Raw genomic sequence first — 57,671 nt, forward strand, 5'->3', positions numbered from 1 at the left:
CAGAAGCAGAAACCGAGGCGCAGCGCGGCGGCCTGCCCAAGGGGTCGATCGCCGCGGTCGGCGAACGGCTCGGCCAACGCGTCGCTCAGGTGAGCGAGGCCGCAGGCGACAAGGTCGCGCACGTCGGCGAGGTCGCTGCCGCGCGCATCGCTCAGGTCGGCGGAGCGGCGGCTGAGCGGGTCGCCCATGTCGGCGAGGCCGCAGGGCAGCGGGTCATCCTCGCGGGTGAAGCCGCGGAGGGGACGGCGGTTGACGCCCAGACCCGCGCCGCGCAGGCCAAGGAGCGCATCACCCGGCAAGCCGGCGAACTGGCCAGGCGAATCCGGCATTCCACTCCGCCTCCGGTGCGCGAGAAGGGGAGCCGCGCCGTCGACGTCGTCAAGAAGCACCCACGCGAAACGGCCGTCGGTTCGGCGATCATCGGCCTGGTAGCGGTGATCCGCCGCCGTGGAAAGCGTTCTGGCAGCGGCGAGTGATCGCGCGGTACGCACAGGCCGACGGCCCCTGCGAACGCTGAACCTCAGCTCCTTTCATCAACCGCGCTCGATCCCGGTCCAGGTGAACGATCCTGGTGGCCGCGGCGTTTCGAATATGACGCGCCGGGCATCCGGAAGACCTGGTCAGCCGACGGCGATCCGAGCGATCGCGGAGCAAGGGGCGAGCGGGTGAGTGAGATCGGGCGCAACAGCAGGGGCCGCACGGCGGCCGCCGTGGACGAGTATCTTCGCGCACTCGGCCGGGCGGCGCGGGACCAGGCTGTCGCAGAGGCCGAGCAGGAGGTCTGCCGAGTCTGGAGCGAGGAGCTCGCCCGGGTCCAGCACGTGACAGAGCTCGGAGTCGCCTCCGCCCATGCGGCCGTTCAGGCGGCGCAGATCCTGGTGCGCGAGGAACAGCGCATCGGCGATCTCGAGGGCCTGGCGCGGGCGCAACAGCAGTTGGAGCGCGCCAAGGATCAGGAGCGGCGCAGCGCAGAGGCGGCGCGCGTGCTGCTCGACGTGGTGGCGGAGGAGCAGGAACTGCTCGCCGTCGCCGCCGAGGAGCGCGAGACGGTGGCGTTGGCCAACCGCATCTGGCTCTCCTCGGCCGGACGCGCCGTGTGCGCCGCGGAGGCGGACGAGGGGGTCGATTCCGGCATGCGGCTCGACGCCTCCGACTTCGACGACCACTGATATTCCGGCAACCCGCCCCGCCGCGGCCGCAAGCCGCTCGACCAGCCCCTCGACGACAAGCCTTCGACGCGACCGACACGAAGCGGCCGAGCCTTTCACCCGATCGGCTCGGCCGCTTCGTGTCGGTCGCCCTTTGTCGTCTCGCGATAGCCCGCCGCTGCCGCCTCAGCGGCGGCGCGGCTCCCGGCCCGGCGGCTGCTTGGGCGCGGGATGGGCCACCGGCTCCGGAATCGGTGCGCTGACCGAGTCCCCGGCCCGGACGGTCAGCTTGGTGCCGTGGTGGCGCAGTTCCAGGCGGACGCCGTCGGTCCGCGCATCCGAAGAAGCCTGCGACTGCCCGTCCGCTCCGTCGCCCGCCGCCGGCTCGGGCCGCGGCGAGAGTTCGGGCACCGAGTCCGCCGCCGCCTGCGGCCCGAAGGTCGGTTGCGCGGCGAGCGTGTACGTGGCCTGATCCTTGCGGACCTCTACCGTCAGCACCCTGCCGTCCAGCAGCAGCCGGAAGGTCATCCGGTCCCAGCCCGCGGGCAGGCGCGGCGCGAAGAACAGGCCGTCCTCCCGGTGACGCATCCCGCCGAATCCGGCTACCAGCGCGATCCAGCTGCCCGCGAGCGCGGCCAGGTGCAGGCCGTCCGCGGTGTTCTTCTCCAGGTTGTCGATGTCCATCAGCGCGGCCTCGCCGAGGTAGTCGTAGGCCAGCCGCAGATGTCCGACCTCGGCCGCGATCACCGCCTGGCTGCACGCGGACAGGGACGAGTCGCGCACCGTCAGCGGTTCGCAGTACTCGAAGTCCCTGGCCTTGTCCCGGTGGTCGAAGGCGTCACCGCGCAGGTGCAGCGCAAGCACCAGATCCGCCTGCTTGATCACCTGCTTGCGGTAGAGCTGGAAGTAGGGGAAGTGCAGCAGCAGCGGGTACTGGTCCGGCTTCGTGCTCTCGAAGTCCCAGAACTCGTGCTCGGTGAAGCCCTCCGCCTGCGGATGCACCCCGCGCGTCTCGTCGTAGGGCACGAACATGCCCTTGGCCGCGGCGCGCCAGTGGTCCACCTCGTCCGGGGTCACGTCGAACTGGTGCGCCCAGTCGGGATCGCGTTGCACGGCGTCCGCGGCGGCGGCGAGATTCTGCTGCGCCATCAGGTTCGTGTAGACGTTGTTGTCGGCCAGCGCGCTGTACTCGTCGGGACCGGTGACGCCCTCGATGCGGAACTGCCCCGCGCCGTCGAAGTGCCCGAGCGAGCACCACAACCGCGCCGTCTCCACCAGCAGTTCCAGCCCGGTCTCGCGCTCGAAACCCTGGTCGTGTGTGGCCAGCTGGTATCGCAGCACGGCGTCGGCGATGTCCGCGTTGATGTGGAAGGCGGCGGTGCCGGCCGGCCAGTAACCGGAGCATTCCTGCCCTGAGATGGTGCGCCACGGGAAGGCCGCGCCGCTCAGGCCGAGCTGCGTCGCCCGCTCACGCGCCACCGGCAGCGTGCTCTGCCGCCAGCGCAGCGCGTTTGCGACCGCAGAAGGGGCCGTGTACGTGAGCACTTGGAGCACGAAGGTCTCGGTATCCCAGAAGGCGTGCCCGTCATAGCCGCTGCCGGTCAGCCCCTTGGCCGGGATCGCCCGCTGCTCCGCCCGCACGCCCGCCTGGTAAAGGTGGAACAGCGCGAATCGGACCGCCTGCTGGATCTCCGGATCGCCCTCGATCTCCACGTCAGCGCAGGACCAGAACGAGTCGAGGCAGGCGCGCTGCTCCTTGAGCAGCCCCTCCCAGCCGGTTTGCCGCACCGCGCTGAGCGCCGCGTCGACCTGGTCGCGCACGGCGGGCAGCGACCGGGTGGCCGACCAGCCGTAGGCGACGAACTTGATCAGCTTCAGCGTCTGGCCCGGCTGCAGCAGCGCCCCGACCGTGTACCGGCCGAGGTCCGCCTCGCTGACCGCCCGGCTGCGGGTGCTCTCCGGCCCATCGACGATGTGGCCCATCGCCGCCCCGACACGCAGCTTGCTGCGACGCACCGTGTGCACCATGGTGATCTGCTCGTCGCCGAACTCCTCGTGCAGATCCGCCTGCAGCGGCGAGGAGAGCGCCGCGGCGGCGCGCGGATCGGCGGCGGCCGGCGGCAGTTCCTCGTTGGCGATCAGCTCCGACTGCACCACCACCCGGGCCGGGCCGTCCACCGCCTCGACCTCGAAGCAGACCGCTGCGATCGAACGCTGCGTCAGCGACACCAGCCGCGTCGAGCGGACCCGCACCGTGCGCCCGGCCGGGGACTCCCACTCGGCTTCGCGGCGCAGCACGCCCGCGCGCAGGTCGAGCGCGCGCTCGTGCGAGTGCAGCTTCCCGTACCGCACATCGAACGGCTCGTCGTCCACGAGCAGCCGGATGAGCTTGCCGTTGGTGATGTTGATCAGGGTCTCGCCCGAGTCCGGGTAGCCGTAGCCCGCCTCGGCATAGGGGAGGGGGCGCAGCTCGTACACGCCGTTGAGATACGCGCCGGGAAGCCCGTGCGGCTCGCCCTCGTCCAGATTCCCGCGCCAGCCGATATGCCCGTTCGACAAGGCGAACAGCGACTCGGAATGCGGCAGCAGGTCAAGGTCGAGCTTCGACTCGCGCAAGCACCACGGCTCGGTCTGGAAGACAGGATGCTCGATCACCGGGTCGCCGCCAGCAGCTGGTCGAGGTCGGTGACCACGACGTCGGCGCCGTGCGCGAACAGCTCCTCGCGCTGCCCGAGCCGGTCCACGCCGATCACCTTGCCGAAGTTGCCGGCCCGGCCGGCCTGCACTCCCGCCTGCGCGTCGTCGAACACCGCGGCCTGCGCGGCCTCGACCCCGAGCGCCCGCGCGGCGGCGAGGTAGCTGTCCGGGGCGGGCTTGCCGAGCAGGTTGTGCTCGCGCAGGTCGTTGCCGTCGAAGGTGGCGTCGAAGAGGTCTGCCATATTCGCGGCCTCCAACACCGCGTCGCAGTTCGCGCTCGACGTGACCACGCCGGTACGCAGACCGGCAGCGCGCACGGCCTGTACGTAACGTACCGAGCCTTCGTACCGCTCGACACCCTGCGTACGCAGCAGCTCATTGAACGCTTCGTTCTTCGCGTTGCCGACGCCCTGCACGGTCTCAGCGGTCGGCGGGTCATCCGGCTTGCCCTCAGGCAGGTCGATGCCGCGCGACATGAGGAACGAGCGCACCCCGTCAGCCCTCGGCTTACCGTCTACGTACTGCTCGTAGTCCTTCACGTCGTCGAACGGCTCGAACGGACGCGAGTCGCGCGCACTGAGCGCGCGTAGCAGCGCGTCGAAGGTCTGCTTCCAGGCCGAGGCGTGCACGGTCGCCGTCTTGGTCAGCACGCCGTCCATATCGAACAGGCAGACCCGGATCGAGTGATCGAGGCCGATTCCGGAGGCGTCCGGCTGGGCGGTCTGCGCCGACGGGTCGGCGCTCCTCGACGAACCGGCGGCATCGGATGTGGTCACGGTGGAGGCTCCTTCGTGTCCTTCGGGCCGGGCGCGGTAAAACGTCGCCGGCGGCGCTGTGGCTCACCGGCACCGCCCTTTTGTTGCAGCCTATTTCCGGACGCTCGCGGCGGCCGCCTGGCGCGGGTTCGCGTTCGCCCGCATCCGCTCACGCTCAGTCGTGCCGCCCCAGATGCCGTACAGCTCCCCGGTCTGCAGCGCGTACGCCCGGCACACGGCACGCACCGGGCAGTGCGCGCAGATCGCCTTCGCCGCGGTCTCCCGGAACCGGCGCTGGTGGTTGCTCTCGTGGTCGGGAGCGAAGAACAGCGACGGATTCGCGGTCCGGCACGCGCCGCGCTCCTGCCAGTCGTCGTCCGGCATGGGGTACGGGACCGGTGCCTTGCGAGGGCGGGCGGCGCGCGTGGCGGGGCGGGCGGTCGCCTCAGGCGGCGCCGCGACGGCCGACGCTGAAAGGCGGATGCGCTCGGGGGCTTGGACCGGGGGCATGGCGTGCTCCTTCCCAGGAGTGCGAACGAGGCGGGACCCTCGCCGAACTCTCCGTTTCGCGCGGTCGCAAACCGCCGATGTCGTGCAGTGAATGCCACGATTCGGTACCAGTCACCGGTTCACGGCGCCGGGAACCGTCGTCCGGCGCGATTCGGGGGCCGCGAAGAGGTTTGCCCGTGCGAATAGCGGTTAGCAGGAGCGGACGCTCGACTGAGTAAGGGTGAGACGTGTGCCAATAAGCGGCCGCACCGAAGCGGTAACCGACCGACCGGACCAGTCAGTCGACCGGCCAACCTACGCGTCGGCCGGCCGGCAGTATGGTGGACACCGGGGGTCCATGTCGTACGACCACGAATACAAGGGGATTGCACCAATGGACCGCTTTGGCGTCAGTGTCGGGGACTCGGGCCAGGGCCGGTACGTGGTGACCGTGCGCGGCGAGCTCGACCTGGCCACCGCGGACCGGCTGTGGGCCGAACTCGAGCCGCTGCTGGCGCCGGAGACGGTCGTGGTGCTCGACGGGACCGAGATCAGCTTCCTCGACTCCAGCGGCCTGCGGGTGCTGCTGCAGGCCGGCAACCGGGCCACCTCCGGCGGCGCCGCGTTCCGGCTCGTCGCACCCCAGCAGGCGGTGCAGCGGGTGCTCGACCTGGCCGGCACCGGCGATCACCTGCAGACCCGCGACACGGTCGACGAGGCCCTGGCAGGCTGAGTCCAGGGCCGCCGCGCCGGACCGCCGGCGCGCGAGCCCCACGCGGACCGCCATCGAGATCCGCGAACGTCCACTTTCCGCAACACACCGATTCGACTGCGGGCAATTCGGAGGGAAGCAGAGCGATGCACGAGGACAACCCGGCCGGACCCGATTCGCTGCCCGGTCCGCGAACCGTGGTGCTGTCGATCCCGGCCGACCGGGAGCAGGTGGTGCTGGTCCGGTCGGTGGCCGGGCACATCGCGGCCAGGCTCGGGCTGTCCGTGGCCGAGCTGACCGACCTGCGGCTCGCGGTGGACGAGGCCTGCGGGCTGTTCCTGCTCGTCCCGGGCTTCGGCCTGGCCGGCGAGCTGCTCGAGTGCCGCTTCGAGGAGCAGCCGGGATCGCTCTCAGTGACCGTGAGCGCCCCGGCCGAGTCGTCGATCGAGCCGGACGTCGACGACATCGGCTGGATCATGCTCAGCGCGCTGGTGGACGAGCTGACCTGGAAGTCGGAGGGCAGCGTCGCCCGGCTCACCCTGGTCAAGCACCTGTCGGTGCGAGGCAGCTGATGGGCCGGGCGGAAACGGTGAATGTCGAGGATAAGCAGCCAGGGGCCGACCCGGCGGCGCGCGGCTCCGGGCGGCCGAAAGCGCGGCCGTCCGGCTCAGGCGCGGCCAGACCGGACGTCGGCGCTGTGAGCGACGGACTCGTTAACGACGGCCCGGTGAACGGCGACGCCGTGATTGACGCCGTGCCGGACGCGATAGAGGCGACGGCCGAAGCGAACGAATCATCGGGCGACGCGGGCGCGAACACTTCGCCTCCCGGCAACGCCCCCGTCTCCCCGCACGCCGAGCGGCGCGCCGAGACGATGCGCATATTCCACCGGATGCGCAAGCTGCCGCCGGGCGATCCGGAGCGGGAGCGGCTGCGCGCCGAAGTGATTGAAGACCACATGGCCTACGCCCGTCGGATAGCCGCGCGCTACGGCGGACACGGCGAGGTCGTCGAGGACTTCGTGCAGGTCGCCTATCTCGGTCTGGTCAAGGCGGTGGACAACTTCGACCCCGACCACGGGACCGGCTTCCTCGGCTATGCCACGCCGATGATCATGGGCGAGATCAAGCGGTACTTCCGGGACGCCACCTGGGACGTGCACGTGCCGCGCCGCATGCAGGAGCTCTCCAGCGCGCTGCGCAAGGCCACCGAGGCGCTCACCCAGGAACTCGGACGCTCGCCGAGCGTCGCCGAGCTGGCCGAGAAGGTCAAGGCGACCCCGGAAGAAGTGATCGAGGCGATGGACGCGGCCTCGGCGTACACCACGGCCTCGCTGGACCGGCCGGTGCGCGTCGACGCCGCCGAGGGCGCCAGCCTGGCCGAGTTCGTCGGCGGCGAGGACCCGCGCTTCGAGGCGGTGGTCAACCGCGAGGTGCTCAAGCCGCTGCTGGCCAAGCTAGGCGAGCGGGACAAGCGGATCTTGATGATGCGCTTCTTCCGCGGCATGACGCAGTCGCAGATCGGTGAGGAGCTGCACGTCTCCCAGATGCAGGTTTCCCGCCTGCTCACCCGGATCCTCGAAGACCTGCGAGCGGGCTTCGAGTAGGCCGGGGCCCGCGCTTAAGGCCGGTTCGCGCCGATACGGACGGCGCGACCGGCCTGGCGCGCTTTCGCGCGGGCTCAGCTCGCAGCAAGGGCCGGGGGCGGCCGCGCCGCCCCCACCGGCTCCGCCGCGCGGCCGTTATGCGGACGCTGATATAACCGTTCCGGACGCGCCACCAAGCCGCCCCCGGAAACTCCGGGCGGACTGGAGCGCGCGCGCTGCCCGAGCAGACGTTCGTCCTGCATAATGCAACGGATCGGCACCCACTATCAGCCCTGGAAGGGGAGGGGAGATGGCTCAATCGGGCGACGCGCAGCGTGACGCGTCCGCCGCGAGCACGCCCCCTGACCGCGACCGCGCGGCCGAGCCGCAGCCCGGCCCGCAGGCGCAGCGCGCCGGGCTGATTCCGCCCGTCGAGGTGCTCGCCCGGGTCATCGAGGAGCAGCGGCACGCCGAGGCCGCGCTCCAAGCCAGGTTCCTCGAACACGGGCTGATCGACCAGGCGATCGGGGTGCTGGTCGCGCGGCTGGAGTGCGATCCGAAAGAAGCCTTCGACCAGCTGCTCGAGATCGAACGGCGGTCCGGGCGGGACCTGCTCGAGGTGGCCGGGGAGCTGGTCGGCCAGCAGACCCAGGCGCGCACCCGGGCGCCGATCGAGGAGGCCGTCCCGGTCTACGGCCCCGGCATCGCCAGGCTTCAGCGCAGCCGGGACGGTGACGAGCTGGCCAGGCTGTTGCTTGGCGACACCCTGGCCTGGTCCGGCGCCGTGGCGGCGGCGATCGCGCTGCTGGAGCCGGACGGCGCGTTGGAACTGATCGGCTCCGCGGGTCTGCCGCTGCGCGTGGTCAGCCAGTGGCGGCGCATCCCGCCGCAGATGAACTGCCTGCTCAACGCCTGCATCCGGGAACAGACCGCCACCTGGGCCGACACCGTCGTCACGATCGGACAGCAGGAAGGGTTTCGCGCGCCATACGTGCTCGGACCGGCCGGCGGCGGCGGATCCGCGCCGAATCCGCTGCATGTGGCTGTCCCGTTGCGCATCGGCCGTGGGCTCATCGGCGCGGTCGAGGTGGGCTGGCCGCCGAACACCGCGTTCACCACCGACGTGCGCAGTGAGATCGTCGCGCTGATCGAGTCCGCCGCGCAGGCGGTGGTGCGGGCGCGCCGGCTCGCCACCGAGCCCACGGAGCGGCGCGCGGCCCTGGAGGACGCGGTCGCGCTCGACCAGCTGCGCGAGATCGTCGACGCGACGTGGGAGCCCGTGCTGCTCGTCGCGCCCACGCCGATGGAGTCCGGGCGTGACTCCGGCAGCGGCGGAACCCGGGGAGAGCGGGGCGAGCCCGAAGAGCCGGGCAAGAGTGAGGCCGGTTCGATAGGCGGACTGCGGGTCATCGCGCTCAACCGGGCCGCCCGCGAACTGATCACCGGCGGAGTGGCGGCCCCGGACCCGGTCGGCCGCAGGCTCACCGAGTCGCTGCCGTGGATCGCCACCTCCGGCGCCTTCGACGCCTTGCGCGAGGTGCTGATCACCGGGACGCCGTTCCACGACCCCGCGCACACTTACCTCGGGCCGGGGGAGAACGGAGACCGAAGCCGTACCATCTCGATCAGTGCCACCCGGCTGGCCGAATCGCTGCTCTACATTGCGCTGCGCCCGGCCGGTGAGCAGCGCGGCGACGAGGAGGCCGTGGCGGCGCGGCTGCGCCGGATGGCCGAGACCGGTTCCTGGGAGTGGGACGCGGCGACCCGGGAGGTGCACTGGTCGCCCGAGGCGCTGATGGCCTTCGGCTCGCGCACCCCGCCCGGACCGATTCCGGAGGACCGGCCGCCCTACACCGTGCATCCCGACGACCAGCTGGAGCATGACCGGCTCATGCGCACCCTGCTGCGCGGAGGCCGGCAGGCGCAGGGTGAGTTCCGGGTGGTGCGCCCGGACGGCGCGGTCCGGCACGTGCGCATCGCCGGGGAGCCGATCCTCGGCCAGGGCGGCTCGGTCAGCTCGGTCTTCGGCACTGTGCAGGACGTCACCGAGCAGCGCCGGGCGCAGACCGCGCTGGAGATCGCGCACATCCAGCTGGCCGCGCAGCGCAGCCGGGCCGAGTCAGAGCGGCAGCTGGCCACCCTGCTGCAGCAGGTGATCATGCCGGTCGAGCCCGTGCGTGTGCCGCGTTCGGCCGGTCTGGAGATCGCCGCGCGTTACCGGCCGGCCAGTCCGGGCGCCGGCCTCGGCGGAGACTGGTACGGCATTCTGCCGCTGCCGGACAACCGGCTGTTGCTCACCGTCGGCGACATCGCGGGGCACGGATTCGCCGCCGCGACGGCCATGGCGCAGCTCTTCCACGCGCTGCACGGACTCGCGCTCACCGGCGCGGACAGCGAGCAGTTGCTCGGCTGGCTCAACGCGGTGACCTGTTCGCTGCCCAACTTCACGCTCGCGAGCGCCTGCGCCGCCCTCTACGACCCGGCCGACCGGCAGCTGTGTATCGCAAACGCCGGACATCCCAGCCCGGTGCTGGTACGCGGGGGCCGGGCGGCTACCATCCCGCGGCCCGCGGGCACGATGCTCGGCGTGGACCCGAGCAGCCAGTACGAGGAGGTGACCGTCGCGCTGGAAGAAGGAGACATCCTGCTGCTCTACACCGACGGCCTCATCGAGCGGCGGCGGCACAGTCCCGACGAGAACCTGGGGCGTCTGCTTGCCGAGGCTTCGACGGTCGATCCGGACCTCGAGGTGTACGTCGACCGGATCCTGCAACGCATCAAGTCCGACACCGACGACGACACCTGCATCATGGCCGTCCGGTTCACCTGAGTGCTAGCGCGCGGCAGCCCGGCGGCCGCGCGGTCCGCAACCGCTCAGTCGGAGATCATCGAGCGGATCAGGGCGAGCAGCACGTCCACTTCGACCGGCTTGGGCACGTGCGCGTTCGCACCGGCGGCGAGGCTGCGCTCCCGGTCCCCACTCATCGCCTTGGCGGTCACCGCGATGATCGGGAGGTCGGCGAACTGCTCGAGGCTGCGGATGTACTCGGTGGCCGCGTAGCCGTCCATGCCCGGCATCATGACGTCCATCAGGACGAGCTTGATATCCGGGTTCTGCAACAGCGTCTCGATGCCCTGCCGGCCGTTGTCGGCGTGCACGACGGAGAGGCCGTGCAGTTCCAGCGCGCTGGCCAGCGCGAAGACGTTGCGCACGTCGTCGTCGACGACCAGCACCTTCTCGCCGTTGAACCGGATCCCGGACTGCGGGGGCTCGGTGGCCAGCGTCATCTCGGCCGTCGGGTTGGGCAGCGCGGTGAGCAGGTGCAGCGTCAGGCGTTCGACGGCCTGCGCGCGCGAACCGACGATTTCGAGCCCGCGGACGCTGCCGAGCGCGGCCAGGCGCGCCGTCGTCCCGCTGCCCGCGCCGGCCTCGTAAGCCAGTACCGGGACGGTCGGGTCGAGGCGGGCCACCGTCGCGAGCAGCGTCTGCACCTCGGCGGGCGGCATGCTGAGGTTCACCACCACGCTGACAACCTCTTGGCTGGTCAGCGCCCGCTCGATCTCACGCGGGGTGACTTCCGGCATGGTGAGCAGGTCGACGCGGCCGCGCATGCTGCCCAGGCCGTCGATCGCGGTGCGCGCCGCGTGTTGCATCGCCCGCGCCGCCTGGGGCTCCACGATGAGGACGACTGCGGTCGGCTGCGGCGTCTCGACGCCAAGCGAGAGAAGGTCGGTCTGATCGTCGGACGCGGCGGCCTCGGCGAGGTCGGCCTGGCCGGACGCGTCCGCGGCGCCGTCGGCCCCCCTCTCGGCCGGACCGCCGTTGCGCGCGGCGGCGGCCTTCTTGGCGCCCGAGCCCCCTGTCGCGGTACCGCTCTGCCCGGACGAGCGGGTTCGGCCGGGAGTCTGCGCCTTCTCGCGGGCCGAAGTAGCCGACTCGATCGGCACGGTGAGCGTGAAGGTGCTGCCTTGGCCCGGCGTGCTGCTCACACGCAGTTCGCCGCCGAGCAGCCGGGTCAGCTCGCGGCTGATCGACAGGCCGAGTCCTGAGCCGCCGAAGCGTCGCCCGGTCACGCTGTCGCCGTGCTGGAACGCCTCGAAGATGGCCTCGTGCCGGTCCGGCGCGATGCCGATCCCGGTGTCGTGCACCGCGAACCGCAGCAGCGCCGGGTCCACCGCGTCGCGGGTGACCTCCAGGGTGATCGTGCCGCGCTCGGTGAACTTCACCGCGTTGGACAGCAGGTTGCGCAGGATCTGCTGGAGCCGCTGCTCGTCGGAGTCGATGCTCTCCGGCGCGTCCCGGGCTACCTGCACGATCAGTTCGAGGCCCTTCTCCGCGGCCTGCGGCCTGGCTTCCGCCTCCGCGCGGGTGACCAGGGCGTCGACGGAGATGCGGTCGGTGTGCACGGCCATCCGGCCGCTCTCGACGTTGGCCAGGTCGAACAGGTCGTTGATCAGCTGGAGCAGGTCCTGGGCCGCGCCGTGGATGGTGCGGGCGAAGTCCACCTGGCGCGGGGTCAGATTGCCTTCGGTGTTGCTGGCGAGCAGCTGGGCCAGGATCAGCAGGCTGCTGAGCGGGGTGCGCAGCTCGTGCGAGATGTTGGCCATGAACTCGGCCTTGGCCCGCGAGGCGACCGCCAGCTGCCGGGCTTGCTCGTTGAGCTCGAGCCTGGCCTGCTCGATCTGTGCGAGCTGCCTCGCCGCGGTGGTGGCTGCGGCAGCAGTGGTGGCCGCGGCGGCGGTGCCGGTGCCGGTCGCGGTCGCGACGGCGGCGGGCGTGGTCGGTCCGGCCGACGCGGGGCCGGGGGAAGCAGAGCCGGGCGAGGCAGAGCCGGGCGAGGCGGACCCTGACGCGGAGGCGGCGCCGGTCGCGGCGACCGCGGTAGCGGAGGCCGACTCGGTCAGCCGGCGCAGGGCCGCGGCGCCGGAAAGCCCGGCGATCTGGTCGGCCAGCGCTTGATTGTGCTCGGCCAGCTGGTTGAACAGCTGGCCGAGTTCGGCCAGCTCGTCGTCGCCGGTGACCGTGGCGCGCGCGCCCAGGTCACCGTCCCGTACCGCCCGCATCGCGGCGAGAAGCCGCGCCAACCGCGGGTCGGGCACCACTGCCAAGGCGGACCTCCAGGGGAACCCCGGCGTGCCGGGACAGCGATCCCAGTGTTCTGAGATAGAGCCGCGCGGGTGGTTCCCGGCCGCGACGTCCTGATCGCACTATATCCGCCGGAACGGCCCGCTCGGCCATCGAGCGAGCGGTCAGTCCATACCTTTAACGCGCGGCAACCGTATCGTTGCCGCGCGCGGTGATCGAAGGCCGGGAGATTACGCGGGGTGAACACCAGTTTCACGCAACGGCCCGATGCGCAGCGTATTGCCGTCCGAGTCGATCACCGCGAACAGGCTCGTCCCGTACGCGGCGGTGTCCGGCAGATCGAGGCAGTTCACGCCGTCGTCGCTCCATGCCACCCGCAGCGCGGCCGGATCCGGGACGCGCAGATAGCAGCCCGAGCCGTTGCGTAGCGGGTCGAGCGCCGGCTCCAGGTAGAGGTGCAGTTCGACCGGCCCGAGGGCGAGGCGCAGATAGTCGGCGGCGCGGCCGAGCACCGTGAAACCGAGGTAGCGGTAGCAGGCGAGGGCCCGATCGAGGTCACCGCTCGGCAGGATCGGCACCGCCTGGCCGCCACGCAGCGTTCCGGCACTGTCGGAATCGGCAGCGTCGCAGTCGGCGGGGCTGGAATCGGCAGGCCCGACCGCGACGGCGCGCACGGACACCGCCGCGGTCGTGGAGCCGGCGCCGCCGGACGGGGAATCGGCGGCGAGCGGCCGAGGGGTCGGCATAGCGTCAGTGAAACTCAGGAACGCCGCCGTGTGCGCCGCGTTCGCGGCATTCATACGCCGCGGCTGCGATTACTCGCACAATTCAAACGCCCGCCGCTCTTGCCGGCCGCCGCTGATCGGTCCCGCCGGTCGGCGCTGGGCCGGATCAGCGGTCAGATTAGCGGCCGGATCAGTCGGAGGCCGAGGCGCGAAGCTCGTAGATCGGGTTGTAGATCGCGCGGTTGCCGCGCAGCGTGGTGATCCGGCCGCGCAGCTTGATCGTGCGGCCGGGGCTGATGCCGGGGATGTGCCGGCGCCCGAGCCAGATCACGTTCACCGTGCCGGTGCCGTCCCACAGCTCGGCCTCCAGCGCGGGCACGCCGGCGTGCGGCCGGAAGGTGACCGTGCGCAGCGTGCCGACAAGGCACACCTGCTCGCGGTCCTGGCACCGGCCGATCGGCATCGCCTCGGAGGCCTGGATCTCCGCCTGGAGCTCGTCGGCCTGCAACTCGTCGGGATCCGCCGCCAGCCGGGAGAACAGCCGCCGCAGCTTCGAGCCCTGGCCGCGCGGCGGACGCCCGCCGCCGGCGTCGGCCTCGGGGCGCTGTGCATCGCTGCTGCGGCCGGTTGATGCGGCCGGGTCCGTATCTGTGCCGTCGAGCGCTCGCATCCTCGCGGGCTCCTTCCTGGAACTGGTCCTGGCGGCGGGGCGAATGTTCGGTTGTGCTCTGGTGGCGGCGGCGCTGGGGGCTCAGCCGCTCTTCGACGGGGTCTTGGTGGCGGGCGTCTGGTTCAGCATCTGCTGCTTCACTCTTTCCTGCCTGCTGACGGCCGAACGCAGCTGGTAGGGCACGCTGGCCACCACCACTCGGCGCTGAAAGAGCAGCCGGCCCTTCAGCCGCAGCGCTGACTGGTTGTGCAGCAGCTGCTCCCACCAGTGTCCGAGTACGTACTCGGGGATGTAAACGGTCACGATATCGTTCGGGTTCTCGGTTCGCAGGCGCTTGACGTAGTCGACGATCGGCCGGGTGATCTCTCGATACGGCGAGGCGATCACTGTCAACGGGATCGGGATGTCCCTTTGTTCCCAATCGCGGCGCAGCGCCTCGGTCTCGGCGCTGTCCAGGTCGACGGTCACCGCCTCAAGCCGGCTCGGCCGCGCGGCCCGCGCGTAGCCGATGGCCCGCAGCGTCGGCAGGTGCAGCTTGGAGACCAGCACGATCGCGTAGTTGTTGCTCGGCATGGTGACCTTGTAGTCCGGCGGCGGGGTCAGCTCTACCGACACCGAGTAGTAGTGCCGCTGAATGCCCCGCATCAGCAGCCAGATCAGCGGCATGGCCACCACCACGATCCAGGCGCCGGCCATGAACTTGGTGGCCAGCACGATCGCTAGGACGATCGCGGTGATCCCCGCGCCGACCGCGTTGATCGTGCGGGAGCGCAGCATCCGGTTGCGCGCCGCGCGGTCGTTCTCGGTGGCCAGCAGGCGGTTCCAGTGCCGGATCATGCCGGTCTGGCTGCACACGAAGGAGACGAACACGCCCACGATGTACAGCTGGATCAGCCGGGTCGGCGAGGCCTTGAACACGACGACCAGCGTGATCGCGAAGCCGGAGAGCAGCAGGATGCCGTTCGAGAAGGCGAGCCGGTCACCGCGGGTGTGCAGCTGGCGGGGCAGGTAGCCGTCGCGGGAGAGGATCGAGGCCAGCACCGGGAAGCCGTTGAACGCGGTGTTCGCGGCCAGCACCAGGATCAGCGCGGTGACGAACTGCAGGATGTAAAACAGCGGCGAAGCGCCGCCGAAGACGGAGCGGCCGACCTGGGCGATGACGGTTCGCGGCGTTTCCCCGGACGGCAGGCCGATCAGGTTCGCGGCGTCGGCGGCGTGCACATGCGCGGCCAGCGCGAGCGCGGTCACGCCGGCGAACATGCTGACCGCGATCCCGCCGAGCAGCGCCAGCGTCGTCGCGGCGTTCTTGCTCTTCGGCGGCTTGAACGAGGGCACGCCGTTGCTGATCGCCTCGACACCGGTCAGCGCGGTACAGCCGGACGCGAAGGCGCGCAGCAGGAGGAAGGCGAGCGCCAGACCGCCGTAGCTGCCCGCTGCTTTGATCTGGTAGTGGGCGCTCTCCGACTCAAGTGGGTGACCGGTGGCGATCCGCAGCACGCCCCAGATGATCATGATGCCGACCGCCGCGACGAAGCAATAGGTCGGAATCGCGAACGCGGTGCCGGATTCGCGCACCCCGCGCAGGTTGATCAGTGTGATCACCGCGATGACCAGGACCGAGATGAGCACCGCGTGCGCGTTGAGCGCGGGGATGGCCGAGGCGAGGTTCGCCACGCCGGCGGCGGTGGAGACGGCGACGGTGAGGGTGTAGTCCACCATCAGCGCGCTGGCCACGGTCAGTCCGACCTTCGGCCCGAGGTTGGTGGTGGCCACCTCGTAGTCGCCGCCGCCGGAGGGGTAAGCGTGCACGTTCTGCCGGTACGAGGCCACGACCACGAGCATCAGGAAGCCGACCGCGGCCGCGATGTACCAGGTGTAGTGGAAGAAGGCGAGGCCGCCGGCCGACAGCACCACCAGAATTTCCTCAGTCGCGTAGGCGACGGAGGAGAGGGCGTCGGAGGCGAAGACCGGCAGCGCGATCTTCTTCGGCAGCGTCGCCTCGCCGAGCATCTCGCTGCGCATCGGTTGGCCGACCAGGACGCGCTTGGTCATCCCCATGAGTGAAGGCACGCCGGGCATCGTAAGCCCGCGATCGTGTTGACCGCGAGGCGCCTCACGGCATCATCGAGTCAGGGGATTTGGTAGTACGGCGACGCGGTGACGTAGATCGGCGGCTGATTGTCGTCGGGCTGCACTGTGAAGATCTCCTGCGTGTACCCGGGCGCGTAGACGGTGATCGTGATGACCTGGCCATTTTGCATCTGCCCGCCAACGCTCGGGGACGCGCTCGGTGTGCCGTAGTTCGGCTGCGGCGGCGGCGCGATGATGGTGAATCCGGGTACCGCGCCGCCACTCGCGGTCAGGTTGAATCGGCCGACGTAGTTGTACGCCACGAAAGAAGGTGGGTCGGCGATGAGCACTCCGGGCGGCGGGGGAGGCGGGCTCGGGGACGGTGACCGGCTCGGCGATCGCGATGGGCGCGCCGAGGTCCGCACGACGATGATCGACGGGCTCTGTGACGGCGACTGGCTCGCGGACGCGCTCGGACTTTGGCTCGGGCTCGCGCTTGGGGACGCCGGGCTGGTCGATATCTCGACGAGCAGTGAGGACCCGCCGCCGGTGTCCACGACCGCGATCACCGAAGGGCTGTGCGTGGGAATGGCAGCCGCTGTATTGCCGGGGGAGAGATAGCGCATCGTCGTGTAGCCGCCTATCCCGAGCAGCAGCACGAGCAGGATCGCGGCTGCGACGAGCGTCTTGCGGCGTGCGGCGGCCAGCGGTTTGCGGCGCCGGTCCAGCGGCACCGGGAAGCCGTCGCGGTTGAACGGCTCGGCTCGTTTGGCGACGCGGGCGCAGTATTCGACCAGGTTCGCCGCTGCCGCTCCGCCGAGAGCGCCGTTCGCGAGGCCGCCGAGGTTTTCGAGACCGCCGGCTCCTGAGCCGCCGGCGGTCCCGGAGCTTGTACCGGAGTTCCCTGAGTTCGAGCCGGCGTTTCCTGCGCCCGAGCCGGAGCCCGGCAGCACGTCTCCGACCAAGTGCATGACGTTCGCGCGCAGGCCCGGCGGCAGCAGCAGGAGCGGCATCGCGCCGAGCAGCATCTCGGGCCGCAGCTCGTGCCGCTTGCGTTCGCCGCAGATCTCGCACTGCTCGATGTGCCGGTTGATCCGCTTGCGCAGCAGCGCGGTCAGTTCGCCGTCCCAGCCGTCCAGGATCGCGGCCAGTTCCGCGCATTCGGCCCGGCCGGTGCGTGCCACCAGCAGCGCGCCCAGCGACTTCTCCAGCTGCCCGCGCGCCCGCGAGAGCAGGGCGTGCGCGTGGTTGGCCGAGACTCCGAGCGCGGCCGCGAGGTCGGTGCCCTCCAGCTCGTGCCGGACGTTGAGCTCGAAGACCTCGCGCTCGCTCGGGTTGAGGCCCTGGATCGCGGCCCAGATCAGGCCGCGTACGTCTGCCTCGCGCAGTCCCGCCTCGACGTCGACGGCGTCATCGCTCACCTCTGCGGCCTGATCGAGTTCGACCATGCCCTGGCGGCCGCGCAGCCGCCGCAGGCACTCGTTGCGGGCCACCGCGTAGAGCCACGGGCGCAGCCGATCCGGATCCCGCAGCCCGTCGAGTTTCTGCGCCGCGACCACGAACGTGTCCTGCAACGCGTCGGCCGCGTCCTCGGGGTCGCGCAGCATCGAGCGGCAGTACGTGTACAGCGCCGAGGCGTATCTGTCGTAGGCGGCAGCCAGTCCTGCCGGGTCGCCCGCCACGATCGCGGCGACGAGGTCCCGATCCTGCATGCGCACACCGTAGTGAGTTCCGAGCGCTTAGTGGAACACACGGTCGAACACGACTGAGTCACATAAGCGCGTCTTGGTGTAATCGAGCACGTAGGAGCCGCCGGCCGTGGCAGGCGCGGCGACCGCCGATCAGATCCAGCCATTGCGCACCGCGTACGCCACCGCCTGCGTGCGGTTGCGCAGGTTCAGCCGGATGGTGAGCGACTGGAGCACGGCCTTGATGGTGCGCTCCGAGTAGGCGAGCTTGATCGCGACCTCGCGGGTGGACAGGCCGTCCGCGATCAGCTTGAGCACGTCGCGCTCCCGCTCGGTCAGCCCGGCGAAGGACAGGCCGCGCGGTTCGAGCGTGGTCCGATTCAGCAGGCTGACCTGGTCGAGCAGATGGCGGACCAGGTCCGGCGGCATGTCGCCCTGGCCCTGCGCCGCCGCCCGCACGACGCGCACGACGCGCTCCGGGCTGGCCTCGGCGCGCCGCAGCACCCCGCACACGCCGGAGCCGACGATTCCGGCCATCGCGCGCGGGTCGAGTTGCCCGACGACGAGGACGACCGGAGTGCCGTCGGCGCGGTGCAGCGCGGTCAGCCAGCGCGTCGCGGGCTCGTCGACGACGTCTGCGATCGCGATCACCACTGCCGCCGCCTCCCCGGCCTCCGCGATCCGCAGCTCGGGGCGCTGGCGCAGCTGCACCAGGATCCCGGCCTCGGAGATCGGGTCCAGCGAGTGCACACGCACCGCGATGCGATACGGACGGCCCGCGAACTGACGCTGCGTCGAAGTCGGGGTGCCGACCGGGTGCGCAGGGTGGAGCGGCGCGGCGGACGGCGTGGCTGACGGTGCGACAGGCGCGATGGTTGAGGTGAGGGACATGGCGACCGCCTCCTGGTATCGAGAACTTGCCCTATACCGGTGAGAGGAGCGGGCGCCCGGAACCCCAACACTTTTTCCGGGAGATTTTTTCTGCGCTCGTGTGCGCACGTTCGTGCGCAGGTCAGCGCCCTGCGGCTGGTCTCGCTGCGCCCATCGGTCTCCGCCCGCTGCGGCCTTCGCGCGGTGCCCGCGCGCAAGAGCATGAGCGGGTGGGGCCGTCCCCACCGCGGCCCCACCCGGCATGTGGCGCGGCTGTGTCCGCGCTCCCCGTCGCTCAGTCCGGCAGGCTCGCCTCCGCCGCCAGCAGCTGGTCGTACGCTGCGACGATCGCCAGTGCGCGCTTGGGCACGGTGATCTCATGGTTATACGACGAGCGCAGCAGGTACCGAGCGAGCGCCGTATGCCACTCCCAGGCGTGAGTGCGGTACTCACCCTCCCCGGACATTCCAGGGCAAAACGCGCGAAGGTTACCGGTTAGCCAATTGAGCGCGGCCAGGGCTGCCGCCGTCCCATCGCCGGTCACCTTGCGCTCGGGCAGATCCGAGGCGTCTTGGCCGGGCGGCCGCGTGACGCCCTCGGCGCGCGGCGTACCTTCGCCAGTCGGCATGTGAGTGAACTGCGTCGCCATGAAATCGGCCGGATCAGGTACCGCTGGCGCCGAGTCCTCGGGCGGATCGAGCAGCGGCTCAAGGCGGCCCAGTCGCGCCGCGACCACGCGCCAGCGCTCGAATCCGGTGAAGAACATCGACTCGGTGGCCGGATCCACGCTGTGCATCAGCAGGTCCACCGCCAGCCGCGCCGGATCGGTCGCCCAGTGTGCGTGCGCGAAGCGGCTCGCGTCGATGACCGCGGGCTCCGGATGGCGCCCCTCGTAGACCAGCACGTTGGTGCCGTGCAGGTGCCCGTGAGAGAACACGCCGTAGGTACGCCTTGCGGCCGTGCGCTGCGCGTCCGCTTCGCCGATCCGGCCTTCCGCCACGAACCCGGTAACCCGCTCGGTCAAGTCCTCGACCAGGGATTCGGCCAGCCGGCAGCCGTCCGGATGCGTGAGCACCGGCGCCAGTTGCTTGACCGCGTGCAGTACCCGGCGCTGCCGGTAGTAGGGGGTGCGCAGGAGATCGGCCGGCGAGTCGATCTCCTGCGCGGTGTCCGCGTACACGCCCCCGAGTCCGTCGGTGAACAAGGCCGCGAACACGTCTTCCACTGCGGCGTCAGATGCGCCGCGCGCCAGCCACTCCCGCAGCGTCAGGGCACTGCCCTCCAACTGCGCGGCCAGCGCATACCAGCCGTTGACCGGACCGACCGGGTACGGCGGTGCCTGCTTGGCCAGAAGCGACTGGCGCAGCATTCCCCACGCCTCCGCGGAGCGCTGTGCCTCCCGCTCCAGCGCGTCTTTATCCAGGCTGACCTTGAGCACGTGATGTGTACGCACGCCGCTGTTGTCCAACGCAGCCGTCACCGCACAAACTGCCGCGCCTGAATAGCCGGTCGCGATGTAACCCAGACTCATGTTGCGTGTGGTGCGGCCCGCTGCTTGCAGGATGCGCGCGTAGAGACGGCACAGCGTCGGTTCGCCGACCGCGTGCACGAAGGTCTGGATGTCCGGGTCGAACTCGTCGTAGGTCACCGCGATCGGCGCGACCGCCCCGGTGTCCAGCAGGTGGTTGTGGATCTCGGTGGCGATCGCGGAGGGGCTGCTCTCCCGAGCCTCGACGCTGAACTCGTACCGCCGCAGCACCCGGTGCGCTCCGCACCGGCGGGCTTCGTCGAGCAGGTCTGGACGGTGGGCCTGGCCGCTGCTGATCGCCAGGATGAACGCGCCGGGGAAGCGCTCGCGGGCGTCGCAGATGAGGTTGAGCCCAGGCTGCGCGGCCGCCGCACCGGCCCCGTCCCGCGCAGCCGCCGGCAGGTCCACGACGATCAGGTCGTAGGCCGCGCCCGGCACCGAGAAGAGTTCGCGCACCCGGCCGGCGTCCTTCGCCGCCGTCCACATCACGTGCCAGCCGAGCTGGGCGAACGGATGGCGCAGGCGCTCGGGCAAGGCGGTGAGGTTGTCCTCGTCCTCATCGATGAGCAAAGCCTGGATGGAGTCCACGGTCACGCGCCCCGCTCCAGACGGCTGTACTCGGCGGCGCCGCTGCGGGCTGCGGCACTGTGCTCGAGGTCGCCGTAATGAACCGCATCGTGATCATCACTGCCGTGATCCTCGACGCCGTTCTGCTCGCCGCCATCGCGTTCCGCGACGTGGAGTTCGATTGCCCGACGCTCGGCGGTCGAGCGTTCGAAGACGGAGTGCTCGCCGCTGTCGCTGTCGAGCGGCGCGCCGGACCAGGGTCGCAGCGCAATGACCGCCTCGTAAGTCCAGCCGTCGGTGCTCAGTGCCCGGCCGGTCAGCCAGCCGCCGAACGGCCGCAGCGCGCGGGCCAACGCCGCCAGACCGCGCCCGGGCTCCGGACCCGGCAGTGCCCCGGAGTTGCAGATGACCAGCTGCACGCCGTCCGGCGCGGGACGGCGGATGCTCACCTCGAACAGGGGCTCGTCGTCGTCAGCGTCCTCATCGGCGGCGAAACGGCACCGCGCGTTGTCCAGCACGTGCCCGACCACCTCGGCGAGCAGGTCGCGCGGGCAGAACACGGGCACGGCCAGATCGCCGGAAAGCTTCGTCGTGGCGCTCAGCCCGCGCTCCTCGACGGCGGCGTGCACGACGTCGCCGACCAGAGCCGGGACCGACCGCACCAAGTGCACCAGCTGCGCCGGCGAGTCCGTACCCGGCCGGTGCGTGGCGAACAACGCGTTGTACCACCAGCCGATCCGGTCCAGCAGATCCCGCCGCTGCGCCCGCCACCGGCCGTCCTCCGGACGCCTCGGCTCCCGAACCAGGCTGCTGAGACGCTCGGAGAGCCCGAGCAGACCCGCCGCGCTCGCGCCGGACAGCTCGACGAACCGCTCCTGATCCCGCCGCCCGAGCAGCTCGGCAGCGTAGTCCCCGGCCAGGATCTCGCGCAGCCTGGGCAGGAAGGCCAGCACTCGCTCCTCGACCAGCCGCGTGCACTCCCGCAGGTCCGCCTCGGCCGCCGCGGTCCGCTCCCGGCTCGGCTCGGCGACCTGCAGGTCCTCGACGAAGTCGCGCACCCGCAGCAGCCGCGACTCGAAGCGGTGCCGCAGCGCCGCCTCACACCACTGCGCGGACAGCCGAGCCCAGGCCTCGCGCGGGTCGTCGAGCCGGGGCCGCGGCTTGAGCTCGGTCAGCAGGATCAGCTGCCTGATGACGTGCACGTAGTCCTCGGCCAGCGGCCGGTCCAGATCCACTCGCGCGTCCTCGAGGTACTCGCGGCAGCGAATCAGGCTCTTGCGCAGCTCGCCGAGATCGACCGGCGAGTCATGCCGCGGCCGGCGCGCCAGGCGGTACGCCTCCAGGCAGACCTGATCGACGACGACCGGCTCGTCCACGCCCAGCTCGATCAGATCGGGCAGCACCGCGGCGAAGCGGTCCGGAGCGGCGGCGGCCAGCACCATCACGGCCTGCGCGCGCAGCCACGGCGGCTCGGGCGCCGGATTGTCCAGCTCGTCGAGACAGCAGCGGGCCAGCTGCTCGCGCGCGGCGCCATAGCGCAGCGGCGGCAGCTTGAGCCAGCCGCGCTCGGCGGCCAACAGCCTGGTCAGCCCGCGGCGGCCCCACACCGAGTCCGGCGAGGACTGATTGAGCGCGGCGATCCGGTCCAACACCTCCTGGCGCGCTCCGGTGTCGTGCAGCGCCCGGCGCAGCTGTCCGCGCCACCGCAGGTAATCGATCGCGTCGTCGCCAAGCAGCGGAACCCCGAACAGGTCGGCCGGGGCGCTCTCGAACAGCTCCTCGCGGCGCCGCGGCCGCAGCAGTTCGTCCAGTCGGTCCACGTGCCGGCGCAGCCGCAGCGGCGCCTCGGCCACGTCCGCGTATTTCTCGCGCGTGGCGCACACGCCGCATTCGTGGGCGCCCAGGCCGCCGATGCTCGTCGCGCTGATGAACTGGACCGCGACCGGGATGTCGGAGCCGCGGGTCGCGCGGGTGCCGGTCGGTTCCGCCGAGACGGCACTCAGCGACGCCAGCAGCCCGCTGTCATGCTCGGGCAGCAGATCCAGCAGTACCACCGCCACGATCCGCTCGGCGCCGGCTCGTACCGCATGCCGGATCAGCGCTTGCAACGTGCGGCCGGTGCGCGCCGAATAATCCACGATCAGCAGCGTGCGCGGGCGCGGCGGCTGTTCCTGGCCGGAGGAGTTCGACCAGACCGCTCCGTGGCTTAGGTGCTGGATGCCGACCGGCGCGCTGACGCTTTGCCCGCCCTCCGAAAGCCGCGTCCGGGCCGCGTGCGCGAGCAGCCCGGCTTTCGACCGTTTCTCGCCGGGATACCAGATCTGGATCGCGTCTTCGGGCCGCCCCGGATCGGCGCGATGATGCACCCGGGCGAGACCGCGCTGGATGGCGTCGACCAGGACGTCCGTGATGCGTGTGCGGGCGTCGTCGCGGCGGAACATCCGCTCCAGGTCGATCGAGGCGCTCGCGTGCATCCGCCGCGGGTACTCGATGTGCCCGATCCGCAGCGCGCCGGCCGGCGACTCCGGCTGCGGCGCGCACCAGTACAGCAGCTCCTCTTCGCTCATCGGCAGCCGCTCGGGTGCGCGCGCGGGAGCCGGGCGCAGCGAGACCGGGTCGATGTCGACGATGGCGGGAGGCGCGCCCGCGCCCGGAACAAGGGCCTGCAGGCGATGCATGCGGCCCACCCGCTCCGACTGCTCGGCCTGGCCGGCCTCGAGGTCGATTTCGGCCAGCGCGACGACCGGGATCTCCCGGTTCAGCACCTTGATCCGCCCGCGCTTGACCCGCGCGTCGACCGCGCACGCGATGACCACGGGCTCGGCGTGCTCGACGATCTCCGCCACCGCGCGCCGCACCGTGTTCTCGGTGAGGATCAGATCCGCGCACAGCACCACGCGCGCCTCGCCGGGCACGTCCCCGGCGGTCGGCCAGCCGCCGCGATCATGCTCGGAACTCGCCGGATAGGTCCGATCACCGAGGGCCAGGCATTCGCTCAACCGCGTCGCCAGACGCGGCGGGCAGGTATGCGTTGGAGCGACCATGACCGGGCCGCGGCTCGGCGGCAGCGCGGCCAGTTCCGCCTGCACCGCGCGGGCGAGGGTGAACGCGGCCACGTCGAAACCGATCGTGCCGTCGAGCAGCCGGCCGACGTCCAGCCAGCGGTTCGTCACGGCGAGCGTGGGCGTGCGGAACATGCCACGGCGCACGCCCTTGCCGTGGCGGGCGGCCTCAGCGCTCAGTTCGCGCTGGGACGCGTCTGTCAGCGTGCTAAGGATGTGCAGCGGCGAGAGCAGCAGGATCAGGCTCTCACCCTCGACCGAGACCAGGTGCTTCTGATTGCGCAGGAAGCGCTCGAACTCCTCGCCCGACCCGCCCGCGCTCAGCCAGCGCTCGCGCGCCTCACCTACCAGCGAGACGCCGCCGACGCTGGTCAACAGCTCCAGCACGGCGCGCACCGGCGCCGAGCCGCCGTGCCACAGTGGTCGGCCCTGAGCGCCGACCACCAACATGGCTCCGGCAGCGTGCCTGCCGTTCTTACCGCCCTTCTCGCCGCCGCCTTTCTCGGGGCCCGGCTTCTCGGGACCCGCTTTATCCGGACCGGCAGTACCGGTGCCGTGCGCTTCCCCTCCTGGAACGCACGACTCCAGTACCTGCCAGGTGAGGTCCGGGAACACCGCCGCCACCGCCGCGCGCTCGGCGCCCTGCGCGAGGAAGTCCAGCGCCTGGCGTACCGATTCGCGGACGTTGCCGGCGGAACCCGGCCCAGCGTCGATCTCGCCGCCGAGCGAGACCGTGACCACAACCCCCGACGTGCGCGTACCCGAGATGCCGAGGCCGCCGCGGGTGCGAGAGATCGCCGCGGCGTACGCCGACCGATCCGCATCCGTGAGCCCTTGCCGCGGATCGAGCGCGCAGCCGAGCCAGCTCAGCCGGTGCGGCCGGTGTAACGCCGGATGGCCGCTCCAGTGCCCGGTGGGCGCGGCGAACCGCGGACCGACCGGCACGGTCGCCTCGAACAGCGTCTCGGGTGCGCCGCTGCCGCCGGCCACCAGGTGCAGCACCCGGCTCGCCCCCAGCTCCGGATCCGCCGGGAAGGCGGCGAACGCCGCTTCGCCGAACGCGCTGCCCGCGAAGTCGGGCCGGGCGAACGGATCCTCAGGTCCCGGCGGGTGGCCGCGGTCGAACAGCTGCCCGCCGACCAGCACGCGCGGGGTTCCGGGACTGCGTGACGCGGCCAGCCTGGCCGCGTTGTCGATCAGCTCGGCCAGGACCGTTTCACTGATCGCGCGTGCGTCGGCGGCCGAGAGGCCGAGGTCACTGAGTCCCTGCTCAACGGCGATGTACCGCGCGGCGCCGCGTAGGCCCGCGCCCTCCACCGGCTGAAGCCACTGTAACGGCAGCAACCTGCGCCGGTGGCCCACCGGCTCGACGGCCTGCTCACTACGGCCGGCCGCCACGTCCCCGGACGGTAGCTCATCGATTTCCTCCCCTTGTCCCGCGGCCCCGGCACCCCGCACTCGCACGGCATCCACCGGCCAGTGCGGCGCCTCCCGGAAACCGGCCTGCCGCATGAAGGCCCGCGCCTGGCCACGTCTGCCGGCCCGGTGCCTCGTGCGCCGCGTGCGAGACCAGGAGTCCGAGATCGCGCCGCCCGACCGCGCTTCCCGCTCCGGCAGGTCCCGCCCGCCCTGTTCCGACTGCCCCACTTCATGCGCGGGCAGCGTCACCGTCGCGCCCACCCCGGCCGCGACGGCCGCGTCCAGCAGCAGCAGCGCCCTGGCCAGCACGCCGAACTCCACATGTTCGACCCTGCCGAAGTCCAGGTGCGGACCCCCGCGTGCGAAACCCCCGAGCCCGCCGCCCTCGCCGGCCGCCGCCCCTTCCGGGGCGTCGATCTCGGTGACCCAGGCGGCTGTACTCAGCACCGGGGGAAATCGGAACTCGGTCATCCGCCACTCTGCGTACTCGATACGGAGCCTGCTCGGCCGCGGGCGGCGCCCGTGTCCTCCACGGCCGCCTTGCGATGCCTCGCGCGGGTCCTACAGTGACATGGGTCACCTCGGAAACAGCCCCGGAGTCGGACACGGTCGGACAGCGACGGACACGGGCGGCCGAAAGGGCAGTCCCGTTCCCCCATTTGGCGGAGTCCGGTCAAAGACCGCTCGCGGACCGCGATTTCCGCTGGCGACGGTTACCCTGACGGAGCGTTACGTCAGTTCACGGACAGGGCGGCAGATGGATCGGCTGGGCGGCGGCGCCTCCTTTCCCGAGGATCTGGGGCTCCGGAACCTGGAGACCCTGGAGGACCTCGGCGATTCGCTGCGCCGATTGCGCCGCAGATATGCGCGGCGCCGTAGCGACGCCTTGTTGTCCTATCGGTATTTGGCGGAGAAAACCGGTTACGCGCACGGCGTGATCGGCGGTTATTTCTCCGGCAAGGTGCTGCCGCCGCCGGACAAACTCGACGTCATCGTCGTACTGCTGGGCGCGGACAGCTCCGAACGACTCGCCTTCGCGGCCGCGCGAGACGCGATCGAGGAGCGCCGCCGCCGTCCGTCCGAGTCCGCCCCAGGCTCGGCGGCGGGCGCCGGGGGAGCGAATGGACACGGCGGATCGCATTCGCCTGGCGCCGGCCGCTCCCCTACCCCAGCCGCCGCGGCGAGCAGTTACCTCTACGACCTGCTCACAAGGCCGGGCCGTTACCGCACGCAGTGGCGCTCGTTGCTTGTCCCAGGTAAGGGCGCGGTCGACGCGATTGCCGAGGTGATCGCCCGCTCGCTGGCCGATCGCGGAGCCGAGGACGCGGACCAGGACCTGGTGAAGCTGCGCGGCAGGGTCTCCCGCGCGCTGGCCGGCAACAGCCCGGACACGGTGCTGAGCAGCGCCACCCTCAATTGGTTCGCGGACGCCTTCGATATCGCCCCCGACGACGCGGACCGGCTGCGGTTTCTGCACGCGGGTTCGTCGAGCATCCGCTATGTGCGCGGCGATGCGCAGGAGACCGACCTGCCGATCTTCGACGCGCCACCGGCGCGTCACCGCACGGTGGACCTGCGCGAGTACCACTACCTCGGTCCGGACGGTCTGCCGGTGCAGCACCGTACCGATCAGGTCCTCGAGGCGACCGAGGACGGCCTCGACCGGTACACGTACATGGTCGACACGAACATGCTGACTCTCGATGTACAGACCGGCGGCGTCCCCGGCCTGCCGTACCAGCTACGCGCGCGAGACGGCAACGTGTACCACGCGATTGACATCCTGCTTGAGCGCCCGCTGCCGCGCGGCGCCACGGCGGTGCTCAACTACACCGCGACCTTTCGTTACGAGGAGGCTCCGCCCACCGAGATGCGGCGGGTGTTTCGCCGCAAGGTCGACAACTACCTGCTGTGGATCCACTTCCACCCGGACATGGTGCCGAGCAAGCTGTGGTGGGCGGAGTGGAACGGCGTGGTCAACAGCTCGATCACGCACCGTGAACCGATGACGCTCAATTCGTCGAACGAGGCGCACCGCTTCCTGGAGGGTGGTGTCGCGCAGGCCGTGGTCGGTTTCTACTGGGAGTGGTGACGAGCCGACTCAGCCGCAGGCCCGACGCGTGGACGGGATCGGACGCGTCGGCGTTTTCCTGTCCGGGGTCGGAATTGTCGGAGGTCTGCTCCACACTGGCGGTATGTGCAGAAGCATCAAGACCCTTCGCCCGCCGATGACCCTGGACGTCGGCGAGGAGGACGTCCGGGCCGCGGCGCTCCAGTACGTCCGCAAGGTCTCCGGGTTCCGGGCCCCCGCCGCGCACAACCGCGCCGCGTTCGACGAGGCGGTCGAGACGATCGCCGCGGCTACCGCGCAACTGCTTGACGCCTTGGAGGTGCGTGGCGCGACGAGCCGAGCCACCGCGCCGTCCTGAGTAGTCGCCGTCGCCTTGAGTCGTCGCCTTGGTCGGATCACCTTTGACAGCATGGATCCGAGCCGGTAAGAACGAGCGGCCGAATCCGATTCAAGGTTCTTCGATTGTGGGGGAACGTGGCTACTTGCCCGCATTGCGGCGAAACGGTGCCGGACGGCGCGACGGCGTGCAGTCATTGCGGGGCCGCGCTCACCCAGGGTCGGCCTGAACCGCAGGAACAGATACCGGCCCAGTCACAGCCCCAGACGGCTCAAGCTGCGCCGTCGGATCCGGAACCGGGCGCCGCTGCGGCCGCCCCGGGCGTCGACACGTCCGGCCTGAGCTACCCGCCACCGGCCGGCTACGAGACCGCTTCCGCCGCCGATCCGACCGCGGGTCCCGCTGCCAGCGCCACCTCGGACCCCGCCGCCAGCCCCACTCCGGGTCCCGGCGCCAGCCCAGCCTCGGGCGCCGCCGCGGCCGATCCGACCGCGGGCACCGGTGCCGAAGCCTTCGGATCTTCCGGACCCAGCTACACGCCCCCACCCACCTACTCGCCGCCCCCCACCTACCAAGCCCCTCCGGTCTTCGCCGCGCCGCCCGACGGCGCTCCCGCGCCCATCCCGCTCTTCCGCCCGGCACTGGTCGGCCGCGCCGACCTGCTCGCCGTGCTCCGCGACGCGATCGCGCCGCTGGTCATCGCGCTGCTCGCGACTTTCGGCGTGGTGGTCGGCCTCGCCTGGCTGGCCAGCCCGACCGGCCACGGCGGCTTCCGCGACTGGTTCACCAGCACCGTGATCCTCGTCGCCGGAGCGCTCGGCGCACCCACGGACCTGAACGTCGGCGGCACTCCGGTCAGCGACTCGAGCCTCGGCGGGTCCATCTTCGGCTCCTTCGCCCTCAACCTGAGCCTGACGATCAGCCTGACCGTCTGGACGATCACGCTTCTGCTGTTCTTCCTCTGGATGCGCCGCGGCCGGCGCAGCGAGGCCGCCGCCCCCAGCGCCTCGCCGCTGCAACTGGTCGCCCGCTCGGCGCTGCCCGCGCTCAGCGTCAGCGTGGTGCTGCTCGTGCTCGCCCTGGTCAGCAACGCCTCCGACGTGTTCAACCTGGTCGGCAGGCTCAACGGCAGCGTCGGCGGCGGGCTCACGCAGCAGCCGGGCGGCACGGATCCGTTCGGCGGCGGCGGTACCGACCCGTTCGGCGGCAGTGGCGGCGGATCGGGCACTGGAGGTTCGGGCGCCGCGCTGACCCTCGGCACGGCGAGCGATGCCACCAACGGCCTGCACTCCTCGATCGGCGTCTCGCCCGGCTGGGTGTTCCTCGGCCCGCTGCTCATCGCGTTCGCCGCGTTCCTGATCGGCCGGCTGACCACCGTCGCGCGTCGTCCGGTCGGCGACCCCGGTGGCGAGTGGATCAGGAAGCTGATCGGACCGTGGCGCGGCAGCGCGCGGATCGTCTGGACCCAGCTGCGCGCGGTCGGCCTGCTGGCCGGACTCGTGGTCCTGGTGTACGCCGAGTACGAACTGCTGACGGCCGACGGTTCGAGCGGCCGTGCGAAGGCGGCGCAGGCGATCGCCGCGGTGCTCCTGCTGCCGAACCTGATGATCGGCGGCGCGCTGAGCGGATTCTGCGTCAGCCTGTCCGACGGCGTGACCCCCGGGCTGACCGGCGCCCGCGCCGACGAGATCGGCCTGTTCGGCAACAGCCGGCCCTGGCTGATCTACCTGCTGATCCTCGCCGCCCTCATCGGTTCCGCGCTGCCGTGGTTCCTGGTACGCACCCGCCGGAGGGTGGTGAACCCAGCCGCGTTCGCCCCGGTCCAGGCCTGGCGGGCCGCGCTGCTCGGCGCGATAGCGGGCCTGGTGGTGACGCTGCTCGGCGAGCTGTCGATGTCTGGCTCATCCGGGCTCGGATCCCTCGGCATCCCGACTGAGGCCGGCCTGACGTACAGCGTGTTCGGCGCCGTCATCGCGGGCGCGCTCTGGTGCACCGCCGCATACCTCGCGCTCGCCTTCCTGGTCACCCCGCGCGGACCTCGGGAGGCCGCGCAGATCCCGCAGCCTGGCGGCTCCAGCTACGTGCACAACTGGCCGGGTGCGCAACCGCAGCCGCAGGCGGCGCCGCAAGCCACCCCGCAGTTCCAGGGCGCAACACAGGCCACACCGCAAACCCAGGGCGCGCCGCAACCCGAGGCTGCGCCGCGACCCCAGGCAGCCACCGCGCAACCAGAAGCGCAGCCGTCCGGACCGGCAGTCGCGCCGCCGACAGCATCCGCCGCGGAGGGCCCATCACCTGAGTGACCCGCTGACTCCATCGGCCGCAGAAGGCCCGTCACCCGACCGACCCACCGACCCGCGGGCGCGCCGGGCTTGTGAACGGCTGTTGCTGGAGCGATTCTCTGCTTGTGCAGGCTCACACCTGAATCGTGGCTGTCAGCGGCCACGTCCTGCCGCTTGAGGGAGCCGCCCCATGGCCGAGGTGACAGCGGGGACCGCCGGAAACCGTGACAGCACCGTCGAATCCGAACCGGCCGCAGGCAAGGGCCTGCGGCCCGGCGCTTTGGGGCTGATCTCCAGCATCGTGATCGGCACGGCCTCGGTCGCGCCCGCCTACAGCCTCGCCGCCACGCTCGGCTTCGTGGTCGCCGCGGTCGGGCTCCAGTCCCCGATCGTGATGATCCTCGCCTTCGTCCCCATGTTCCTGATCGCGTTCGGCTACCAGGGCCTCAACGAGGCCGACCCGGACTGCGGCACCACCTTCACCTGGGGCGCCCGCACCTTCGGCCCGCGCACCGGCTGGCTCGGCGGCTGGGCCATCATCGCCGCCGACATCATCGTCATGGCGAACCTGGCCCAGATCGCCGGCGGCTACGGCTTCCAGCTGGTCGGCGCGAACGGCCTGGCGGCGAGCAAGGGCTGGACCGAGGTGGCCGGCCTGATCTGGATCGTGCTGATGACCGTGATCTGCTATATCGGCATCGAGGTCTCCGTCTGGCTGCAGCGCGTCCTGCTCAGCGTCGAGCTGCTGATGCTGCTCGTGCTCTCCATCGTCGCGCTGACGAAGGTGTACGGCGGCAGCGCACCGGCCGGCGCGATCCACGTCTCCGCGTCCTGGTTCAACCCGTTCGACATCGGCTCGTTCACCGCCCTCACCTCCGGCCTGCTGCTCGCCGTCTTCATCTACTGGGGCTGGGACACCGCGGTGTCGATCAACGAGGAGACCAAGGACAGCGCACGAACGCCTGGCCGCGCCGCCGTGCTCTCCACGATCCTGCTGCTGGTGACGTACGCGCTGGTCACCGTCTCAGCTCAGGCGTTCGCCGGCGTCGGCGACAAGGGCTCGGGGCTGGCGAACCCGGACAACTCCGGCGACGTCCTGTCCGGCCTCGGCACCTCGGTCTTCGGCTCGGCCGGCCTCGGCTGGTTCCTCAGCAAGCTGCTGGTGTTCATGGTGCTGACCTCGGCCTCCGCCTCGACGCAGACCACGATCATGCCGACCGCGCGCACCGCCCTCTCGATGGCCTCGCACAAGGCCATCCCGTCGCACTTCGCCCGGGTCCACCCGCGCTTCCAGACCCCGACCTGGTCCACCGTCGGCATGGGCCTGGCCTCGATCGCGTTCTACGCCGGGCTGACCAAGATCAGCAACAACGTGCTCTCGGACTCGATCCTCTCGCTCGGCCTAGCGATCGCCTTCTACTACGGCCTGACCGGCCTGGCCTGCTTCTGGTACTACCTGCCGCTCGTACGCCGCGGCCGGCAGTACGGCAAAACCCTGTGGCTGCGCTGCGTATTGCCGCTGCTCGGCGCGTTGATCCTGTTCGCGTTCTTCGGCTACGCCTGCCATGTCTATTGGGCGGCTGACTACGGCTCGACCTACTGGACGCTGCCGTTCGCGCCGCACTGGGCGATCGGCGGGGTGTTCCTCACCGGCATCGGCGCGCTCGTACTCGGCATCCCGCTGATGCTGATCTACCGGTTCGTGCGGCCCGGCTTCTTCCGCGGCGAGACGATCCCGAAGTCGAACGCGCTGACCGAGCGGCCGGTGCAGGAGGAGCCAGAGCCGGAGGCGGTGTAGCAGGGCAGTGGTGTAGCGGCGTCGCGGCGAACGCGCTATCCGCAGGTGATTCAGGTCGCAGCGTGGTTGGGCTGAACCCAGTCGAAGGTCCGCTCCACGGCGCGCCGCCAGTTCGAGTACTCGCTCTCGCGGCGCGCCGGGTCCATCGCCGGGAGCCACTGCGCCGCCCGATGCCAGTTGCGGCGCAGGCCCTCGAGGTCCGGCCAGTAGCCGACCGCGAGACCCGCCGCGTAGGCCGCGCCGAGCGAGACCGTCTCGGCGATCATCGGCCGCACCACCGGGGCGTCCAGCACGTCCGCGAGGAACTGCATCAGCAGGTTGTCTGCGGTCATCCCGCCGTCGACCTTGAGCGTGGTCAGTTCGAGCCCTGAGTCGGCGTTCATCGCGTCCACCACCTCGCGGGTCTGCCAGCCGGTGGCCTCCAGCACCGCGCGGGCCAGGTGGCCCTTGGTGATGTACGAGGTCAGACCCACGATGATGCCGCGCGCCCCGCTGTGCCAGTGCGGCGCGTAGAGCCCGGAGAAAGCCGGGACGATGTAGCAGCCGCCGTTGTCCTCGACCGTGCGCGCCAAGGTCTCGATCTCCGGGGCACTGGAGATCAGCCCGAGGTTGTCGCGGAACCACTGCACCAGCGCGCCGGTTATCGCGATCGACCCCTCCAGCGCGTAGGCGGCGGGTTCCGCCCCGATCCGGTAGCCGACCGTGGTCAGCAGGCCGTGGGTCGAGCGCACCGGGGTGCCGCCGGTGTTGAGCAGCAGGAAGCTGCCGGTGCCGTACGTGCACTTCGCCTCGCCCCGCGCGAAGCAGGTCTGGCCGAACAGCGCCGCCTGCTGGTCGCCGAGCGCCGCCGCGATCCGCACGCCGCGCACCGCGCGCTTCGCCGTGCCGTAGACCTCCGCCGAGGAGCGGATCTCGGGCAGCATCGCGGCCGGAACGCCGAAGAAGTCCAGCAGTTCCTTGTCCCATTGCAGGGTACGAAGATCCATCAGCAGCGTCCGGCTGGCGTTGGTCACGTCGGTGACGTGCACGCCGCCGTCCACGCCGCCGGTCAGATTCCACACCACCCAGCTCTCCATCGTGCCGAACAGCACGTCGCCGCGCTCGGCCCGCTCGTAGAGGCCCGGGGTGTGATCCAGCAGCCAGCGGATGCGCGGCGCGGAGAAGTAGGTCGCCAGCGGCAGCCCGGTGCGCTCGAGCACGATGCCGGCGTCCGGGCGCTCGGCGAACTCGGCGACCAGCTCGTCGGTGCGGGTGTCCTGCCAGACCACGGCCCGGCCGATGGGCATGCCGGTGCGCCGGTCCCAGAGCACCGAAGTCTCCCGCTGGTTGGCGATGCCGATCGCGGCCACCTGGTCGGCGCCGGCCCCGACCCGGTGCAGCGACTCGCGCGCGACATGCTCGAGGTTGCGCCAGATCTCCATGGCGTCGTGCTCGACCCAGCCCGGTCGCGGGTAGAACTGCCGGTGCTCGCGCTGCGCCACCGACACCAGCCGGCCGCCCTGGTCGAACAGGATCGCGCGGGTCGAACCGGTGCCCTGGTCGATGGACATCACGTACTGCGCGACCATCGCTGAACCTTTCGATACCTGATGCCGCTGCTGGAAACCCGTGTGGGAAGCGCTAACCGGGTCGTTACCAACGACCGGCGCCGAGGTCCCTCGAGATGGCCCTCGCCGCGTTCTGCACGAAGGCCACCAGCCCCGGATCCGCCCGGTCCGCGAGCGGGCACAACCGCTCCACCGCCCCGGCGATGCTGATCGCCCCGACCACCAGGCCGCCATAGCCGCGGATCGGCGCCGCGATCGAGGCCTGGCCAGGGGTGAACTCCTCCACCTCCACTGCCCAGCCCAGCTCGCGCACCTGCCCGATCGCCCGGTTCAGCGCCTCGGCGGTCACCAGGGTGCGCCGGGTGAACCACTCCAGGTCCTCGTCCTTGACCTGCGAGGCCACGTCCGCGTCGTAGGCCAGCAGCACCTTGCCGAGCGCGGTGGCGTGCAACGGCAGCAGCGAGCCGACGTCCAGGGTCTGCAGCGAGTCGTCCGGCCGGAACACGTGGTGCACGACCAGCACCTTGCCGTCCAGCGGGGTGCCGATGCGCACCGCCTCCCCGCTGCGCGAGGCCAGCGCGTCCGCCCAGTTGATCGCGCGGGACCGCAGGTCGTTGACGTCCAGGTAGCTGGTGCCCAGGTGCAGCAGGGTCGCGCCGAGCTGGTACTTGCCGCTGGCCTTGTCCTGCTCCACGAAGCCCACGCCCTGCAGCGTGCGCAGAATGCCGTGCGTCGTGCCCTTCGCCAGGCCGAGCGAGGTGGCTATCTCGCCGACGCCGAGGCGCCCGGAGCCGCGGGCGAGCAGCCGAAGGATGGCGGCGGCGCGTTCGATCGACTGCACGGGTCCCGGCATGGCAGAGATGGTAGCTGGTCGGACGTGGTTCGACTATGTCGAATGGCAGTGCCGCGTCACAACGAGAGTCCGGCCGAAGCCCTCGGCAGGAGCGCGCCGCTCGTGTTACCGCCATGCTGCGAAACGGTACTTCACCACGCGCCAGGTGACCAGAGTTCGGCAATGTCGAACGGCGTACGTTGACTGGGCCGTTCGGCCTACCTAGTTTCACGACTATCGGCCTTCGAGCGATCCTCCACCACCGCCGGAGCGCCGATCCGGCTTCGCACCCCAGCCGCGGAGCGTTACGCGATCGCGGCTGCGGTGCCCGGCTGTGTTACAAGGTGCGCGTCTCAAGGAGGAGACATGGGAAGGTTGCGGGCCAAGGGGCTTCTGGGCGAACTGGCTGCCGAGTTCGCCGGCACGCTGATCCTCATACTCATCGGTGTCGGTGTCGTGGCGCAGGTCGTCGCCGGCGGCATCGGCAACCACGACAGCATCGCCTGGGCCTGGGGCCTCGGCGTCATCCTCGGCGTCTACGTCGCCGGACGGATCAGCGGGGCGCACCTGAACCCGGCGGTCACCGTGGCCCTCGCGGCCTTCGGCGGCTTCTCCTGGCGCAAGGTGCTCCCTTACTCACTCGCCCAGACGCTCGGAGCGTTCGTCGCCGCGCTGCTGGTGCGCTGGAACTACACCGAGGTGCTCGGCAAGCTCGACCCCGGCCACACCATCAAGACCCAGGGCGTCTTCAGCACCCTGCCGGGCAACGGCGCGCTGCCGGTGCACCTGTGGGGCGGCTTCCGGGACCAGGTCATCGGCACCGCGATCCTGCTGTTCCTGGTGCTCGCCGTCACCGACCTGCGCAACAACTCGCCGCTCGCCAACATGGCCCCGGTCGTCGTCGGCCTGATCGTGGTCGCCATCGGCATGGCCTGGGGCACCGACGCGGGCTACGCGATCAACCCGGCGCGTGACTTCGGTCCCCGGCTCGCCTCGTTCTTCACCGGCTACGGAACCGCCTTCCGCGACCAGTACGGCGATCTGTACTTCTGGGTGCCCATCGTCGCCCCGATCATCGGCGGCCTGATCGGCGCCGGCCTCTACAAGGTCCTGATCGGCCGCTTCCTGCCCGGCCCGACCGAGCCCGACGCGGTCGTCGAGGAAGCCGAGCAGCGGCTGCGGGAGAGTCAGCCCGCGTAGCAGAGGGCTGCGTAGTAGAAGTGCAGCAGCGCCAGCAATCCAACGCCATCACAACGCGGTGAGAACTTTGAGAAAGGCGGCAATCCATGGCTGACTACGTCGGCGCGGTGGACCAGGGCACCACGAGCACCCGCTTCATGGTGTTCGACCACGGCGGCAACGAGATCGCCCGGCACCAGCTGGAGCACTCGCAGATCCTGCCGCAGGCCGGCTGGGTCGAGCACAACCCCACCGAGATCTGGGAGCGCACCCGCGCGGTCATCGAGACCACGCTGAACAACGCGGGCCTGTCCTCCTCGGACCTGGCCGCGCTCGGCATCACCAACCAGCGCGAGACCGCGGTGGTGTGGAACCGGCGCACCGGCCGGCCGTACTACAACGCGATCGTGTGGCAGGACACCCGCACCGACCGGATCGCCGCCGCCCTGGACAAGGACGAGCGCGGCCAGACCATCCGGCGCAAGGCGGGACTGCCGCCGGCCACCTACTTCTCCGGCGGCAAGATCCAGTGGCTGCTGGAGAACGTGGACGGCCTGCGCGCGGCGGCCGAGTCCGGCGAGGCGGTGTTCGGCAACACCGACACCTGGCTGCTGTGGAACCTGACCGGCGGCGTCGACGGCGGCGTGCACGTCACCGACGTGACCAACGCCAGTCGCACGATGCTGATGAACCTGGAGACCCTCGACTGGGACGACGAGCTGCTCTCCTTCTTCGACATCCCGCGGGCGATGCTGCCGCAGATCCGGCCCTCCTCCGACCCGGCCGGCTACGGCGTGACCCGCCCGGACGGCCCGCTGCGCGGCGAGGTGCCGCTGACCGGAGACCTCGGCGACCAGCAGGCGGCGACCGTCGGCCAGGTCTGCTTCACCCCGGGCTCGGCGAAGAACACCTACGGCACCGGCAACTTCCTGCTGCTCAACACCGGCAACGAGCTGGTGCGCTCGAACAACGGGCTGCTGACCACGGTGGCCTACCAGTTCGGCGGTGAGAAGCCGGTATACGCCCTCGAAGGCTCGATCGCGGTGACCGGATCGGCCGTGCAGTGGCTGCGTGACCAGCTCGGCATCATCTCCGGCGCGGCGCAGAGCGAGGCGCTGGCCCGGCAGGTCGAGGACAACGGCGGGGTGTACTTCGTCCCGGCCTTCTCAGGGCTCTTCGCCCCGTACTGGCGCTCGGACGCGCGCGGCGCGATCGTCGGCCTCTCCCGCTACAACACCAACGCGCACCTGGCCCGGGCGACCCTCGAATCGATCTGCTACCAGACCCGCGACGTGGTCGAGGCGATGGAGCAGGACTCGGGCGTGCGCCTGGACGTGCTGCGCGTGGACGGCGGCGTGACCGCGAACGAGCTGGCCATGCAGATCCAGGCGGACGTGCTCGGCGTGCCGGTCTCCAAGCCGGTGGTCGCGGAGACCACGGCGCTTGGCGCGGCCTACGCGGCCGGCCTCGCGGTCGGGTTCTGGAAGAACACCGACGAGCTGGTCAGCAACTGGAACGAGGACAAGCGCTGGTCCCCGCAGTGGAACGACGAGCAGCGCGCCAAGGGATACCGCAACTGGAAGAAGGCCGTCTCCCGCACCCTCGACTGGATCGAGTTCGAGGACTGACGGCCGCGGCCGGTGCGTCCCTCCCGCGCCGCGCTCTGCGGGAGGGACGCACCGGGCTTACCGGCCACGGCTACCGGCCGTGGACAGAAGAAGCAGTGCCGAGCAGTAACCGGCAGCACTGACGGGACCAGGAACGAGAAAGCAGAGGACCACCGTGCAATCCACTCCGCTGGGCGCGCAGTACCGGCTGACCGCCCTGCAGCAACTGGCTGAGGAAGAGTATGACGTGCTGGTGGTCGGCGGCGGGATCGTCGGCGCCGGAACCGCGCTCGACGCGGTGTCCCGCGGGCTGTCCGTGGCCCTGGTCGAGGCCCGCGACTGGGCGGCCGGTACCTCCAGCCGTTCCAGCAAGCTGATCCACGGCGGCCTTCGCTACCTGGAGCAGCGGGACTTCGGGCTGGTACGCGAAGCGCTGAAGGAACGCAGCGTTCTGCTGAACCGGATCGCCCCGCATCTGGTGCGCCCGGTTCCCTTCCTGCTGCCGCTGCGCCACCGGCTGTGGGAGCGTGCTTATATCGGAGCCGGCGTGCTGCTCTACGACACGATGGGCACCGCCGGAGGCACCCGCGCCCTGCCCAGGCACCGGCATCTGACCAAGACCGCCGCGCTGCGCCGGGCACCCGGCCTGCGCAAGGACGGGCTCGTCGGCGCGATCCAGTACTACGACGCACAGGTCGACGACGCCCGGTACGTGATGATGCTGGCGCGCACCGCCGCCCAGTACGGCGCCACCGTCGCGACCCGCACGCGCGTGACCGGCTTCGTGAAGCAGGGCGAGCGGATCACCGGCGCCGTCGTGCGCGATCTGGAGAGCGGCCGGGAATTCAACGTCCGCGCGAAGCGGGTCATCAGCGCCACCGGCGTGTGGACCGATGACGTACACGAACTCGCCCAAGCCCGCGGCAACGTGTCCGTGCGCGCCGCCAAGGGCGTGCACCTGGTCGTGCCTCGCGATCGGATCAACCTCGACACCGGCCTGATCGCGCGCACCGAGAAGAGCGTGCTGTTCGTCATTCCGTGGGGTCGGCATTGGCTGATCGGCACCACTGACACCGACTGGAACCTCGACCGCAATCACCCGGCGGCCAGCAAGGCGGATATCGACTATCTGCTCGACCACGTGAACGCCGTGCTCGCCACGCCGATCGGCCGTGACGATATCGAGGGCGTATACGTGGGTCTGCGGCCCCTGCTTTCCGCCGGGGAGGGGCAGGAAACCGCGCAGCTCTCCCGAGAGCACGTGGTCGATTCCCCGGCCCCGGGTCTGGTCATCGTGACCGGCGGCAAATACACCACGTACCGGGTCATGGCCAAGGACGCGGTTGACGCCGCCGTCGCGGACTTCGAGCAATCAGTGCCCGCATCCGTGACGGACAAGGTTCAGATCCTCGGCGCCGAAGGATTCGCGGCCCTGTGGAACGAGCGCCGCCGTATCGCACAACGCGCCGGATTGCACCCATCGCGAGTAGAACACTTGCTGAACCGGTATGGATCGTGCGTGTACGAACTGCTCGAACTCATTTCGGCGGACGCGAGTCTGGCAAAGCCGATCGAGGGCGCCGACGACTATCTCCGGGTGGAGGCGGTGTACGCCGCTTCGCACGAAGGCGCGCTGCATCTCGATGATGTGCTCACTCGCAGAACCCGGATTTCCATCGAGGAGCGGGACCGGGGCGTGGCGGCCGCGCCGGAGGTGGCCGCGTTGATCGCGCCGATTCTCGGCTGGGACGCGGAAACCGAGCGCGCGGAGGTGGCACGGTACCTCGGCCGGGTGAGCGCGGAACGCGCCTCTCAGGAACGCGCCGACGACTCCGCCGCCGACGAAGCCCGCCGCGCGGCCCCCGACTTGGAGGACGCTGGTACTCCCAAGTTGGCATGATCTGTCGGATTCGAGGATCTCGAATCCACCAGTTTTTGTGAGAACTTGGCTACAGCTCTTCCCGAGCGTGCCTCACGTTTCCATAGAATGCACGAATTCACCGCTTCGGCGCCGCGGTGGCCCAGCCGATTTTGCCCACTCGGCCGCGCGGCGCCGACCGGTGAAGTGATCGTGCCACGTTCGGAGACGTGGTGAGCACTGGGTGGGAGCGGCGCGTTGTCGGAAACTGATGCACAATGGCGGTTCCTCGCGGAACGCTACGAATTGCTCGGGCAGTTGGGCGCCGGTGCGGTCGGCGCGGTGTGGCTGGTACGCGACCGGGAAGGCGGCGCCGAATACGCGATCAAGATCCTCAAGCCTGAGCTGACGGCTTTCGCGGACGGGATCACCGCGCTGCGTTCGGTGCTGGACTCGGTGCGCGGCCTCGGCCATCCGAACATCGTGGCCGTGGACGACGTGTTCGCGCACGAGAACCGGGTGGCGCTGGTGATGCGGCCGGTGCCCGGCGAGGACCTGCGGGTCCTGCTGGCCCGGCTGGGCACGCTGGCGCCCGCGCACGCGGCGCTACTGGTGGCGCAGCTGTGCGACGCGCTGGCCGCCGCGCACGCCGCCGAGGTCGCGCACGGCGGGATCAAGCCGGGCAACGTGCTGCTCGAACCGCTGCACGACGAGGCGGGTTCGCTGCGGGTGGGCCTGACCGACTTCGGAGTGGCGCAGCTGGCCGCCTCCGCCGGGGTCACGGCGCTTGAGGACGCGATCGGCGAGTCGTTCTACGCGGCCATGCCCATCGAATACCAGGCCCCTGAGATCGGCGTCGGCTGCATCAGCAGTCCCGCCGCGGACGTGTACGCGGTCGGCGTGCTGCTGTACGAGGCGCTGACCGGCCGGCCACCGTTCACCGGCAGCCCCGACGAGGTGCGGCGGTCGCACGCCGACGTTCCGCCCCCGCGCATCCCCGGCCTGCTGGACGCGATGTGGCTGTTGATCGCGGCCTGCCTGGACAAGCACCCGCAGCACCGGCCGACCGCGGACGATCTGGCCAGCCTGCTGCGCGAGATCGCGCCCGCGATCGAGGCCACCCCGCCGTGGGCGGTGCGCGACGAGGCCGTGGCTCCGCCGCTGCTGACTGCGCCCTCTGAGCGCACACAGGAGTTCGGCTCGGGTCCGTCCACGGAGCTGGTGCTCGCGTCGCAGTCCGCGCTTCCGCCGAGCACCACGCTCGTCACGGTCCCCGGAGCGAACGGCGCGGAGCCGTTCCCCGGCGCGGTTGGCTCATCCCGGGTGTTCACCACGCCGCGGCGCGCGGAATTGGCCGCCGTCGTGGTCGTCATCGTGCTCGCCTTCGCGGCGACCTGGCTGTTCTCCTCGATCGGGTCCGCCCCGCCGGTGAACGGAACCTTCGTCGCGGTTCCCACCCAACAGCCGTCGAGCACGCTCGCCGCGCTCAGCGACGGCGGTCCGTTCGGCACGGGTTCGCCCTCCGGTACCGCGTCCGCGACGGCCTCCGTCTCGGCGAGCGCGACCGTCTCGGCGAGCGCCGGTGCGTCACCGTCGGGCGCGGCCGCCTCGCCCACGTCCGGCGCGCAGCCGGGCCCGTCCCGCAGCGCTGGTCCGCCGCTGCCGAGCCCCTCGCCGAGCCAGGTCGGCGGCGGGGGAGGAGGCGGAGGTGGCGGCGGTGGTGGTGGCGGCATCACGAACGGCTGGGTCGACGTCGTCAACGTCACGAGCGGGCTGCTGCTCGACAGCGGCGGCAATGTTCCGGCCTGGTCTCGCCTGAAGCAGTGGGATTACAGCCCGAGCGGGAACGTGCAGTGGGAGTTCGTCGCCGTCAGCGGTGGCTACTACCGCATCGTGAACCGGACGAACGGCATGGTGGTCGACAGCGGAGGAAACAGCTCCGACGGCGCCACCGCGACGCAGTCGCCGTGGAGCGGCAGCGACGACCAGCTGTGGTACCTCAACAGCGTCGGCAACGGCCGCTACCAGATCATCAACCGCGCCACCGGCACCGCGCTCGACGGCGGCGGCAGCACGCAGGCGGGTTCGAGCACCATACTGTGGCACCCGAACCGCAGCACGAACAACGAGTGGACGATCAACGGAGCCTGATTCGCGACGCCGGCGCGGGTAAGCCGGAAGCAGGCACGAATAGGCAGCAAGGCAGGAAAAAGGCCGATCCGGCGGGGTCGGAGCCGGATCGGCCGCTTGCACGCCTCCCGAAGCGTCACCTCTTCGGGAGGCTGTAAGCCGTGGGGCTCAGCCCTCGGCCTTGTCCAGGACCGCCTCGATCTCCAGCGCGATGGTGACCTTGTCGCTGACCACCAGGCCGCCGGTCTCCAGGGTCGCGTGGAAGTTGACGTTGAAGTCCTTGCGGTCGATCTCGGCCTTCGCGGAGAAGCCGGCGCGGTAGCCGCCGTACGCGTCCGGGCCGAAGCCGTTGAGCTCGAGCTTGAGCGGGACCTGCTTGGTCACGCCCTTGAGGGTCAGCTCGCCGTCGACGATCCAGTCGCTGCCGTCGGCGCGCACGCCGGTGGACTGGTAGGTCATCGTCGGGTAGGTCTCGACCTCGAAGAAGTCGGCGGAGCGGATGTGCGCGTCGCGCTGCTCCTGGTTGGTGTCGATCGAGTCGAGGTAGATGGTGGCGGTCACCGAGCTCTGCTCCGGGTTCTCGCCGGTCACCAGCGTGCCCTCGAACTTGCGGAAGAAACCGCGTACCTTGCTGACCACCATGTGCCGCACGGTGAAAGACACGTCAGAGTGCACCGGGTCGATGGTCCAGGTGCCTGCCTTGTAGCCGGGGATCTGCGTGGTCACAGCTGCTCGCCTCCGAGTAAGTTCAACTTTCAACTTTCCGTCTGAGCCGACCCTACGCCAAACTTATCAAAGTTTCAACCATCTGGCCGCAAGATGACCCGGACGAGCTATCCGCGGCGCCTGCCGCGGCCCTAACCGGCGCCACTTTCCCACCGGGGCTAGAACCGGTCGGTCAGGCGGTCGGGAACAGCGCGTCGATGTACGCGTTGCGGAACTTGCCGCCCGGATCGAACTCGTCCATCAACCGCCGGAAGTCCGGCGCGCGCTCGTAGCTGTCCACGACCTTCGCGGGCTCCACGGTGAAGACCTTCCCCCAGTGCGGCCGCGCGCCGAGCGGGAGCAGCAGGTCCTCGATGGCGCCGACCACCGGGGTGACCGCCGCCGCGTCCTTGACCCAGGTGAAGTGGAACGCGACGCTGTCACGGCCATACGAGGGGCTCAGCCATAGGTCATCGCCGGCCACCGTGCGGATCTCGGAGATCTGGAGCACCGGGGCGATCCGCTCGCCGAGCGTGAGCAGCGCGCCGATCGCCTGCGGGGCGTGCTCGCGCGGCAGCAGGAACTCGGACTGCAACTCCTCGCCGGCGCTCGGGGTGAACTCGGACCTGAAGTGCGGCAGCCGCTCGTGCCAAGGCCCTGGCACGCCGCCCTGCTGCGTGCAGAACCCGGCCGGCATCTGCGGGATCGGGTGCTGCTGCGTCGTGGCCAGGCGCGCGCCGAGCCATTCCGGCGCGACGGCCCAGTTGTCGTCGTCACCGTCCTGGCCGTCGACGGCGGCCGCCCCGGCCCGCAACCGCCGCTTCAGCCAGACCGCGCCCTCGCCCTCGGCCCACTTCGTGAACACGCTGACACTGTATGCGGCCCCTGACGCGGCGGCGAAGTCCGCGGCGAGCCGGTCGAGCCCCAGGCCGAGGTAGACGTACTGCGCCACGTCGAACGCGGGCTCCAGGTCCAGAGTCATCCTGGTTACGACGCCGAGCGCGCCAAGGCTGACCACCGCGCCGGGGAAGCGCTCCGGATCGTCCCTGCGGCTCAGTTCCGCGAGATCGCCGTCCGCCGTGACGAACCGCAGTGCGCTGACCGCTGTCGCCAGCCCGCCGTTACGGTCGCCGGAGCCGTGGGTGCCGGTCGCGCAGGCCCCGGCGATCGAAATGTGCGGAAGCGAGGCCAGGTTCGGCAGCGCGAAACCGGCACGGTGCAGTTGCTCAGCCACCTCGGCGTACCGCAGCCCCGCCGAGACCGAGGCGGTCCCGGCGGCCGTGTCGATCTCGACGACGTTCGGCAGGCCGCCGACCGCGATCAGGTCGTCCGGCGTGTCCGCGATGTGGTTGAAGCAGTGCCCTGTCCCGAGCGCGCGCACCTTCCGGCTCGCCGAGACGATCTTGCGCAGCTCGGCGATCGAGTCCGGGCGGTGCACCCGGGCCGCGGCGAAGGCGATGTTCCCGGCCCAGTTCGTCAGGCTGTTGTCACCCGGCATGCGTGTCCGGCTCCTGTTCCGCGCGGCTGTCGAGGTCCGATCGCCCGAAGTCGATCGTCAGCTCAGCGTACCGGTGTAAGGGTCCCAGCCCTCCGGCAGCTCCTGCGGGATCGGCGCGCTGCTCTCCACGTCGCGGAACTCCCCGCTCTCGGCCGAGTCGGCGATCGCGGCCATCGTCTCGAGCACGTGCTGCGCCAGCTGGCCGGAGGCGCGGTGCGGCTCGCCGGAGCGCAGCGCCCTGGCCATGTCCAGCACGCCGAGGCCGCGCCCCGCGACCGGACCGGAGACCGGCAGCTCGCGCCAGTCCTCGTCCTTCGGGCCGCGCACCAGCAGCGGGCCCTCGAAGGTGTTCGGATCCGGCACGGAGAGCGTGCCCTCGGTGCCGGTGATCTCGATCATCCGGCGGCGCAGCGGTGAGTCGAAGCTGAAGGTCGAGGCCGCCGCGGCGCCGCCGGCCAGGTCGATCAGCGCCGTGACGTAGGTCGGGACCTCGACCCGGAACACCGTGCCGGCCCGGGGGCCGGAGCCGATCACCCGCTGCGCCCGCGCCTGCCGGGCCGTCGCCGCGACGCGTGTGGCCGGGCCGAGCAGCGCGGTGAGCGCGGTCAGGTAGTAGGGGCCGATGTCGTACAGCGGGCCGGCGCCGGTCTGGAACAGGAACTCGGGGTTCGGGTGCCAGGATTCGGGCCCCGAGTTCTGGATCACGGTAGTCACCGCGACCGGCTGCCCGATGACTCCGGAATGCAGCGCGCGCAGCGAGGACTGAAGCCCGGCGCCGAGGAACGTGTCCGGGGCGTTGCCGACCCGCAGCCCGGCCGCCTGCGCCTCGGCCAGCAGCTTCTCGCCGCTGGCCGGGTCGAGCGTGAGCGGCTTCTCGCCGTACACGTGCTTCCCGGCCCGCAGCGCGGCGAGCGCGACCGGCAGGTGCGCGGCCGGGGTGGTCAGGTTGACCACCAGCTCGACCTCGGGGATGGCCAGCACGGCGTCCAGGTCCCCTGAGGCCGGCACGCCGTACTGCGCGGCGACTGCGGCCGCCCGCTCGACGTCGAGGTCTCCGATGGCCAGGACCCGTACGTCCGGGAAGGAGGTCAGATTCTTGAGATATTCGCCGCTGATCACTCCGGCGCCGACGATGGCGACGCCGACGGGTCCGCCGGTCATGCCGCCCCGCCTTCCGCGCCGCGGGCCGCCAGCTCGGTCAGGTACGCGTGGCTCGCGGCCAGCGCCTCGAAGATGTCACCCGCGCAGCTGTCCAGCTCCACCACCCGCCAGGCCTCCGGTCGCGCGGCCAGGATCTGCGGAACCGGCATCACACCGGCGCCGACCGCCGTGTGCGGCTCGCCCTTGACCAAGGGACCGTCCTTCACGTGCAGCGCGACGACCCGGTCGCCGAGCCGGCCGAGCAGTTCGGGGACCTGGGCGCCGGCGATCGCCGCCCAGTAGGTGTCGATCTCGAGGACGACCTGCGGGCTCAGCTGTTCGGCGAGCACCTCGAGGGCGTGCACGCCGTCGATCTTCGGCTCGAACTCCCACCAGTGGTTGTGGTAGCCGAGGGTGAGGCCGTAGCCCTCCGCCTGCTGCGCGAGCCCGTTGAGCAGGTCGGCAGCGCGGGCGATCCCGTCGCGGGTGGTGAACTCGGCCTCCGGGATGCCGGCGGGCACGATCGCCAGCTGCGTGCCGAGCGTCGCCACCGCCTCGAAGGTCGGGCCCGGCTCGGGGTCGCGGACCAATCCGCCCGCGTGGGTGCCGGAGACGGTCAGGCCCAGCTCGTCGGCCAGTGCCTTGAAGCCCTTCGGGTCATCGGCCGGGGCGTACGGCTCGACCGCCTGGTATCCGAGCCCGGCGATGCGGCGCAGCGTGGCGTCGCGGTCCTCGGCCATGTGCTCGCGCACGCTGTAAAGCTGCACGCTGATGGGTTTCGACATGTTCCCTCCCATACTCCTGTTCCGAACTCGTCGCCTGCGTTCGTCGGCCGGCCTGGCGGTCAGCCGACGATCAGCGGCCGCAGTGTGCGATGCGCGATCTCAAGCCCCTGCTTCACTCGGGTCTCGTCGCCGCCCCAGACCGGGTCCTCGTGCTCGACCGAGAGCGTCCCGGTGAATCCGCCCTCGTACAGCGTGTCCACCACCGCCCGCCAGTCCACGTCGCCGAGGCCGGGCACCCGGTAGCGCCACCAGCCGACGTCCCACGGGTTCTCCCGGCTCAGGCTCTTGCCGAAGAAGCCGTAGCGCGCCCGCGCGCGCTGGTCGATCTGCGCGTCCTTGGCCTGCGCGTGCGGAATGCGATCTACGTAGGGGCGCAGCGCCTCGATCGGATCGATGCCGAGCCACAGCAGATGAGAGGGGTCGTAGTTGAGGTAGAAGCCGAGGGAGAACATCCACTCCCACAGCTCCGGCGCGTAGGCGAGGTTCCCGGGATAGCCGTCCGGGTGCCAGCCCTCCATGACGCAGTTCTCGATGATGATCTTGACTCCGCGCTCGCCGGCGTATTCGACCAGCGGCGGCAGCACCCGCTCGGCCAGCGCGATGTTGTCCTTCACCGACAGGCCCGGGTCGCGGCCGATGAACGTGCCGACGTACGGCACGCCGAGCAGTTGCGCGGCGTCCACGTTGCGGCGCACGTGATCGGCGATCTGCAGGCGGCGGCGCTCGTGCGGGTGCAGGTTGTTCTCGTAGTAGGCGAGCGCGGAGATCTCAAGACCGTGCTCGTCGAACAGGGCCCTGATCCGCTCGGCGTCGCCCTTGTCGAAGGACGCGACGTCGATATGGCTCGCCTCGAAGTCCCGCGAACCGGTGGACGGCCAGGTGGCGACCTCAAGCGCCTCGTAGCCGTGCTCGGCGGCCCAGGCGGCGATCTGCGCGAGCGGCAGCTGCGGCAGGCAGGCGGTGAGAAAGCCCAGCTTCATCGGGGCACCTCGATCCAGGAGCGGGACCGGGCGGAGCGCAGCACCGCCTCGGTCAGACGGACGGTTCGGGCGGCGTCGCCGAAGGTCGGGAACAAGGGCCCGGAACCCTGGCCGGCGGCCGCGTCGGCGCGGATCGCGGCGTACACGTCGGCCACGAAGCCCGCGAAGCAGTCGGCGTAACCCATCGGATGGCCCGGAGGCAGAACGCTGAGACGAGCCGCCTCGGGGGAGAGCAGAGCGGGATCGCGCAGCAGCCGCGCGTTGCCCGCGCGCGACCCGGCGAACAGCGACTCAGGGTTCTCCTGATCGAAGGCGAGGCTGGCCGCGGCCCCGTCGATCTCGAACCACAGCCGGTTCTTGCGGCCGGGGGAGACCTGGGAGACGGTCAGCGAGCCCGAGGCGCCGCGATCGGTGCGGAAGAGCACTTGGACCGCGTCCTCGGTGGTCACCTCGGTGCCGGGTGCCTCGCCGTGGCCCGCCCCTGCGTCGGACCCGGTGAAGGTCTCCCGGCCGGAGCCGTAGCGCACTGGAAGCACGGTCTGCTTCTCGGCGATCAGCTCGCTGATCCGGTGCCCGCTGACCCACTCGACCAGGTCGCACCAGTGCGAGCCGATGTCGGCGAACGCCCGCGACGCGCCGCCCTGCTGCGGATCGACCCGCCAGTTGTTGTCGCCCGGCTCGGACAGCCAGTCCTGTAGGTAGTGGCCGTGGATCAGTCGCACGTCGCCGACGAATCCGCCGTGCACGCGCGCCCGCGCTTCAGCCGCCATCGGGTGATAGCGGTAGACGAACGGCACCGCCGCGATGAGGCCGCTGCCATGAGCAAGGGCGACCAGGGCGTCCGCGTCCTCGCTCGCCGTCGCGAGCGGCTTCTCGCAGACCACGTGCTTACCCGCGCGCAGCGCTAGCTCGGCGAGCCGGAAGTGCGAGGCGTTCGGTGTGCAGATGTGCACCACGTCCGCCGCGTCCGTCTCCGCCAGCTCCTCGGCCGAGTCGAAGGACCGCTCGAGGCCGAATCGCTCGGCCGCTGCCTTCCCGCGCTCTGGCGTCGAGGCGCATACGCCCACGACGTGCGCACCGGCGCGCCGGGCGGCGTCCAGGTGCAGCCGGGCGACCATACCGGCGCCCGCGATCGCCACACGCAGCGGCGCCTCGGTCATCGCGACCTCCATTCGGTTCACCGGTACGTTAAACCCGGCTCTTTAGGTTGACAATGGCGTGATTTCCGCTAAGTTCTGTCATAAATCGACGAGGGTGACAGCGCCCCGGTGTCAGGAGCCTCATGAGCAGTCTCGGCGGCCGCCATCTCGCCGCGCTCAGCGAACTGGCCTGCCTGGTGGCCGACGGGACTGCGACGCGGCGCAGCCAGCTGGCGCAGGCCACGGGCCTTTCCAGGGCGGCGGTGGCGCAGCGCGTCGACCTGCTGGTGGCGCGCGGCCTGCTGGTCGAGACCGAGCCTGTCGCCACCGAACGCGGCCGCCCGCCGCTCGCCCTCCAGCTCGCTCCCGACGCGCTGATCTGCGCCGTCGACCTCGGCGCCACGCACTGCCGGCTCGCACTCAGCACGCTTGGCGGCCTGCCGCTGGTGGAGAGTGTGCGCGAGATCGACATCAACGAAGGCCCGCAGCACATCCTCACCGGCGTCCGTGAGCTGACCACCGAATTGCTGGCCCAAATCGACCGGCCGCAGGCGCATCTGCGTGCGTTCTGCATCGGCGTGCCGGGACCCGTCGAGCATGAGACCGGCACGGTCATCCGGCCGCCGATCATGCAGGGCTGGGACGGTTACCGGATCCCTGACTTCTTCGGCGCGCAGAGCCTCTCCGGCGAGCACTACGACCCAGGTGTCACAGTGCTCGTCGACAACGACGTGAACATGATGGCCTTCGGCGAGTACAGCCGGCGCCGCGATACCAAGCACCTGCTCTTCATCAAGGTGGGCACCGGGATCGGCTGCGGCATCATCTCCAACGGCACGCTGCATCGCGGCGCCGCCGGCGCGGCCGGGGACATAGGGCACATCCCGTTGCCAGGGCACGAAGACGTGCTGTGCCACTGCGGCAACACCGGCTGCGTCGAGGCGGTGGCGTCCGGCGCCGCGATCGCGCGAGCGCTGCGCGAAGCCGGGCTGCCGGCGACCGGGGGACGCGACGTGGTCCGGCTGGTGTCGGAGGGCAATCCGGTCGCGCGCCGCCGGGTCCGGCTGGCCGGTCAGCAGATCGGCGAGGTGCTGGCCTCCCTGGTCAGCTTCCACAACCCGGACGCGATCGTGATCGGTGGCAGCATCGCGCAACTGCACGAGGATCTGCTCGCCGACATCCGTGGCGTCGTCTATCGCAGGGCGCTGCCGCTCGCGACGCGCACTCTGGCCATCGAGACCTCGTCGCTTGGCGAGCGCGCGGGAGTGGAGGGCGCGGCGCGGATGGCCGCGAGGCATCTGCTCTCGCCCGAGGGTATCGAGAGGCTGCTGGTGCAGCCGGTTCGCTGAGTGCTGATTCGTGACGCGGCCGGCAGGTCGGCGGCGGTCAGTAGCTGCGGTAGTAGATCAGCTGCCCGCCCTCGCCTTGAGCCGCGCCCTCACCGGGAAGGAACAGGCTCACCGCCAGCGCGCGTCGGCCGTCCGGCGCGGTAAGAGCCGTGACGTGGGGATTGGCGAACGCGGTGCTGCCTCGGTCCGTACGGATGCTCGTCGGATGCGCTTCACGGGATTCGTAGTCGTAGATGTACGTTCGCCAGGACCCGAAGTCGCCCTTGATGTGCTGGGCCTCGACCAGTGCGTATGAGCGCTCGAAGAAGGTCACCGGGTCGCGCCCGCCGATGTTGCCACCGACTTGGAAACGCAGTAGCGCCTCGTCGAATCCGGGTTCTGGTGTGGCTTTCCAGCGCTTGAAGTCGGTGAGCGTGGCGCTCAGCTGGCGGTCTACGTCGCACTTCCACCAATAGTGGCCGCCGAGTGTGATGACGGAGTGGTCGATATCAGGGTTCAGCTGTACCGAGTAGATGTTGGGCGTGCCCTCGGCGCAGCGCGAGAGCGAGCGCTTGGCGTCGAACGCGCGCAGCGCCCTGCCGTCGAAAAGCGTGTCCCGGTCGGTGAAGTAGCGCAGCGCGATGTGGTTCTTCGGTTCCTGTTCCCATGCGAGCAGGTAGCCGCCGCCGGGCACGGTCGCGATCGTCGGCTGCGAGCCGCGTGGGCCGAAGTCGCGGACGTGGTGCCAGTCGACCAAGTCGGCGGAGGTCGCGAGGCCGACATGAAAGCAGCCGTCGGCCAGTGTGCTGTGATAGACCGCGAGATAGCGGCCGCCGTCCTCGATGATCTTCGCGCAGTGCATCTCGCGCCCCGCGTCGTCCGTGACCGCGTATCGGCGCGCGTCGGCCGACGTCACCTCTTCGATCAGTGAGCGCAGCAAGTCGAGCACTCATCCATCCTGCGGTATCGCAGGGTTTCGTGCCGCGCGGCTGAGGCGCGGCGGCGGCTCCTCGTCCCGGAGCCGCGTCAGTGCGCGATGAGCACTGAGCAGAACGCGTGCCGCGCCACATGCTCCGCGGTCGAGCCGAGGACGCGGTTGTGCAGCTCGGGGTGGCGGCTGTGTCCGATCACCAGCAGATCGGCGTGTGCGGCCCGGGCGGCGATGAGTATCTGGCCGGCTGGATGCCCGACGCGCAGCTCGGACGCGATCTCTACACCGTGCTGCCGCGCGTAGTCCGTGGCCGTGCGGATCCAGTCTTCGGCGTGCTGCACGGTGCGGGCGCGGGTCGAGGCGGAGCCCGTAGCGCTGCCGTTCGTGTCGTCGTCGCCGGATTGGCCCGACAGGTCGATGCGCCGCGGCCCTCCCGACGCGGCTGGGGCGAACGCGGTCACGTGCTCCGGCAACTCGTCGATCGCGATGACGGTCAGCTGCGCCTTCGGCAGCACGCCGGCCAGAGCGACGGCGCGGGACAGCGCGGCCCGGGCGCCCGCCGAGTCGTCGTACGCCACCGCGATCCGGGCGAAGCGGCTAGCACCCGCCGCCGCGCTCATGGCGCCGGTCTCAGGACGGCGCGGCTCATGGCGGCCGGGCTCACGGTGGCCGAGCTCATGGCGTCGAGGTCGGGGTCGGGGGCGGCCCGGCGTTCACGGCCCCGCCTCATGGCGGCCGGGTTCACGATGGCCGAGCTCATGGCGTCGGTGTCGGGTTCGGGGTCGGGGTCGGGGGCGGCTCGGTGTTCACGGCCCCGCCTCACAGCGCCGGGTGCGCCGGGACGTGCGTGGCCGACTCGATGTGCGCACTCGCCCGGGCCAGCAGTTGCCGGGCCAGGTCGTTGAGCGCACGGGCGGCCGCCAGCTCCTCGCCCACCTGCGTCTGGACCGGATCGTTCGGGTGCTTGCTGGCGTGACCATGCGCGCGCAGCTCGGTGCCGTCCGGGAGCTTGAGCAGCGCGGTCGCCCGAGTCTTCGGCCCGGCCTCGCGGAAGGTCACCTCGCTATGCCAGCCGACGATAGTCTGCATCGTCGCCTCACCTGCCTTCTGCGGTTCCAGTCCAGCGTGCACCCGTCCGCGCGGTAACACCAGGGTCCGGAGCACTGGTGCGTGTCTGACGGGAAAGGATGCGCTCGGCAGCCAACGCGTTAGGGCCGTAGCGTCGGAGCATGAGACTCTCCGCCGAACATGCGCGTGAACGGTTCGCCGGCAGCCCGGTCGCAGTGCTCGGAACGTCCGGCGCGAACGGCGCTTCGCACCTCGTCCCGGTTACCTACCTGGTCTCGGGCGACAAAGTGTTCATTGCCGTGGACGGCAAGCCGAAGCGTACGCAAAACCTCAAGAGGCTGCGGAACATCGCCGAGAACCCGCAAGTCTGCCTGCTGGCGCAACGCTATGACGACGACTGGACGCGGCTGTGGTGGGCCCGCGCCGACGGCACGGCGCGCATCATCGAACCCGACGATGTGCCGTTCGGCGTGCTCGGCGCATTGACTGAGCGCTATCCCTGGTACCGCACGAACCCGCCGGACGGCCCGGTCATCGAGGTCACGGTGCACACGTGGTCCGGTTGGGCGTTCGCCGAAGGACCGCCCGCGCTGATGTAGTCGCAGGGACCGTGTACCGCACGAACTGCTCGGCAGGTGCACGGCGCCCGGCGAGCGGCATCATGGTGCTGTGCCCGAAGGCGACACGATCTGGCTTGCCGCACACCGGCTGCGCGAGGCGCTGGCCGGCCAGGTGCTGGTGAAATCCGACCTGCGTGTGCCCCGGCTCGCCACGACCGACCTGCGCGGCCACCGGATCGACGAGGTGGTCGCGCGCGGCAAGCATCTGCTTTTCCGCATCGACAACGGCCTCACCCTGCACTCCCACCTGCGGATGGACGGCGCGTGGCAGATCTACCGGACCGGCGAGCGCTGGCGCGGCGGCCCCACGCACCAGATCCGCGCCGTGTTGGCCGCGCCCGACCGGACCGCGGTCGGCTACCGGCTGCCGGTGCTCGACCTGGTGCCGACCGCGCGTGAGGACACGGTGGTCGGTCACCTCGGCCCGGACCTGCTCGGACCGGACTGGGATCGCGAGGAGGCCGTGCGCAGGCTGCTCGCGGCCCCGGATCGGCCGATCGGCGAGGCGCTGCTCGACCAGCGCAACCTCGCCGGGATCGGCAACGTGTACAAGTCCGAGCTGTGTTTCCTGCGCGGCGTGACGCCCTGGACGCCGACAGCCGATGTCGCGGACCTCGGACGCATGGTCGACCTGGCGCAGCGGCTGCTCGACGCGAATAAGGCGCGCCACGGGCACATCACCACCGGTGACACCAGACGCGGTTGCACACATTGGGTGTACGGCCGCGACCATCAGCCGTGCCTACGCTGCGGTACCGCCATCCGGTTCGCGGAGCAGGGGCTGGCGGGGGAGGCGCGTGTCACCTACTGGTGCCCGGCCTGCCAGAAGGGCCCGGGACCGGACGGCGGCTGACCGTCTGGGCCTAGTGCGCGACATCGCTGACGCCGAAGATCCGCTCGATCTTCAGCCGGCACAGCATCTCGCCCGGAACGGCATTGCGCCGCCCGTACTCCTCGGCGCGCTCAGCCGGCACGTAACGCGCCGCCAGCCGCGTCGTCCAGGCCACCAAGTCCTTCGCGGCCGCATCCATCGAAACCGCGCCGCGCACGACCACGAAGTGGTACGGGTACTCATCGACGTCCACGGTCAGCGCAGCGCGCGGATTGGCCCGCAGATGGCGACCCTTCACCGTGCCCTCGTGGGTCGTGAAGACCAGTTCGTCGCCATCCAGCACGAACCAGATCGGCGCGACATGCGGCGCGCCGACGGCCGAGGCGGTCGCGAGCTTGCCGGTGCGGGTGCCGGTGGTCAGAAAGTCGAGCGCCTGCTCTCTCGTCATCTTCGCCATGGCCCAAGCCTTGCCGATCCTCGCCCTTACCGCAGCTCGTCTTTCCCGCCGTGTCCGTCCCCGTCGTCCCCGCCACCCGGGTCCGACACCACGTTGACCTCGGCGTCCGCGAGCCGGTCCATGATGCCGGCCGCGATCCGCAGCACCTGCCGCTCGGTCTCGCTCAGCTCGCCGAGCGCGGCGGCCAGCCAGGCGTCCCGCTCGGCCATGTCGTCCGCCAGCGCGCGCAGTCCGGTCGCGGTCAGTTCGAGCACCGACTGGCGGCGGTCCCGCGGGCTGCTCGTGCGCGCGATCAGCCCGGCCCGCTCCAGTTCCGCGAACACGCGGGTGAGCGATTGCGGCCGCTGATGCTCGACCGCGGCGATCCGGCCCGCCGTGGTGGGCCCGTTGCGGTACAGGTGGCTGAGCACGGCCAGCTTGTTGGTGCTCAGCGCGTCCGCCGAACGCTCGGTGCGCAGCCGCCGGGTCAGCCGGTTCGCTGCACGCCGGACCTCCGAGGCGGTGCCAAGCAGGGAGTCCGCATTCGCGCTCGCCATATTACTAAGCTATCACGTACTATCGCAGGACAGTTTGCAGCTGCTCTTCCAGCGAGGGGGCGCGCGTTGAGCGGAAAGTCGTACGCAGTCGCTCACGATCCCGAGCTGCGCGCCGCGATCGTCGCGACCGCCGCCGTCCTGCTGAGCTTCGGCTTCGGCCTGCTGCTGGAGAACGCCGCGCAGCTGAACGTGGACGCGCCGCTGATCGCTGTCGTGCTCGCGCTGACCCTGGCGCGGACACAGCGCGGCGCCGATCTGCGCGGGCGGTTGACCGGCCTGATCGTGCTGCCGCTGGTCGCGGTCGCGGCAAGCGAGATCGGCAGCCTGATGCTGCATCACCCCAACTACGGCGACACGCTCTTCGCGCTTGCCGTCAGCCTGTCGATCTGGCTGCGCAAATTCGGCTCACGCGCTGCAAAGGCAGGGACGATCCTCGCGTTGCCTTTCGTCGCCATCCTGGTCACTCCAGTGCCGATGCCGCCGGGCCACGGCGCCACCGGCTGGTCAGCGGTCATCGCCCTCATCGCCTTCGTCTGCGTCTCCGTCACCCAGCTCGCCGCGCACCGTCTCGGCTTTCTGCGTGAGCCTGCTCGCACCCAGCCGGCGTCGCAGCAGTCGGCGGCCGGCCGCGACAGCACGCGGCGCGATCAGCGCAAGCGGGTCATCCCCAGCACCCGCATGGCCGCGCAGATGGGTCTGGTGCTCGGCGCGGCCTTCGTCATCGGCCGCTTGGGGTTCACACCGCATTGGACCTGGACGGTCATCACCGCCTTCGTCGTGTGTAGCGCGAACCGCGGTCGCGGCGACGTGGCGTACAAGAGCCTGCTGCGCCTTGCCGGCGCCGCTGGGGGCACGATCGTCGCGACCGTGTTGGCCAGCCTCTTCGGCCCGCACGACAACCGTTCGATCGTGCTGATCTTCGTGGTGCTCGCGATCGCCAACTGGCTGCGCTCATTCAGCTACGCCTACTGGGCCGGCTGTGTCACCTCGGTGCTCGCGCTGCTGCAGGGGTACTTCGGCGAGGTCCGCCTCAGTCTGCTTGGCACCCGGCTGGAGGAGATTCTGGCCGGGGCGGCGATCGCGATCGCCGTGTCCTGGTTCGTGCTGCCGGTCCGGACGACGGACGTCGTGCGACGGCGCGTCGCCGATGCCCTGATCACGTTGGGGGAATTGCTTACCGCGCTGCGCGAAGATCCGTCAGCCCTCGAAGCACTCGCCGTGCGCTTCGCCGGAAATCTGGATCAGGTCCAGCAGGTCGCCACACCGCCCCGGGCGTATCGCGCGGCAGCGCGGCATGTTCGCATCATGCAGCGTGGACGATTCGTCCAGCTTGCCGACGCAATCGATGCGGTACAGCGTTGTGCCGAACCGGTGCGACTCCTCGTTCAGAACACTGCGGTACCCCGCGACGCCGGGCCAGCGCGCGAGACGAAGAGCTTGGTCGAGGAGATCCGGCGTAACGTCGCGACGGCACGAGAGGTGCTCGCGACGTACCGCGTGCCCGCGCCTCGCGCCGAACCCGCGGCGGTTTCAGCCCGCTGACTTCGGCGCCGTGGCCCGGCGGATGTCCGGCTCCAGATAGATCACCCGGGCGATCGGCACCGCCTCGCGCACCCGGCGCTCCGCCGCGTCGATCGCCCGCGCCACCTCGAGCGCGGTGTCGTCGTGGTCGACCGCGATCTTCGCCGCCACCAGCAGCTCGTCCGGGCCCAGGTGCATCGTGCGCATGTGGATCACCGAGTTGACCACTGCGCCGTCCACCAGCGCCGCGCGGATCCGCCGCACGTCGTCCGCGCTCGCGCCCTCGCCGAGCAGCAGGCTCTTGGTCTCGATCCCGAGCACCGCCGCGGCCGTGCCGAGCAGCAGGCCGATCGCGAGCGTGGCGATGCCGTCCCAGACACCGCTGTGCGTGGCCAGCGTCAGCAGCACCCCGAAGAACGCCAGGATCAGACCGATCAGCGCGCCGAAGTCCTCCAGCAGCACCACCGGAAGCTCCGGCGCCTTCGCGTGCCGCACGAACTGCGACCAGCTCTGCGAGCCGCGCTCGTGGTTCGACTCGGCGATCGCGGTCCGGAACGAGAAGCCCTCCGCGACCATGGCGAACACCAGCACGCCGATCGGCCAGGCCCAGTTCTCCAGCGGATGCGGGTGGCTTATCTTCTCAACGCCTTCATACACTGCGAACAGCCCGCCGAGGCTGAACAGCACGATCGAGACCAGGAAGCCGTAGACGTAACGTTCGCGGCCGTAGCCGAAAGGGTGCTGCTCGGTGGCCTCCCGGTTCGCCCGCTTGCCGCCGACCAGCAGCAGCACCTGGTTGCCCGAGTCGGCGATCGAGTGGATGCCTTCGGCGAGCATCGAGGAGGAGCCGCTGAACCCGAAGGCGACCAGTTTCGAGGCCGCGATCGCCAGGTTCGCGCCCAGCGCGGTCACGATCGCCCTGCTGCCGCCAGCGGTACTCATCGCCGAATGTCACCCTGCCGTCGTCCGGTGTCGTCGAGCGGGCCGCCCGGCCCGCTCGATTGCGGTCACCCTACCGGCTGCCGGCGGTGTGGATCACGGGCCGTCAGTTGCCGTTGCCGCCGCCACCGTTGCCGAGGCCGTTCGCCACGGCGTCCGAGAGGTTCTGCAACTCGCCGTTCAGCTGGTCCGCCGGGTCCTGGGCGATCTGGCCGTTGTCCAGGTCGTCGTTGATCTTCTGCTGGACCGCGGCGATCTTCTGCTGGACGGCCCGCCGCTGCCGGTTCCCGCCGCCGTTGTTCTGCGCGGCCGTGATCGCGTTCTCCAGGTCGCTGAGGGAGTTCTGCAGGTCCCGGCCCGCGTTCGGGTCGATGGTGTCCTGGCCCTGCGCGATGAAGCCGTCGATCTGACCCTTCATGGCCTCGAGATAGCCGATCGGGTCGGCGGCCGGGTCGCCCAGCCCCGCGTTGACATTCGCGGCAGGAGTCGTGGTGACGACGGGGGAGGGCGAAGCCGGGGTCGGCGATGCGGCGGGCGCGCTCGAGCCGGCCGCGCTCTGGCTCGCGGACGGCGGCGGACTCCCGGCCCGGTTGCTCGCATTCTGGCCGTCCAGGACCAGCGCGGTGATCCCGGCGGCGGCCGCGGCGACGAACAGCGCGCCGATCAGCAGTTTGAGTCCCGCGTCGGATCCACGGCGCCGACCTGAACCGCCGCCGGTACGACCGCCGCCGACCGCGCCGGCTCCTGCGCGGCTCCGGCCCGGCAGTGTGCTTGGCTGCGTCGGCACGTCGAATGACGGCATCACCATGGTGCGTTCCGGCGTAGACGGTACGTTCGTCATCGGCCGGGAAAGGAATGCGAACACGTCGGCCGCACTCGGGCGCTGCGTCGGATCCTTGGCCATGCAGCGCAGATACACATCAACGACGCCCTGCGGGATGCCCGGTACGTTCAGAGGCGGCGGCGGTGCGTATACGTGCCCTTCCGCGACTTGTGCGACGTTCGAGCTGTCATAAGGCGGACGCCCGGTCAGGCACCAGTAGAGAACACAGCCGAGCGCGTACACGTCCGACGCCGGCACCGCTCCGCGCCCGGTTAGCTGCTCTGGCGCCATGCACGCGGGGGTGCCGATGGCCATGCTGCCGGTGAGGCTCGAATCGGTTGCGGCCAGCGCGATGCCGAAGTCGAGCAGCTTCGCGCCGGCCGGGGTGAGCACCACATTGGCCGGCTTGACGTCGCGGTGCACGATCCCAGCCTCGTGTGCCGCCCGCAGCGCGTCGGCCAGGTGCGCGCACACGGTGACCGCGTCGGCGATCGGCAGCGGGCCGACTCGCAACCGCTCGGAAAGCGTGACGCCGTGCAGCAGTTCGGTCACCAGCACCGGCTGGACACTGCCGTCCGGCTGCACCTGCTCGAGATAGTCGAAGACGATGGTCACCCGGGGATGGGCCAGCCGGGCCAGTGCGAGCGCCTCGCGCCGCAGCCGCTCGCGCTCGGTCGGATCGGCGAGGGCGGAGCTGTGCAGGAGCTTGACCGCCACGGTTCGGTCCAGCGCGGTGTCTGCGGCCTCCCAGACGGTCGCGCTGCTGCCCGCGCCGAGCGGCCGGACGAGGCGGTACCGATCGGCGATAAGGGTGCCCGGCATCGAGGGTGCGGGCGTCGCGGAGTCCATCCCGGGATTATCGCCTGTCCGGCGTAACGGTCAGGTGAAACCGTGCAAGCTTTGGCGACTCGTAAGATCCCGATCAGCTGGACACACCCGGCGAGCGCGATGAACCGTCAGTTCACGAGCCCGTTGACGACGTTGTCCAGGGCCATCTGCAATATGGCGTCCTGTGCTGCTTTGTCACCCAGATCGAGCGGGCCGTCCAGCAGGAGGGTGGCCAGGCCGTGCACCATCGCCCAGGCGGGGATCTCGGCGTTGGGGCGGCGCTCCGGGCGCAGCAGACCCAACTGCACGAGCAGGTCGAGGCTCTCGCTCAGGATCTTGAACGCGCGGTAACGACGCAGATCCCTGACTCCAGGTGCCGCACCATCCGCATCCGCACCGTCCGGCTGCCCGTGATCACCGCTTTCGGCCTGAACCTCGTCGTCTGCCTCGCTCGCGGGCTGCGCAGTGTGGCAGAACGCGGTACGAAACAGGCCGGGCTCCTCAAGTGCGAAGTGCAGATACGCGAAGCCGACCGCGGTAAGGCGGCGTAGCGCCTCGAAGGCGGGATCCGCCTCCGGTTCCGCGGCGTTGACGCGGGCCTCCATGGCGTCGGCGAGTTCCTGCTGCGCCCGCAACTTGACCGCGTACAGCAGGTCGTCGTGCCCCGCGAAATGCCGATACGCCGCAGCCGGGGACACTCCGACCCGCCGCGCCGCCTCGCGCAGCACCACGGCGTCGGGGCCGCCCTCGCGAGCCAGGGCGACAGCCGCGCTGGTCAGCGCGTTGGCCAGGTCGCCGTGATGGTAACGCGCGCGGCCGAGTCCGGTGG

The 57,671-nt window shown here is 70.7% G+C and carries 44 protein-coding genes and 1 pseudogene (1 of these 45 running past the window's edge); 18 read left to right on the forward strand and 27 right to left on the reverse strand.

Annotated features, from left to right (window positions below; all coding sequences use genetic code 11):
- Positions 1-476 (forward strand): annotated as a pseudogene (locus tag VFA06_RS01415) (hypothetical protein); the annotation flags it as partial.
- Between the two features lie 189 nt (positions 477-665).
- Positions 666-1,169: a hypothetical protein gene (locus VFA06_RS01420; protein WP_324838494.1), complete on the forward strand. Its 504-nt coding sequence runs from the start codon at positions 666-668 to the stop codon at positions 1,167-1,169.
- Positions 1,170-1,334: 165 nt separating this feature from the next.
- Here the strand turns inward: VFA06_RS01420 and VFA06_RS01425 are convergent, their stop codons facing one another.
- From VFA06_RS01425 to VFA06_RS01435, 3 genes are all read right to left on the reverse strand, one after another.
- Entirely contained in the window at positions 1,335-3,803 is a 2,469-nt protein-coding gene (locus tag VFA06_RS01425) for a glycoside hydrolase family 65 protein (protein WP_324838495.1), read from the reverse strand.
- A complete protein-coding gene (locus tag VFA06_RS01430; protein ID WP_349260007.1) occupies positions 3,800-4,543 on the reverse strand; it encodes a beta-phosphoglucomutase family hydrolase in 744 nt (247 codons plus the stop codon). Before VFA06_RS01430 ends, VFA06_RS01425 begins: the two co-directional genes overlap by 4 nt.
- 168 nt (positions 4,544-4,711) lie before the next feature.
- The gene (locus VFA06_RS01435; RefSeq protein WP_324838497.1) at positions 4,712-5,110 is read right to left on the reverse strand and encodes a WhiB family transcriptional regulator; all 399 of its coding nucleotides are present in this window, start codon (positions 5,108-5,110) and stop codon (positions 4,712-4,714) included.
- Between the two features lie 373 nt (positions 5,111-5,483).
- Here VFA06_RS01435 and VFA06_RS01440 point away from each other — a divergent pair, with 373 nt between their 5' ends.
- The 4 genes from VFA06_RS01440 (at position 5,484) to VFA06_RS01455 (ending at position 10,216) form a co-directional block, all read left to right on the forward strand.
- Complete coding sequence (locus VFA06_RS01440) at positions 5,484-5,822, forward strand: STAS domain-containing protein (protein ID WP_324838498.1); 339 nt, start codon at positions 5,484-5,486, stop codon at positions 5,820-5,822.
- A 125-nt stretch (positions 5,823-5,947) separates the two neighbouring features.
- Positions 5,948-6,373 carry an ATP-binding protein gene (locus VFA06_RS01445; RefSeq protein ID WP_324838499.1) on the forward strand — a complete coding sequence of 142 codons (426 nt, stop codon included), beginning with the start codon at positions 5,948-5,950 and terminating at the stop codon, positions 6,371-6,373.
- Between the two features lie 125 nt (positions 6,374-6,498).
- A complete protein-coding gene (locus tag VFA06_RS01450) occupies positions 6,499-7,407 on the forward strand; it encodes a SigB/SigF/SigG family RNA polymerase sigma factor (RefSeq protein WP_324838500.1) in 909 nt (302 codons plus the stop codon).
- A gap of 289 nt (positions 7,408-7,696) precedes the next feature.
- Complete coding sequence (locus VFA06_RS01455; RefSeq protein ID WP_324838501.1) at positions 7,697-10,216, forward strand: SpoIIE family protein phosphatase; 2,520 nt, start codon at positions 7,697-7,699, stop codon at positions 10,214-10,216.
- A 44-nt stretch (positions 10,217-10,260) separates the two neighbouring features.
- On the opposite strand, the gene VFA06_RS01460 is transcribed toward VFA06_RS01455, so the two are convergent.
- The 8 genes from VFA06_RS01460 to VFA06_RS01495 all read right to left on the reverse strand — a co-directional run bounded on the left by VFA06_RS01460 (position 10,261) and on the right by VFA06_RS01495 (position 25,518).
- Positions 10,261-12,489: an ATP-binding protein gene (locus tag VFA06_RS01460; RefSeq protein WP_324838547.1), complete on the reverse strand. Its 2,229-nt coding sequence runs from the start codon at positions 12,487-12,489 to the stop codon at positions 10,261-10,263.
- Between the two features lie 213 nt (positions 12,490-12,702).
- Entirely contained in the window at positions 12,703-13,218 is a 516-nt protein-coding gene (locus tag VFA06_RS01465) for a VOC family protein (protein ID WP_324838502.1), read from the reverse strand.
- A gap of 169 nt (positions 13,219-13,387) precedes the next feature.
- Positions 13,388-13,867 carry an OB-fold nucleic acid binding domain-containing protein gene (locus VFA06_RS01470; RefSeq protein WP_324838503.1) on the reverse strand — a complete coding sequence of 160 codons (480 nt, stop codon included), beginning with the start codon at positions 13,865-13,867 and terminating at the stop codon, positions 13,388-13,390.
- 81 nt (positions 13,868-13,948) lie between these two features.
- The gene (locus tag VFA06_RS01475) at positions 13,949-15,946 is read right to left on the reverse strand and encodes an APC family permease (RefSeq protein ID WP_324838504.1); all 1,998 of its coding nucleotides are present in this window, start codon (positions 15,944-15,946) and stop codon (positions 13,949-13,951) included.
- 50 nt (positions 15,947-15,996) lie between these two features.
- Positions 15,997-17,649 carry a sigma-70 family RNA polymerase sigma factor gene (locus VFA06_RS01480; RefSeq protein ID WP_324838505.1) on the reverse strand — a complete coding sequence of 551 codons (1,653 nt, stop codon included), beginning with the start codon at positions 17,647-17,649 and terminating at the stop codon, positions 15,997-15,999.
- A 129-nt stretch (positions 17,650-17,778) separates the two neighbouring features.
- Positions 17,779-18,516, reverse strand: a complete 738-nt coding sequence (locus VFA06_RS01485) for a response regulator transcription factor (protein ID WP_324838506.1) — start codon at positions 18,514-18,516, stop codon at positions 17,779-17,781.
- A gap of 274 nt (positions 18,517-18,790) precedes the next feature.
- On the reverse strand, positions 18,791-20,617 hold the full coding sequence (locus tag VFA06_RS01490; RefSeq protein WP_324838507.1) for a hypothetical protein: 1,827 nt from the start codon (positions 20,615-20,617) through the stop codon (positions 18,791-18,793).
- Positions 20,614-25,518, reverse strand: coding sequence for a hypothetical protein (locus VFA06_RS01495; RefSeq protein WP_324838508.1), 4,905 nt, complete (start codon positions 25,516-25,518; stop codon positions 20,614-20,616). The genes VFA06_RS01490 and VFA06_RS01495 overlap by 4 nt, the downstream gene beginning before the upstream one ends.
- Before the next feature lie 310 nt (positions 25,519-25,828).
- Here VFA06_RS01495 and VFA06_RS01500 point away from each other — a divergent pair, with 310 nt between their 5' ends.
- From VFA06_RS01500 to VFA06_RS01515, 4 genes are all read left to right on the forward strand, one after another.
- Positions 25,829-27,163, forward strand: coding sequence for a helix-turn-helix transcriptional regulator (locus VFA06_RS01500; protein ID WP_324838509.1), 1,335 nt, complete (start codon positions 25,829-25,831; stop codon positions 27,161-27,163).
- Between the two features lie 103 nt (positions 27,164-27,266).
- Positions 27,267-27,500: a DUF2277 domain-containing protein gene (locus VFA06_RS01505; RefSeq protein WP_324838510.1), complete on the forward strand. Its 234-nt coding sequence runs from the start codon at positions 27,267-27,269 to the stop codon at positions 27,498-27,500.
- A 116-nt stretch (positions 27,501-27,616) separates the two neighbouring features.
- Complete coding sequence (locus VFA06_RS01510; RefSeq protein ID WP_324838511.1) at positions 27,617-29,782, forward strand: zinc ribbon domain-containing protein; 2,166 nt, start codon at positions 27,617-27,619, stop codon at positions 29,780-29,782.
- A 169-nt stretch (positions 29,783-29,951) separates the two neighbouring features.
- Positions 29,952-31,559, forward strand: a complete 1,608-nt coding sequence (locus VFA06_RS01515; protein ID WP_324838512.1) for an APC family permease — start codon at positions 29,952-29,954, stop codon at positions 31,557-31,559.
- Positions 31,560-31,609: 50 nt separating this feature from the next.
- Here VFA06_RS01515 and glpK (VFA06_RS01520) read toward each other — a convergent pair whose 3' ends face one another.
- Together glpK (VFA06_RS01520) and VFA06_RS01525 are read right to left on the reverse strand one after the other, a co-directional pair.
- Positions 31,610-33,127, reverse strand: coding sequence for a glycerol kinase GlpK (gene glpK / locus VFA06_RS01520; protein WP_324838513.1), 1,518 nt, complete (start codon positions 33,125-33,127; stop codon positions 31,610-31,612).
- Between the two features lie 64 nt (positions 33,128-33,191).
- Positions 33,192-33,959, reverse strand: a complete 768-nt coding sequence (locus VFA06_RS01525) for an IclR family transcriptional regulator (RefSeq protein ID WP_324838514.1) — start codon at positions 33,957-33,959, stop codon at positions 33,192-33,194.
- A 345-nt stretch (positions 33,960-34,304) separates the two neighbouring features.
- On the opposite strand from VFA06_RS01525, the gene VFA06_RS01530 reads away from it, so the two are divergent.
- The 4 genes from VFA06_RS01530 (at position 34,305) to VFA06_RS01545 (ending at position 40,733) form a co-directional block, all read left to right on the forward strand.
- Positions 34,305-35,138, forward strand: coding sequence for an MIP/aquaporin family protein (locus VFA06_RS01530; RefSeq protein WP_324838515.1), 834 nt, complete (start codon positions 34,305-34,307; stop codon positions 35,136-35,138).
- An 86-nt stretch (positions 35,139-35,224) separates the two neighbouring features.
- On the forward strand, positions 35,225-36,745 hold the full coding sequence (gene glpK, locus VFA06_RS01535; RefSeq protein ID WP_324838516.1) for a glycerol kinase GlpK: 1,521 nt from the start codon (positions 35,225-35,227) through the stop codon (positions 36,743-36,745).
- Positions 36,746-36,899: 154 nt separating this feature from the next.
- Positions 36,900-38,624, forward strand: a complete 1,725-nt coding sequence (locus VFA06_RS01540; RefSeq protein WP_324838517.1) for a glycerol-3-phosphate dehydrogenase/oxidase — start codon at positions 36,900-36,902, stop codon at positions 38,622-38,624.
- Positions 38,625-38,840: 216 nt separating this feature from the next.
- The gene (locus tag VFA06_RS01545) at positions 38,841-40,733 is read left to right on the forward strand and encodes a protein kinase domain-containing protein (protein WP_324838518.1); all 1,893 of its coding nucleotides are present in this window, start codon (positions 38,841-38,843) and stop codon (positions 40,731-40,733) included.
- 147 nt (positions 40,734-40,880) lie between these two features.
- On the opposite strand, the gene VFA06_RS01550 is transcribed toward VFA06_RS01545, so the two are convergent.
- The 6 genes from VFA06_RS01550 to VFA06_RS01575 form a co-directional block, all read right to left on the reverse strand.
- Positions 40,881-41,438 (reverse strand): YceI family protein, encoded by a 558-nt coding sequence (locus VFA06_RS01550; protein ID WP_324838519.1) that lies wholly within the window; start codon positions 41,436-41,438, stop codon positions 40,881-40,883.
- A gap of 172 nt (positions 41,439-41,610) precedes the next feature.
- Complete coding sequence (locus VFA06_RS01555) at positions 41,611-42,915, reverse strand: FAD-binding protein (protein ID WP_324838520.1); 1,305 nt, start codon at positions 42,913-42,915, stop codon at positions 41,611-41,613.
- A 57-nt stretch (positions 42,916-42,972) separates the two neighbouring features.
- Positions 42,973-44,076, reverse strand: coding sequence for a Gfo/Idh/MocA family oxidoreductase (locus VFA06_RS01560; RefSeq protein ID WP_324838521.1), 1,104 nt, complete (start codon positions 44,074-44,076; stop codon positions 42,973-42,975).
- Positions 44,073-44,840 carry a sugar phosphate isomerase/epimerase gene (locus VFA06_RS01565; RefSeq protein ID WP_324838522.1) on the reverse strand — a complete coding sequence of 256 codons (768 nt, stop codon included), beginning with the start codon at positions 44,838-44,840 and terminating at the stop codon, positions 44,073-44,075. The genes VFA06_RS01560 and VFA06_RS01565 overlap by 4 nt, the downstream gene beginning before the upstream one ends.
- Positions 44,841-44,899: 59 nt before the next feature.
- Positions 44,900-45,820, reverse strand: a complete 921-nt coding sequence (locus tag VFA06_RS01570) for a sugar phosphate isomerase/epimerase (protein WP_324838523.1) — start codon at positions 45,818-45,820, stop codon at positions 44,900-44,902.
- Positions 45,817-46,980, reverse strand: a complete 1,164-nt coding sequence (locus VFA06_RS01575; RefSeq protein ID WP_324838524.1) for a Gfo/Idh/MocA family oxidoreductase — start codon at positions 46,978-46,980, stop codon at positions 45,817-45,819. Before VFA06_RS01575 ends, VFA06_RS01570 begins: the two co-directional genes overlap by 4 nt.
- A 122-nt stretch (positions 46,981-47,102) precedes the next feature.
- Between VFA06_RS01575 and VFA06_RS01580 the strand changes: the two genes are divergently transcribed.
- A complete protein-coding gene (locus VFA06_RS01580; RefSeq protein WP_324838525.1) occupies positions 47,103-48,308 on the forward strand; it encodes an ROK family transcriptional regulator in 1,206 nt (401 codons plus the stop codon).
- A gap of 37 nt (positions 48,309-48,345) precedes the next feature.
- On the opposite strand, the gene VFA06_RS01585 is transcribed toward VFA06_RS01580, so the two are convergent.
- From VFA06_RS01585 to VFA06_RS01595, 3 genes are all read right to left on the reverse strand, one after another.
- Positions 48,346-49,236, reverse strand: coding sequence for a hypothetical protein (locus VFA06_RS01585; RefSeq protein ID WP_324838526.1), 891 nt, complete (start codon positions 49,234-49,236; stop codon positions 48,346-48,348).
- A gap of 77 nt (positions 49,237-49,313) precedes the next feature.
- Positions 49,314-49,838, reverse strand: coding sequence for a universal stress protein (locus VFA06_RS01590; RefSeq protein ID WP_324838527.1), 525 nt, complete (start codon positions 49,836-49,838; stop codon positions 49,314-49,316).
- A gap of 199 nt (positions 49,839-50,037) precedes the next feature.
- A complete protein-coding gene (locus VFA06_RS01595; RefSeq protein WP_324838528.1) occupies positions 50,038-50,307 on the reverse strand; it encodes a DUF1876 domain-containing protein in 270 nt (89 codons plus the stop codon).
- Between the two features lie 140 nt (positions 50,308-50,447).
- Between VFA06_RS01595 and VFA06_RS01600 the strand changes: the two genes are divergently transcribed.
- Both VFA06_RS01600 and VFA06_RS01605 read left to right on the forward strand, forming a co-directional pair.
- Positions 50,448-50,885, forward strand: a complete 438-nt coding sequence (locus VFA06_RS01600; RefSeq protein ID WP_324838529.1) for a TIGR03668 family PPOX class F420-dependent oxidoreductase — start codon at positions 50,448-50,450, stop codon at positions 50,883-50,885.
- A 70-nt stretch (positions 50,886-50,955) separates the two neighbouring features.
- A complete protein-coding gene (locus VFA06_RS01605; RefSeq protein ID WP_324838530.1) occupies positions 50,956-51,759 on the forward strand; it encodes an Fpg/Nei family DNA glycosylase in 804 nt (267 codons plus the stop codon).
- 10 nt (positions 51,760-51,769) lie between these two features.
- Here the strand turns inward: VFA06_RS01605 and VFA06_RS01610 are convergent, their stop codons facing one another.
- Both VFA06_RS01610 and VFA06_RS01615 read right to left on the reverse strand, forming a co-directional pair.
- The gene (locus tag VFA06_RS01610; protein WP_324838531.1) at positions 51,770-52,195 is read right to left on the reverse strand and encodes a PPOX class F420-dependent oxidoreductase; all 426 of its coding nucleotides are present in this window, start codon (positions 52,193-52,195) and stop codon (positions 51,770-51,772) included.
- A gap of 26 nt (positions 52,196-52,221) precedes the next feature.
- Positions 52,222-52,731 (reverse strand): MarR family winged helix-turn-helix transcriptional regulator, encoded by a 510-nt coding sequence (locus VFA06_RS01615; protein ID WP_324838532.1) that lies wholly within the window; start codon positions 52,729-52,731, stop codon positions 52,222-52,224.
- Positions 52,732-52,920: 189 nt separating this feature from the next.
- On the opposite strand from VFA06_RS01615, the gene VFA06_RS01620 reads away from it, so the two are divergent.
- The gene (locus tag VFA06_RS01620) at positions 52,921-54,273 is read left to right on the forward strand and encodes an FUSC family protein (protein ID WP_324838533.1); all 1,353 of its coding nucleotides are present in this window, start codon (positions 52,921-52,923) and stop codon (positions 54,271-54,273) included.
- On the opposite strand, the gene VFA06_RS01625 is transcribed toward VFA06_RS01620, so the two are convergent.
- The 3 genes from VFA06_RS01625 to VFA06_RS01635 form a co-directional block, all read right to left on the reverse strand.
- Complete coding sequence (locus tag VFA06_RS01625; protein WP_324838534.1) at positions 54,262-55,194, reverse strand: cation diffusion facilitator family transporter; 933 nt, start codon at positions 55,192-55,194, stop codon at positions 54,262-54,264. The two genes, VFA06_RS01620 and VFA06_RS01625, sit on opposite strands and share 12 nt — an antisense overlap.
- Positions 55,195-55,297: 103 nt before the next feature.
- A complete protein-coding gene (locus VFA06_RS01630) occupies positions 55,298-56,863 on the reverse strand; it encodes a serine/threonine-protein kinase (RefSeq protein ID WP_324838535.1) in 1,566 nt (521 codons plus the stop codon).
- Between the two features lie 107 nt (positions 56,864-56,970).
- Positions 56,971-57,671, reverse strand: partial view of a helix-turn-helix domain-containing protein gene (locus tag VFA06_RS01635; protein ID WP_324838536.1) — the 3' portion only. The gene runs 46 nt beyond the window's last position; only the last 701 of its 747 coding nucleotides appear in the window; its start codon lies beyond the right edge, outside the window; its stop codon occupies positions 56,971-56,973.

It is taken from the genome of Actinocrinis sp., from assembly GCF_035653575.1.
Classification (GTDB): Bacteria; Actinomycetota; Actinomycetes; order Streptomycetales; family Catenulisporaceae; genus Actinocrinis.

What these genes read in the sequence shown, in the direction of transcription:
- VFA06_RS01435 (WP_324838497.1), bottom strand. Translation starts at nt 5,110, where the DNA reads ATGCCCCCGGTCCAAGCCCCCGAGCGCATCCGCCTTTCAGCGTCGGCC.
- VFA06_RS01440 (WP_324838498.1), top strand. Translation starts at nt 5,484, where the DNA reads ATGGACCGCTTTGGCGTCAGTGTCGGGGACTCGGGCCAGGGCCGGTAC.
- VFA06_RS01445 (WP_324838499.1), top strand. Translation starts at nt 5,948, where the DNA reads ATGCACGAGGACAACCCGGCCGGACCCGATTCGCTGCCCGGTCCGCGA.
- VFA06_RS01455 (WP_324838501.1), top strand. Translation starts at nt 7,697, where the DNA reads ATGGCTCAATCGGGCGACGCGCAGCGTGACGCGTCCGCCGCGAGCACG.
- VFA06_RS01465 (WP_324838502.1), bottom strand. Translation starts at nt 13,218, where the DNA reads ATGCCGACCCCTCGGCCGCTCGCCGCCGATTCCCCGTCCGGCGGCGCC.
- VFA06_RS01470 (WP_324838503.1), bottom strand. Translation starts at nt 13,867, where the DNA reads ATGCGAGCGCTCGACGGCACAGATACGGACCCGGCCGCATCAACCGGC.
- VFA06_RS01475 (WP_324838504.1), bottom strand. Translation starts at nt 15,946, where the DNA reads ATGCCCGGCGTGCCTTCACTCATGGGGATGACCAAGCGCGTCCTGGTC.
- VFA06_RS01480 (WP_324838505.1), bottom strand. Translation starts at nt 17,649, where the DNA reads ATGCAGGATCGGGACCTCGTCGCCGCGATCGTGGCGGGCGACCCGGCA.
- VFA06_RS01485 (WP_324838506.1), bottom strand. Translation starts at nt 18,516, where the DNA reads ATGTCCCTCACCTCAACCATCGCGCCTGTCGCACCGTCAGCCACGCCG.
- VFA06_RS01500 (WP_324838509.1), top strand. Translation starts at nt 25,829, where the DNA reads ATGGATCGGCTGGGCGGCGGCGCCTCCTTTCCCGAGGATCTGGGGCTC.
- VFA06_RS01505 (WP_324838510.1), top strand. Translation starts at nt 27,267, where the DNA reads ATGTGCAGAAGCATCAAGACCCTTCGCCCGCCGATGACCCTGGACGTC.
- VFA06_RS01515 (WP_324838512.1), top strand. Translation starts at nt 29,952, where the DNA reads ATGGCCGAGGTGACAGCGGGGACCGCCGGAAACCGTGACAGCACCGTC.
- glpK (WP_324838513.1), bottom strand. Translation starts at nt 33,127, where the DNA reads ATGGTCGCGCAGTACGTGATGTCCATCGACCAGGGCACCGGTTCGACC.
- VFA06_RS01525 (WP_324838514.1), bottom strand. Translation starts at nt 33,959, where the DNA reads ATGCCGGGACCCGTGCAGTCGATCGAACGCGCCGCCGCCATCCTTCGG.
- VFA06_RS01530 (WP_324838515.1), top strand. Translation starts at nt 34,305, where the DNA reads ATGGGAAGGTTGCGGGCCAAGGGGCTTCTGGGCGAACTGGCTGCCGAG.
- glpK (WP_324838516.1), top strand. Translation starts at nt 35,225, where the DNA reads ATGGCTGACTACGTCGGCGCGGTGGACCAGGGCACCACGAGCACCCGC.
- VFA06_RS01555 (WP_324838520.1), bottom strand. Translation starts at nt 42,915, where the DNA reads ATGCCGGGTGACAACAGCCTGACGAACTGGGCCGGGAACATCGCCTTC.
- VFA06_RS01560 (WP_324838521.1), bottom strand. Translation starts at nt 44,076, where the DNA reads ATGACCGGCGGACCCGTCGGCGTCGCCATCGTCGGCGCCGGAGTGATC.
- VFA06_RS01565 (WP_324838522.1), bottom strand. Translation starts at nt 44,840, where the DNA reads ATGTCGAAACCCATCAGCGTGCAGCTTTACAGCGTGCGCGAGCACATG.
- VFA06_RS01570 (WP_324838523.1), bottom strand. Translation starts at nt 45,820, where the DNA reads ATGAAGCTGGGCTTTCTCACCGCCTGCCTGCCGCAGCTGCCGCTCGCG.
- VFA06_RS01575 (WP_324838524.1), bottom strand. Translation starts at nt 46,980, where the DNA reads ATGACCGAGGCGCCGCTGCGTGTGGCGATCGCGGGCGCCGGTATGGTC.
- VFA06_RS01580 (WP_324838525.1), top strand. Translation starts at nt 47,103, where the DNA reads ATGAGCAGTCTCGGCGGCCGCCATCTCGCCGCGCTCAGCGAACTGGCC.
- VFA06_RS01590 (WP_324838527.1), bottom strand. Translation starts at nt 49,838, where the DNA reads ATGAGCGCGGCGGCGGGTGCTAGCCGCTTCGCCCGGATCGCGGTGGCG.
- VFA06_RS01595 (WP_324838528.1), bottom strand. Translation starts at nt 50,307, where the DNA reads ATGCAGACTATCGTCGGCTGGCATAGCGAGGTGACCTTCCGCGAGGCC.
- VFA06_RS01600 (WP_324838529.1), top strand. Translation starts at nt 50,448, where the DNA reads ATGAGACTCTCCGCCGAACATGCGCGTGAACGGTTCGCCGGCAGCCCG.
- VFA06_RS01610 (WP_324838531.1), bottom strand. Translation starts at nt 52,195, where the DNA reads ATGGCGAAGATGACGAGAGAGCAGGCGCTCGACTTTCTGACCACCGGC.
- VFA06_RS01615 (WP_324838532.1), bottom strand. Translation starts at nt 52,731, where the DNA reads ATGGCGAGCGCGAATGCGGACTCCCTGCTTGGCACCGCCTCGGAGGTC.
- VFA06_RS01625 (WP_324838534.1), bottom strand. Translation starts at nt 55,194, where the DNA reads ATGAGTACCGCTGGCGGCAGCAGGGCGATCGTGACCGCGCTGGGCGCG.
- VFA06_RS01630 (WP_324838535.1), bottom strand. Translation starts at nt 56,863, where the DNA reads ATGGACTCCGCGACGCCCGCACCCTCGATGCCGGGCACCCTTATCGCC.